46 protein-coding genes and 1 tRNA gene (1 of these 47 running past the window's edge) are annotated in these 57,671 nt (G+C 57.7%); 23 read left to right on the top strand and 24 right to left on the bottom strand.

The window, feature by feature from the left end:
- Window positions 1-1,330: the 3' portion of an argininosuccinate lyase gene (gene argH, locus RGM3321_RS21750; RefSeq protein WP_024641407.1), read on the top strand. 65 nt of this gene lie to the left of the window's left edge; 1,330 of the gene's 1,395 nt are visible here — the last part of the coding sequence; the start codon falls outside the window, past its left edge; it ends in the stop codon at window positions 1,328-1,330.
- Between the two features lie 844 nt (window positions 1,331-2,174).
- Entirely contained in the window at window positions 2,175-3,416 is a 1,242-nt protein-coding gene (locus tag RGM3321_RS21745) for a spore maturation protein (RefSeq protein ID WP_244394785.1), read from the top strand.
- Between the two features lie 4 nt (window positions 3,417-3,420).
- Here the strand turns inward: RGM3321_RS21745 and RGM3321_RS21740 are convergent, their stop codons facing one another.
- From RGM3321_RS21740 to RGM3321_RS21720, 5 genes are all read right to left on the bottom strand, one after another.
- Window positions 3,421-4,614, bottom strand: coding sequence for a DUF5924 family protein (locus RGM3321_RS21740; protein WP_244394784.1), 1,194 nt, complete (start codon window positions 4,612-4,614; stop codon window positions 3,421-3,423).
- A 95-nt stretch (window positions 4,615-4,709) separates the two neighbouring features.
- On the bottom strand, window positions 4,710-6,086 hold the full coding sequence (locus tag RGM3321_RS21735) for a pitrilysin family protein (protein WP_244394783.1): 1,377 nt from the start codon (window positions 6,084-6,086) through the stop codon (window positions 4,710-4,712).
- A 57-nt stretch (window positions 6,087-6,143) separates the two neighbouring features.
- Window positions 6,144-7,796, bottom strand: coding sequence for a Na/Pi cotransporter family protein (locus tag RGM3321_RS21730; RefSeq protein ID WP_244394782.1), 1,653 nt, complete (start codon window positions 7,794-7,796; stop codon window positions 6,144-6,146).
- Between the two features lie 416 nt (window positions 7,797-8,212).
- Entirely contained in the window at window positions 8,213-10,189 is a 1,977-nt protein-coding gene (locus RGM3321_RS21725) for a methyl-accepting chemotaxis protein (RefSeq protein ID WP_244394781.1), read from the bottom strand.
- A gap of 184 nt (window positions 10,190-10,373) precedes the next feature.
- The gene (locus tag RGM3321_RS21720; protein WP_244394780.1) at window positions 10,374-11,294 is read right to left on the bottom strand and encodes a LysR substrate-binding domain-containing protein; all 921 of its coding nucleotides are present in this window, start codon (window positions 11,292-11,294) and stop codon (window positions 10,374-10,376) included.
- A 155-nt stretch (window positions 11,295-11,449) separates the two neighbouring features.
- Here RGM3321_RS21720 and RGM3321_RS21715 point away from each other — a divergent pair, with 155 nt between their 5' ends.
- Window positions 11,450-12,829, top strand: a complete 1,380-nt coding sequence (locus tag RGM3321_RS21715) for a NorM family multidrug efflux MATE transporter (RefSeq protein WP_244394779.1) — start codon at window positions 11,450-11,452, stop codon at window positions 12,827-12,829.
- 12 nt (window positions 12,830-12,841) lie between these two features.
- Here RGM3321_RS21715 and RGM3321_RS21710 read toward each other — a convergent pair whose 3' ends face one another.
- Complete coding sequence (locus RGM3321_RS21710; protein ID WP_244394778.1) at window positions 12,842-14,506, bottom strand: bifunctional diguanylate cyclase/phosphodiesterase; 1,665 nt, start codon at window positions 14,504-14,506, stop codon at window positions 12,842-12,844.
- Between the two features lie 205 nt (window positions 14,507-14,711).
- Here RGM3321_RS21710 and rep point away from each other — a divergent pair, with 205 nt between their 5' ends.
- On the top strand, window positions 14,712-16,721 hold the full coding sequence (gene rep / locus RGM3321_RS21705) for a DNA helicase Rep (protein ID WP_004660029.1): 2,010 nt from the start codon (window positions 14,712-14,714) through the stop codon (window positions 16,719-16,721).
- Window positions 16,722-16,774: 53 nt separating this feature from the next.
- Window positions 16,775-17,344: a xanthine phosphoribosyltransferase gene (locus RGM3321_RS21700; RefSeq protein ID WP_244394777.1), complete on the top strand. Its 570-nt coding sequence runs from the start codon at window positions 16,775-16,777 to the stop codon at window positions 17,342-17,344.
- A 199-nt stretch (window positions 17,345-17,543) separates the two neighbouring features.
- On the opposite strand, the gene RGM3321_RS21695 is transcribed toward RGM3321_RS21700, so the two are convergent.
- Complete coding sequence (locus RGM3321_RS21695) at window positions 17,544-18,866, bottom strand: sigma 54-interacting transcriptional regulator (RefSeq protein ID WP_244394776.1); 1,323 nt, start codon at window positions 18,864-18,866, stop codon at window positions 17,544-17,546.
- A 267-nt stretch (window positions 18,867-19,133) separates the two neighbouring features.
- On the opposite strand from RGM3321_RS21695, the gene RGM3321_RS21690 reads away from it, so the two are divergent.
- Genes RGM3321_RS21690 through RGM3321_RS21680 form a run of 3 tightly spaced genes read left to right on the top strand, consistent with a single transcriptional unit; the run spans window position 19,134 to window position 22,104 of the window.
- Window positions 19,134-20,018, top strand: coding sequence for an MBL fold metallo-hydrolase (locus RGM3321_RS21690; RefSeq protein ID WP_244394775.1), 885 nt, complete (start codon window positions 19,134-19,136; stop codon window positions 20,016-20,018).
- Between the two features lie 27 nt (window positions 20,019-20,045).
- Window positions 20,046-21,299, top strand: a complete 1,254-nt coding sequence (locus RGM3321_RS21685) for an FAD/NAD(P)-binding oxidoreductase (protein WP_244394774.1) — start codon at window positions 20,046-20,048, stop codon at window positions 21,297-21,299.
- The gene (locus RGM3321_RS21680) at window positions 21,292-22,104 is read left to right on the top strand and encodes a sulfite exporter TauE/SafE family protein (RefSeq protein WP_244394773.1); all 813 of its coding nucleotides are present in this window, start codon (window positions 21,292-21,294) and stop codon (window positions 22,102-22,104) included. The genes RGM3321_RS21685 and RGM3321_RS21680 overlap by 8 nt, the downstream gene beginning before the upstream one ends.
- A gap of 630 nt (window positions 22,105-22,734) precedes the next feature.
- Here RGM3321_RS21680 and RGM3321_RS21675 read toward each other — a convergent pair.
- From RGM3321_RS21675 to dibA, 6 genes are all read right to left on the bottom strand, one after another.
- A complete protein-coding gene (locus tag RGM3321_RS21675) occupies window positions 22,735-23,715 on the bottom strand; it encodes a sulfate ABC transporter ATP-binding protein (RefSeq protein ID WP_002551393.1) in 981 nt (326 codons plus the stop codon).
- A 2-nt stretch (window positions 23,716-23,717) separates the two neighbouring features.
- Complete coding sequence (gene cysW / locus RGM3321_RS21670) at window positions 23,718-24,590, bottom strand: sulfate ABC transporter permease subunit CysW (RefSeq protein ID WP_002551394.1); 873 nt, start codon at window positions 24,588-24,590, stop codon at window positions 23,718-23,720.
- A gap of 13 nt (window positions 24,591-24,603) precedes the next feature.
- Complete coding sequence (cysT, locus tag RGM3321_RS21665; RefSeq protein ID WP_003421596.1) at window positions 24,604-25,425, bottom strand: sulfate ABC transporter permease subunit CysT; 822 nt, start codon at window positions 25,423-25,425, stop codon at window positions 24,604-24,606.
- A 93-nt stretch (window positions 25,426-25,518) separates the two neighbouring features.
- The gene (locus tag RGM3321_RS21660; protein ID WP_244394772.1) at window positions 25,519-26,529 is read right to left on the bottom strand and encodes a sulfate ABC transporter substrate-binding protein; all 1,011 of its coding nucleotides are present in this window, start codon (window positions 26,527-26,529) and stop codon (window positions 25,519-25,521) included.
- Window positions 26,530-26,679: 150 nt separating this feature from the next.
- Window positions 26,680-26,862 (bottom strand): sulfur starvation response protein OscA, encoded by a 183-nt coding sequence (gene oscA, locus RGM3321_RS21655; protein WP_002551397.1) that lies wholly within the window; start codon window positions 26,860-26,862, stop codon window positions 26,680-26,682.
- A 196-nt stretch (window positions 26,863-27,058) separates the two neighbouring features.
- Window positions 27,059-28,987, bottom strand: coding sequence for a phosphodiesterase DibA (dibA, locus tag RGM3321_RS21650; protein WP_244394771.1), 1,929 nt, complete (start codon window positions 28,985-28,987; stop codon window positions 27,059-27,061).
- Window positions 28,988-29,143: 156 nt separating this feature from the next.
- Here dibA and desA point away from each other — a divergent pair, with 156 nt between their 5' ends.
- Complete coding sequence (gene desA / locus RGM3321_RS21645) at window positions 29,144-30,328, top strand: delta-9 fatty acid desaturase DesA (RefSeq protein ID WP_244394926.1); 1,185 nt, start codon at window positions 29,144-29,146, stop codon at window positions 30,326-30,328.
- A gap of 129 nt (window positions 30,329-30,457) precedes the next feature.
- Window positions 30,458-31,456, top strand: a complete 999-nt coding sequence (locus tag RGM3321_RS21640; protein WP_244394770.1) for a sensor domain-containing diguanylate cyclase — start codon at window positions 30,458-30,460, stop codon at window positions 31,454-31,456.
- A gap of 267 nt (window positions 31,457-31,723) precedes the next feature.
- Here the strand turns inward: RGM3321_RS21640 and RGM3321_RS21635 are convergent, their stop codons facing one another.
- The 3 genes from RGM3321_RS21635 to gabD all read right to left on the bottom strand — a co-directional run bounded on the left by RGM3321_RS21635 (window position 31,724) and on the right by gabD (window position 36,191).
- Complete coding sequence (locus RGM3321_RS21635) at window positions 31,724-33,118, bottom strand: response regulator (RefSeq protein ID WP_244394769.1); 1,395 nt, start codon at window positions 33,116-33,118, stop codon at window positions 31,724-31,726.
- Window positions 33,119-33,274: 156 nt separating this feature from the next.
- Window positions 33,275-34,555 carry a 4-aminobutyrate--2-oxoglutarate transaminase gene (gene gabT / locus RGM3321_RS21630; RefSeq protein WP_005732800.1) on the bottom strand — a complete coding sequence of 427 codons (1,281 nt, stop codon included), beginning with the start codon at window positions 34,553-34,555 and terminating at the stop codon, window positions 33,275-33,277.
- A gap of 193 nt (window positions 34,556-34,748) precedes the next feature.
- Window positions 34,749-36,191, bottom strand: a complete 1,443-nt coding sequence (gene gabD, locus RGM3321_RS21625) for an NADP-dependent succinate-semialdehyde dehydrogenase (RefSeq protein ID WP_244394768.1) — start codon at window positions 36,189-36,191, stop codon at window positions 34,749-34,751.
- Window positions 36,192-36,527: 336 nt separating this feature from the next.
- Between gabD and RGM3321_RS21620 the strand changes: the two genes are divergently transcribed.
- Window positions 36,528-36,881: a gamma-glutamylcyclotransferase family protein gene (locus RGM3321_RS21620; protein ID WP_244394767.1), complete on the top strand. Its 354-nt coding sequence runs from the start codon at window positions 36,528-36,530 to the stop codon at window positions 36,879-36,881.
- 66 nt (window positions 36,882-36,947) lie between these two features.
- On the opposite strand, the gene RGM3321_RS21615 is transcribed toward RGM3321_RS21620, so the two are convergent.
- A complete protein-coding gene (locus tag RGM3321_RS21615; protein ID WP_244394766.1) occupies window positions 36,948-37,583 on the bottom strand; it encodes a LysE family translocator in 636 nt (211 codons plus the stop codon).
- A 45-nt stretch (window positions 37,584-37,628) separates the two neighbouring features.
- Window positions 37,629-38,897 (bottom strand): FAD-dependent monooxygenase, encoded by a 1,269-nt coding sequence (locus RGM3321_RS21610; RefSeq protein ID WP_244394925.1) that lies wholly within the window; start codon window positions 38,895-38,897, stop codon window positions 37,629-37,631.
- 168 nt (window positions 38,898-39,065) lie between these two features.
- On the opposite strand from RGM3321_RS21610, the gene RGM3321_RS21605 reads away from it, so the two are divergent.
- The 12 genes from RGM3321_RS21605 (at window position 39,066) to RGM3321_RS21550 (ending at window position 48,332) form a co-directional block, all read left to right on the top strand.
- A tRNA-Arg gene (locus RGM3321_RS21605) sits at window positions 39,066-39,142 on the top strand.
- Window positions 39,143-39,309: 167 nt separating this feature from the next.
- Window positions 39,310-40,545 carry a tyrosine-type recombinase/integrase gene (locus RGM3321_RS21600; RefSeq protein ID WP_003318690.1) on the top strand — a complete coding sequence of 412 codons (1,236 nt, stop codon included), beginning with the start codon at window positions 39,310-39,312 and terminating at the stop codon, window positions 40,543-40,545.
- A 282-nt stretch (window positions 40,546-40,827) separates the two neighbouring features.
- Window positions 40,828-41,667, top strand: a complete 840-nt coding sequence (locus RGM3321_RS21595) for a hypothetical protein (protein ID WP_240851134.1) — start codon at window positions 40,828-40,830, stop codon at window positions 41,665-41,667.
- A gap of 92 nt (window positions 41,668-41,759) precedes the next feature.
- A complete protein-coding gene (locus RGM3321_RS21590; protein WP_104653114.1) occupies window positions 41,760-42,041 on the top strand; it encodes an AlpA family phage regulatory protein in 282 nt (93 codons plus the stop codon).
- Window positions 42,038-42,646, top strand: coding sequence for a hypothetical protein (locus RGM3321_RS21585; RefSeq protein WP_244394765.1), 609 nt, complete (start codon window positions 42,038-42,040; stop codon window positions 42,644-42,646). The genes RGM3321_RS21590 and RGM3321_RS21585 overlap by 4 nt, the downstream gene beginning before the upstream one ends.
- 454 nt (window positions 42,647-43,100) lie before the next feature.
- Window positions 43,101-43,262, top strand: coding sequence for a hypothetical protein (locus tag RGM3321_RS21580; RefSeq protein WP_244394764.1), 162 nt, complete (start codon window positions 43,101-43,103; stop codon window positions 43,260-43,262).
- Window positions 43,259-43,540 (top strand): hypothetical protein, encoded by a 282-nt coding sequence (locus RGM3321_RS21575; RefSeq protein ID WP_244394763.1) that lies wholly within the window; start codon window positions 43,259-43,261, stop codon window positions 43,538-43,540. Before RGM3321_RS21580 ends, RGM3321_RS21575 begins: the two co-directional genes overlap by 4 nt.
- Window positions 43,537-43,815: a DUF3077 domain-containing protein gene (locus RGM3321_RS21570; RefSeq protein WP_096134089.1), complete on the top strand. Its 279-nt coding sequence runs from the start codon at window positions 43,537-43,539 to the stop codon at window positions 43,813-43,815. Before RGM3321_RS21575 ends, RGM3321_RS21570 begins: the two co-directional genes overlap by 4 nt.
- The gene (locus RGM3321_RS21565; RefSeq protein WP_244394762.1) at window positions 43,812-46,712 is read left to right on the top strand and encodes a DUF927 domain-containing protein; all 2,901 of its coding nucleotides are present in this window, start codon (window positions 43,812-43,814) and stop codon (window positions 46,710-46,712) included. The genes RGM3321_RS21570 and RGM3321_RS21565 overlap by 4 nt, the downstream gene beginning before the upstream one ends.
- A gap of 93 nt (window positions 46,713-46,805) precedes the next feature.
- Window positions 46,806-47,750 (top strand): chromosome segregation protein SMC, encoded by a 945-nt coding sequence (locus RGM3321_RS21560; RefSeq protein WP_244394761.1) that lies wholly within the window; start codon window positions 46,806-46,808, stop codon window positions 47,748-47,750.
- Window positions 47,713-47,901, top strand: coding sequence for a hypothetical protein (locus tag RGM3321_RS21555; RefSeq protein WP_244394760.1), 189 nt, complete (start codon window positions 47,713-47,715; stop codon window positions 47,899-47,901). The genes RGM3321_RS21560 and RGM3321_RS21555 overlap by 38 nt, the downstream gene beginning before the upstream one ends.
- Window positions 47,902-47,966: 65 nt before the next feature.
- A complete protein-coding gene (locus RGM3321_RS21550) occupies window positions 47,967-48,332 on the top strand; it encodes a histone-like nucleoid-structuring protein, MvaT/MvaU family (protein WP_244394759.1) in 366 nt (121 codons plus the stop codon).
- 330 nt (window positions 48,333-48,662) lie between these two features.
- On the opposite strand, the gene RGM3321_RS21545 is transcribed toward RGM3321_RS21550, so the two are convergent.
- The 6 genes from RGM3321_RS21545 to RGM3321_RS21520 all read right to left on the bottom strand — a co-directional run bounded on the left by RGM3321_RS21545 (window position 48,663) and on the right by RGM3321_RS21520 (window position 57,147).
- Window positions 48,663-49,892, bottom strand: coding sequence for an abortive infection family protein (locus RGM3321_RS21545; RefSeq protein ID WP_244394758.1), 1,230 nt, complete (start codon window positions 49,890-49,892; stop codon window positions 48,663-48,665).
- A gap of 262 nt (window positions 49,893-50,154) precedes the next feature.
- Entirely contained in the window at window positions 50,155-51,156 is a 1,002-nt protein-coding gene (locus tag RGM3321_RS21540; RefSeq protein ID WP_244394757.1) for a hypothetical protein, read from the bottom strand.
- Window positions 51,157-51,206: 50 nt separating this feature from the next.
- Window positions 51,207-51,611, bottom strand: coding sequence for a hypothetical protein (locus RGM3321_RS21535; protein ID WP_244394756.1), 405 nt, complete (start codon window positions 51,609-51,611; stop codon window positions 51,207-51,209).
- A gap of 87 nt (window positions 51,612-51,698) precedes the next feature.
- Window positions 51,699-53,468 (bottom strand): retron Ec67 family RNA-directed DNA polymerase/endonuclease, encoded by a 1,770-nt coding sequence (locus RGM3321_RS21530; RefSeq protein WP_244394755.1) that lies wholly within the window; start codon window positions 53,466-53,468, stop codon window positions 51,699-51,701.
- Window positions 53,469-53,813: 345 nt separating this feature from the next.
- The gene (locus RGM3321_RS21525; RefSeq protein ID WP_244394754.1) at window positions 53,814-55,961 is read right to left on the bottom strand and encodes a hypothetical protein; all 2,148 of its coding nucleotides are present in this window, start codon (window positions 55,959-55,961) and stop codon (window positions 53,814-53,816) included.
- A 637-nt stretch (window positions 55,962-56,598) separates the two neighbouring features.
- Window positions 56,599-57,147, bottom strand: a complete 549-nt coding sequence (locus tag RGM3321_RS21520) for a hypothetical protein (protein WP_104653208.1) — start codon at window positions 57,145-57,147, stop codon at window positions 56,599-56,601.
- Window positions 57,148-57,671 lie beyond the last annotated feature (524 nt).

The following is a 57,671-nucleotide window of genomic DNA, read 5'->3' as shown; positions in this document are numbered from 1 at the left end:
CGCGCGTTTCACTGCCTCCGTCACCTTCGATCAACGTCTGTATCGCCACGACATCATGGGCTCCATCGCCCACGCCACGATGCTGGCCAAGGTGGGCGTTCTGACCGACGCCGAGCGTGACACCATCGTTGACGGCCTGAACACCATCCAGGCCGAGATCGAGGCTGGCCAGTTCGACTGGCGCGTCGATCTGGAAGACGTGCACATGAACATTGAAGCACGCCTGACCGATCGCATCGGTATCACCGGCAAGAAGCTGCACACCGGTCGCAGCCGCAACGATCAGGTCGCCACCGATATCCGTCTGTGGCTGCGCGACGAAATCGACCTGATCCTCAGCGAAATCACACGTCTGCAGCAAGGCCTGCTGGGCCAGGCCGAGCGTGAAGCTGAAACCATCATGCCCGGTTTCACCCATTTGCAGACCGCCCAGCCCGTTACATTCGGTCACCATATGCTGGCCTGGTTCGAAATGCTCAGCCGCGACTACGAGCGTCTGGTCGACTGCCGCAAGCGTCTCAACCGCATGCCTCTGGGCAGCGCTGCGCTGGCAGGCACCACCTACCCGATCGACCGCGAACTGACCTGCACACTGCTGGGCTTTGAGGTGGTGGGCGGCAACTCGCTGGACGGCGTATCGGATCGCGACTTCGCCATCGAATTCTGCTCGGCTGCATCCATCGCAATGATGCACCTGTCGCGCTTTTCGGAAGAGCTGGTGCTCTGGACCAGTGCGCAGTTCCAGTTCATTGATCTGCCAGATCGCTTCTGCACCGGCAGCTCGATCATGCCGCAAAAGAAGAACCCCGATGTTCCTGAACTGGTTCGCGGCAAGAGCGGCCGTGTTTTCGGTGCCCTGATGGGCCTGCTGACCCTGATGAAAGGCCAGCCTCTGGCCTACAACAAGGACAATCAGGAAGACAAGGAACCGCTGTTCGACGCCGCCGATACGCTGCGTGATTCGTTGCGTGCGTTCGCCGACATGATCCCTGCGATCAAGCCCAAGCACGCGATGATGCGTGAAGCAGCGCTGCGCGGCTTCTCGACCGCCACCGATCTGGCCGACTATCTGGTCCGCCGTGGTCTGCCGTTCCGTGACTGCCATGAGATCGTCGGTCACGCGGTGAAATACGGTGTGGAAACCGGCAAGGACCTGGCAGAGATGAGCCTGGAAGAGCTGCGTCAGTTCAGCAACCAGATCGAACAGGACGTCTTCGCCGTGCTGACCCTGGAAGGCTCGGTCAACGCCCGTAACCACATCGGCGGCACCGCACCCGAACAGGTCCGCGCCGCCGTGGTCCGCGGTCAGGAACTGCTGGCCGGGCGCTGAGTACCCCGCACTCACCCCGCCTGATCATCGTTCCCATGCTCCGCGTGGGAATGCCTTCCTGGACGCTCTGCGTCCGATCCTGAAGGTGCGCCGCGGCCCGTGTGTGACGCGGAGCGTCACGAACTGCATGCCAACGCGGAGCATTGGCACGATAGTGATCTCAAGGTTTCATCGTTCCCATGCTCCGCGTGGGAGTGCCGTTCTGGATGCTCCGCGTCCGATCCTGAGCGTGCGTAGCGCAACGGATATGTGACGCAGAGCGTCACGACCTGCATGCCAACGCGGAGCATTGGCACGATATTCATCTCAAGGTTTCATCGTTCCCATGCTCCGCGTGGGAATGCCGTTCTGGACGCTCCGCGTCCTACCCTGAATGTGCGCCGCGGCCAGGATGTTTGACGCATAGCGTCACGACCTGCATGCCAACGCAGAGCATTGGCACGATAGTGTTCTCAAGGTTTTCATCGTTCCCATGCTACGCGTGGGAATGCCTTCCTGGACGCTCTGCGTCCGATCCTGAAGGTGCGCCGCGGCCCGTGTGTGACGCGGAGCGTCACGAACTGCATGCCAACGCGGAGCATTGGCACGATAGTGTTCTCAAGGTTTTCATCGTTCCCATGCTCCGCGTGGGAATGCCTTTCTGGACGCTCTGCGTCCGATTCTGAAGGTGCGCCGCGGCCCGTGTGTGACGCGGAGCGTCACGAACTGCATACCAACGCGGAGCATTGGCACGATAGTGTTCCTCCGGGCACCTATCGTTCCTACAACTCTTTCAGCACCTGCCGATTTCCCTCCAGCGCACCCCGCCGTTATCATCCCCGCTTCTTGTGTGGGGACTTATCCGATGCTCAATGGCCTGTGGCTTGGTTTTTTTGTCGTGGCGACGATTTCCGCGCTGGTGCAGTGGCTGGTGGGCGGCAACGCCGGCATTTTTGCGGCGATGGTCGAAAGTATATTCGCCATGGCCAAGCTGTCGGTCGAGGTCATGGTACTGCTGTTTGGCACACTGACGCTGTGGCTGGGCTTTTTGCGCATCGCCGAGAAGGCGGGCATCGTCGATTGGCTGGCCAAGGTTCTCGGCCCGCTGTTTCTGCGTCTGATGCCGGAAGTGCCGCCCGGCCACCCGGCACTGGGGCTGATTACCCTCAACTTCGCTGCCAATGCGCTGGGGCTCGACAACGCCGCCACGCCTATCGGCCTGAAGGCCATGCGTTCACTGCAGGAGCTCAACCCGAGCAAGACCGCCGCCAGTAATGCGCAGATCCTGTTTCTGGTGCTCAATGCCTCCTCGCTGACGCTGCTGCCGGTGACTATCTTCATGTACCGCGCCCAGCAGGGTGCTCCCGATCCTACCCTGGTATTTCTGCCAATTCTGCTGGCCACCAGCGTCTCGACCATCGTCGGCCTGCTGTCGGTCGCGTTCATGCAGCGTCTGCGTCTGTGGGACCCGGTGGTGCTCGCTTACCTGATCCCCGGCGCCCTGCTACTGGGTGCTTTCATGGCTTTTCTCGGCACACTGTCGGCGGCTGCGCTGGCGGGCCTGTCGTCCATTCTGGGCAACCTCACGCTGTTTGGCCTGATCATGATGTTTCTGATCATCGGCTCGTTGCGCAAAGTGCTGGTCTATGAGGCCTTTGTCGAAGGTGCGAAGGAAGGCTTCGACGTCGCCAAGAGCCTGTTGCCTTATCTGGTCGCCATGCTTTGTGCAGTGGGTGTGCTGCGCGCATCCGGCGCGCTGGACTTTGGCCTGGAAGGCATTCGGCATGTGGTGCAGTGGCTGGGGCTGGATACACGCTTCGTCGATGCGTTGCCGACCGCGATGGTCAAACCCTTCTCCGGCAGCGCCGCGCGGGCACTGTTGATCGAAACCATGCAGACCCAGGGCGTCGACAGCTTCGCAGCATTGGCCGCCGCAACGATTCAGGGCAGCACCGAAACCACGTTCTACGTGCTCGCGGTGTACTTCGGCGCCGTGGGCATTCAGCGCGCTCGCCACGCGGTGGGTTGCGCACTGCTGGCCGAGTTTGCCGGTGTGGTGGCTGCGACCTTCGTCTGCTACTGGTTCTTCGGCGCGACCGCTTCCTGACGGCTCACTGCGCCGGAGCCTGCGGTGCAGATTTTGCAGGTGCCGGCTCGGCAGGCGCTGCCTCCTGCTGTTCCTGCTTCGGCTGATCGGCGGGCGCAGACTCAGGTGTGGCTTCTTCAGCCGAGTCGCCGCCCGGTTTGAGCTTGATTAACCGGCCGGTAGGTCGCTTCACAGCCGGTTGATCGTTGTCGGTCACCACAAAGCGCAGCACGCCGATCATCTGGCCGTCCTCGGTCAGCACCCTCACCTGCCAGCGCCCTGCCACGTCCTGCGGGAAGTTCTGCTTGCGTGTCCAGGCGCGATAGCCTTCCTTGCGTCCACCGTGAATGTCCAGCGCAATCCGGTCCATCTCTTCGCCTTCATGCCACCACACATGATAGATACGCTCATCCAGACCGCGCGGCGCATTGATTGCGGTATACGCATACAGGCCGCCGTTGCGCAGCTGTTTGGCGCTGATCAGCGAAATACTGTCGCCCGGTGTGCGGTTCTTGTTATCGAAGTCCGGGCTGACCGCCACTTCGGTCAACCAGAGCGTCGCAGGCGGCACCCAGGAGCGCAGCAGCCAGCCCGCTGCGCCAATGGCCAGGATCATCGCGATCACGGCCAGCGCACTGCGCCAGGTATTCAGTGAGAAACTCGACATCAGGCTCGGGGCCGACAGCAGCATTGCCACGCCCAGCGCCAGTTTGTAGCTCTCGGCGGTGGTCAGGTGCAGGATGATCGGCAGTGCCGTCAGCAGCGCGGCGAACAGGGTCAGGGTGTGCAGCGTCATGAACAGCCAGCGTCTCGGTGCCAGCCATTTGTAATACAGCGGATCAATGATCGAGATCAGTCCAGCTGCGCCCAGCGCCGCCGTGAAGATGGCCTGGCCGCTGTTCCAGGTGGTAGTGATGAAAAAGAACGGCAACACGAAAAACAGGCTTTCCTGATGGATCATCTGCGTGCCGTAACGCAGCAAGCCCTGCGGAATTTCGCGGCCCAAGGCCTTGTTGAGCAGGCCGACCATCGTGTTTTCGATCATCAGCCACAGCCAACTGATCAGCAACACCACGGCGATCCAGGTTGCCAGCCCTGCCTGGCGGTCGACCAGGATGAAACTGGCGATACCTGAAACAAAACCAAACGCCGCAATGAGCCCCGGATAGCGCTGCATCAAGTTGAGCACAGGCGTCACATAGCGGTTCACGTCAAACATTCGGGGGTTCACTCGGTTCTGTTCATACAAAAACCGCGCAGCGTAACAAGCGCAGCGCGCAGCCAACACCACCAATGCAGTTCGGCGTCAGGATTCTATTTGTTGCGTACACGCCAGCGCCACACGGCCAACAAGGCTATCAGGCCCAGCACTCCGCCAATCAGCCAGTACAGGCCGTCATAACTGAACAGAGGTTTTTCAATTCGCATGTAGCCCGGCTGGGCGAGCAGCTGGCGCATGGCCTGACTGGCTGTCTCCAGCTTCACCGTCTTGATGCGTTTGGCTGGGTCATCGAAGCGCCCGTTTTCGTAATCATTGAGCGCGCTCCAATAATAGTCGGCCAGCGCACTATTGCCCTGTGTGGCCCACGATTGCCGGTCGATGGCGAGCTGTTGCAACCGCGCAAATGTAGCGGGCTGCATGCCTTCTTTTTGCAGGCGCTCGACCATACTGCGGATGTCCCGCTCGGCTTCATCGGCATCGTCCCGCTCGACATCGGCGTTCAGGCTCAAAAAACCGACATCGCCGAACACTTCCCGCTCGGCAGAAGGGCCGTACGACAAACTGTGTTTCAGACGCAGCTCGGTGTAGAGCGTCCAGTCAAGATAGGCTTTGACCAGTTCCCAGGTTTCGTCGTGCTGGTCGTCGAGCTGTGGCTCGGGGTAGATCAGGTGCAGCTTGGCACTCTCGCCCAGCCCGCCGCGCTCAAGCTCGCGTCGCTGCTCGGCTGAACCCGTGCTTTGCGCCAGCGGTGGGTGATCTATCGGGTCGGTGGGTGCCAGTTTGCCGTAAGTGCGCTCCAGATAGGCCGGCAGCAGCTTGTCCAGATCGCCAACCACGATCAGCGTCATGTTATTGGGCGCGTACCAGTTGGCGAATACATCTTCGATATGGCCAAGCTTGATGTCATCCACTTCAGGTCGTTCGGCGCATTTGAGGCCCAGCTCCACCGCCAGTTGGCTGCTGGCGCTGCGCCCTGAGTCACGCCGGTCAAGCAGGCGCTGCAAGTGTGAAAAGTGTCCACCGTCCTCGCGCTCTACAACGCGTTTGACGCCGTCCAGTCGTGCCTGGCTGAGCTCGGTTCTGGTCATGATCTCCAGCAGCAGGTCGAGCACCTTGCGCTGGTTTCGTGCGGGCGCTTCAATCACGAAGGTGGTATCGGCATTACTGGTGAATGCGTTCCACTCGCCACCCAGTGCCTGCATGCGCTCTTCCAGACCGCCTTCACCGCTGTCATCAACCCCGCTGAACAGAAGATGTTCCAGCAGATGCGGCAGCTCCTTGTCCTGACAGGGGAAGTCATCGAAACCGATACCTACTACCAGCCGGATGGCGACGTGACCTTTTTCGGAACCGGGCTTGAGAAGGACTTGCAAACCATTGGGCAGCAGATAGCCCTCGACCTGAAGGCGGTCAAGGGCAAACGAAGGGAGTGAACCGAGGAGCAGACAAGCGAACAGCAGGCAACGCATAAAACAGCTTTCCTGGCGGGCCGGTATGTTTAACAGACTTCACCTCGGCCCTTACGTTCATAGTGATCGTTCGGGCCCGCTCTCGCTCGACAAGGCCCCGGTGTCGGCCGTTTCCAGTACCACATAAGCGCTGCTGCAAAACAGCGAGTTCAGGCGTTTCATGTCGGCAATCAGTTCCAGGTGCAGAGAACTGGTCTCGATACTCTGCACAACCTTCTGCCGCAGGCGGCTGACGTGAGCATGCGCCAGGCGGCGTTCCTGGGCCCGGAAACGGCGTTTTTCACGCAGTAACTGACGCGCGCTTTCCTCGTCACCGCTGAGGAAAACCGAGAGCCCCAGACGCAGGTTCGACTGCAACTGGATATGCAGATCGGCGAGCTCTTCCAGGCCGACTTCCGAGAATGAGCGGCGGTGCGAGGTCTTCTGCTGCTGGATCTTGCGCAGCATGCGTTCGATCAGGCCACTGGCCAGTTCCAGATTGATGGTCAGCTCGATGATCTCGGCCCAGCGACGGTTATCGTGCTCGCCAAGGTCTTCACGCGGCATCTGCGCAAGGTAAAGCTTGATCGCGCTGTAGAGCACTTCCACGTCATCGTTGAGACTTCGCACTTCCTGAGTGACCGCCGTCTGCGTGCCGCGCAGCACCGCGAGCATCGAGCCCAGCATGCTCTCGATCAAATCGCCCATGCGCAGGGTTTCGCGCACCGCGTTGGCCAGTGCCAGGCTGGGCGTCGACAATGCGGTCAGGTCCAGATGGCGAGGTTTGGCCAGGCCACCGACCTCGTTCTGTTGAGGCAGCAAGGCCGCGCACAACCGCGCCATCGGGCCAACGGTAGGCAGCATGATCAGGCAGCGCAACGTGTTGTAGATCAGGTGAAAGCCGATCACCAACTCCTGCGGACGAAAGCCCAGCGTGTCGATCCAGGCAACCAGCGGGTCGAGCACCGGAATGATCAGCAACAGGCCGAACAGTTTGTACAGCAGGCTGCCCAACGCGACTTGCCGGCCAGCGACGTTCTGCATGCTGGTGCTGAGAAACGCCAGCAGACCACTGCCGATATTCGCACCGATCACCAGGCCGATCGCCACAGGCAAGCCAATGACTTCCGTGCCCGCCAGTGTGGCCGTCAGCAGAACCGCCGCCAGGCTGGAATAGGAGATCAGCGCAAACATGGCACCGACCAGCGCATCCAGCAAGAGGTCGCCGGTCAACGAGGCAAACAGTACCTTGACGCCGGCCGCTTGGGTGATCGGTGCAGCCGCTGCGACGATCAATTGCAGCGCCAGCACGATCAGGCCCAGACCGATGCCAACCCGCCCCAACTGACCCGCACGGGTCTGCTTGCGCGACAGAAAGAACACTACACCAAGGAAAATCAGCAACGGCGACAGCCACGACAGATCGAACGTCAGCACGCGGGACATCAATGCCGTGCCGACATCGGCGCCGAGCATGATTACCAGCGCCGGTGTCAGCGCCATCAGCCCCTGGCCGACAAATGAGGTCACCAGCATGGCAGTGGCGTTGCTGCTCTGCACCATGGCTGTCACCAGAATGCCGGCGATGAACGCCAGTGGTCGCCTGGACATGTTCTGGCTGAGTAAACGACGAAGTTGTGCACCGTAAACACGAAGGATGCCAGTGCGCACGATATGCGTGCCCCAGATCAGCAGGGCGACGGCAGATAGCAAATCGAGCAGGGTCAGCATGCTGAAAGCCCCCTGAGGTTTGCCCGTTCAGGCGATGAATTGAAAGATGCGCATGTAGCGAGCGGGGAAAGGGTGTAACGCTCTACTAAGCTTTTAGTCGGCTATTGGCCTTGGCGCCAGCATCGCACAGGGTGGGATTCATTGAAATAAAAGTGTCATAAATCCGCACCGAAAACGCAAGACCGAACGCGGAGCGTCCAGAACGGCATGCAACGCGGAGCATCGCACGATGGCTGAAAACGTCGGCACGACAGTTGGGATTATCGTTCCGCACGCTCCAGCGTGGGAATGCCTTTCGTGGCGCTCTGCGTCATGGATTTACCCCACACCGCTTATTCACGAGAGGACGCAGAGCGTCCAGAACGGCATACCCACGCGGAGCATGGGTGCGATAGTCGTGCGGCTTCCAGCAGCCATCAACGGAACCGGTCAACCTCGTTACGCAGTTCAGTCGCCAACCCATTCAACTCCTGAGCGGTCACCGCCAGGTTGGACATCACCTGGCGCTGTTCGCTGTTGGCCATGGCGATGCTTTGCAGGTTGCTGCTGAGCATGGTGGCGGTGCTGCTTTGTTCCTGGGTGGCGGTGGTGATGGCGGCGAACTGGTGACCGGCCGAGCGGCTTTGTTCGTCGATCTGGGCCAGTGCCGAGGCCACTTTGGCGTTGAGCGACAGGCCTTCCTGCATCAGCGTATTGCCCTGTTGCATGGTGCTGATGGCGTTACCGGTTTCCTGCTGGATGCTGGCAATCATGCCGGAGATCTCGTCCGTCGCTTCACGGGTACGCGAGGCCAGGCTGCGCACTTCATCAGCCACCACGGCAAACCCACGGCCTTGTTCTCCGGCACGTGCGGCCTCGATGGCGGCGTTGAGCGCCAGCAGGTTGGTCTGGTCGGCAATCGAAGTAATTACCCCGACAATGCTGCCGATCTCCTGCGAGCGCTGGCCCAGTGTGTCGATAACCGTTGCCGTGCTGTTCAGCGAGGTTGCGATCTGTTGCAGCGATGAAGACGCCTCGTCCATCGAGGTACGACCAATGCGCGTCTGCTGGGCATTTTCCTGTGCCAGTCGTTCGGTATTGCCCATGTTGTCGGCGATGTTCATCGACGTGGCGCTGAACTCTTCGACCGCACCGGCCATGCTGGTGATCTCGCCGGACTGTTGCTCCATGCCCTCGAACGCGCCACCGGACAGGCCGGACAATGCGTGGGCGCGAGTGCTGACTTCCTGCGCCGCGGTGCGGATATGCGACACCATTGATGACAGCGCTTCGCTCATCTTGTTGAAGCTGCCCGACAGCTGCCCGATCTCGTCGTTGCTGGTCACATTGAGGCGGACGCTCAGGTCGCCCGCACCCAATGCATCGGCCTGGCGTACCAGTTCGGACAATGGACGCAGTTTGCTGCGCAGCAGCCAGATCGCGCTGATCACTGCGATCAGCATGGCCAGCACACTGCCGATGGCCAGCTGGGTGCCGACGTTCCAGGTCACTTCACTGATTTCGTCACGCGGCATGCTGGCAATGACCGTCCAGGGGCCACCGGCGAACGGCTGGCCAACGCTGTAGTAGTCGTCATCGCCGTCATCCCAGAACTGCGCCTTGCCCGGCTTGCTGGCCAGGTCGGCAACGGACTTCGCTGCACCGTCCAGAGATTTGACGCCCGCCGGCGGAACCAGCCAGGTGCCTTTCTCGTCCAGCAGCGCCAGCGAGCCGGTAGAACCGATACGGAAGCTCTTGAGGTTATCGAACTGGGTTTTCTGTGCGTCGGTGTAATCGAAGCCCACAAACAGCGCCGCAATGATCTTGCCGCTGCTGTCGCGAACCGGGCTGTACTGAGTCATGTAATAGCGATCAAACAACACCGCTTTGCCCACATAGCTCTGACCGGCGATCAAACGCTCGTAGGCTGCGCCCTTGCGATCCAGCACGGTGCCGATGGCGCGCGTGCCATCCTGTTTGCTCAGAGAAGTGCTGATACGAACAAAGTCGTCGCCGCTGCGCACGAAAATCGTCGCCACGCCCGCGGTCATCGAGCGGAAATCATCAACCTCGGTAAAGTTGTTGTTCAGTACGGTATCACGCAGGAACAGGCCTGGCGTGGAAGTGCCCGCCACTGTGACCGGTTTATCGGGTTGCAGGCTCAGGCCCCCTGCAAAGCGCTTTTCGAACAGACCACTGAGGCGCTGAGTGCTGTCGCGCAGTGTGCTGTGGAACGTGCTCAACTGGTCGGCGAGCAATCTGGCTTCGCTCGACATGTGCTCTTCGCGAATGACCAGGTTGGACGCGTCCAGAGACCTTAACGCGAACAAGGTGCTGCCGCTGATAACTACAGCCAGGATCACGGCCAGAGCAATACCGAGTTGCGAGGCAATTCGGGTACGGGGCTTGGACATAGAGACTCCATGCCGAATGATTGGAGTTGCCTGATCCGTGGCTTACCATTCAGCGAACAAATTAGTGAGTGTTTTACGCCGCCTGAACAGACAGTCGTTAAGCAGTGCTTCGGCCACCAGAGTTGTTACTTGAGTAACGGTCGAGACATTAATCAGTGATGGCAGTTCAATACTAAACTAATTTTTAATGCAGTACTTCAACTAACGGCAACTCCATAGCGCTGACCTCCGCCTTTAGAAAATCGCTCAGGCGTCGCAACCGCTCTGCGCCGGGCCTTGTGCGCGGCCAGACCAGATAATAATTTTCTCCGCTGAATACCGCCGTACGCCATGGCAGGCTCAGGCGAGCTTGCGCCACGTCCTCGGCGACCATAAGCAAGTCGCCCATCGACACGCCGTAACCGCGTGCCGCCGCGATCATTCCCAGCTCAAGCGTATCGAACACCTGCCCGCCTTTGAGCGACACCTGATCGGCCAGCCCCATGCGGTTCAGCCAGGTGCGCCAGTCACGCCGGTCAGGGGTGGGATGCAGCAACTCGGCCTTGGCCAGCCGCTTCACGTCCCATGGCGGGTCCTTCAACAACGTAGGTGCGCCCACGGGAATCAACAGCTCCGGGAACAGCAAAGTGGCTTCCCAGTCCGAGGGGAAATGCCCGTGGCTGAGCAAAATCGCGCAGTCGAAAGGCTCCAGAGTAAAGTCCACGGCATCGATATCCATCCAGGCGCTGGTCAGCTGCACCTCGTTGCCTACTTGCAGATGACGGAAGCGACTGAGGCGCGCCAGCAACCAGCGCATGGTCAGCGTCGACGGCGCTTTCATGCGCAGAATGCCTTCGTCAGTCTGCAAGGTGCTGCACGCTCGCTCCAGGGCCAGAAAACCATCGCGCACGCCGGGCAGCAACGCTCGCGCCGATTCGGTCAGTTGCAAGTTGCGCCCGTTGCGCTGAAACAAACGACAGGCAAAGTGCTCTTCCAGCGTGCGGATGTGACGGCTTACTGCACTTTGCGTGATCGAAAGCTCCTCGGCCGCTCGCGTGAACGAGGTATGCCGCGCCGCAGCTTCAAACGCCCTTAGTGCATAAAGAGGGGGGAGACTGCGAGGCATATGGCGCTTCCTGCTGGCGGTGAGTGGCTACTTTACTGCAAATCGCTTCAGATGAGTTTTACTCATGCAGCGCATCAGGTTTATCGTTTTGTGCTTGCGCGTCCAACCGCCCAGAATAGGCCCTCATCCGAACTCCGCCGTAGAGCACCGCCCACATGCAGCCCGCACTTAAAGAACTCTGGATCATCCTGCGCCTTGCCGGGCCGCTGATTGCATCGCAGATGGCGCACATGCTGATGGTGTTCACCGACACGGTGATGATGGGCAAGATCGGACCGGAGGCGCTGGCAGGCGGTGGCCTGGGTGCGGCCACGTACAGCTTCGTTTCGTTCTTTTGTGTGGGCGTGATGGCTGCGGTGGGCACGCTGGTCGCGATTCGCCATGGCGCTGGTGATACCGAAGGTGCGACGCGCCTGACCCAGGCCGGTCTGTGGCTGGCGTGGGGCATGGCGCTGGTTGCCGCGCTGCTGCTGTGGAACCTCGAGCCCATCCTGTTGCAGTTCGGTCAGGCCGAAGCCAACGTGCATATGGCTGCCCAGTTTCTGATCACCCTGCCCTTTGCCCTGCCTGGCTTGCTCAGCTTCATGGCATTGCGCGGCTTCACCAGCGCCCTCGGGCGTGCGGGGCCGGTCATGACCATCAGTCTGGCCGGTGCGGCCGCAAACTTCGCGCTCAATTACGCGATGATTCATCAATGGTTCGGGCTGCCGAATCTGGGGCTGATGGGCATTGGGCTGGTGACCGCGATTGTGACCAACTGCATGGCCTTGGCGCTGGCACTGCATATCAAGCGCCATCCGGCCTATTCGGCGTACCCGATCAGCAAGGGGCTGTCGAAGCTGTCGCGCAGCCACCTGACAGAACTGTGGCGCCTCGGCCTGCCGATTGGCGGCACGTATGCGGTGGAAGTCGGCCTGTTCACCTTCGCAGCGTTCTGCATGGGCGCGATGGGCAGTACGCAAATGGCCGCGCACCAGATCGCCTTGCAGACAGTGTCCATGGCGTTCATGGTTCCTGTGGGGATGTCCTATGCGGTGACCATGCGTATCGGCCAGCATTATGGCGCGGGCAACCTGTTGATGGTGCGCATGGCTGGCCGGCTGGGCATCGGTTTTGGCGGCTGCGTGATGCTGATGTTCGGGTTGCTGTTCTGGCTGGCGCCGAATCGGGTCATCGGTCTGTTTCTGGATATCAATGACCCGGCCTTTGCCGAGATTGTCGTGCTGGCCGCAAAACTGCTGGCCATTGCAGCCTTGTTCGAATTCTTCGACGGTACTCAGACGATTGCGATGGGGGCGATTCGCGGGCTCAAGGATGCGCGCACCACGTTCCTGATCGGTCTGGGCTGTTACTGGCTGATTGCCGCGCCTGCCGCATGGTTGCTCGGCTTTTCTACCGATGCCGGCGCTTCAGGCGTCTGGTGGGGGCTGGCGCTGGGGCTGTTCTGCTCGGCAGTGACGCTGACCTATGCGTTTGAGTGGAAGACGGCTCGTCTGTTGCGCCGGGAGGCAGCCGGGTTGGCGGTGCCGGCCTGATCCGGCCCGCCGTCATCCGGAGTTTGAGACCTCCGCATTGGCGGCTTCCGAGCGCAGGTAAGCCACCAGATCCGCTATCGGCAGCGGCCTGCTGATCAGATAACCCTGCACCTGGTCGCAGCCGAAACCGCGCAGCAATTCCAGTTGCCCGGTGGTTTCGACGCCCTCGGCGACCACTTCCAGGCTCAGGTTGTGGGCCAGCTTGATCATGGCGTTGACCAGCTTGCGGTTCTCTTCGCGTAATTCCATCTGCCCAACAAAGCCCATGTCGATCTTGAGCAGCGCAATGGGCAGGCTGTTGAGGTGCATGAACGACGAGTAGCCCGTACCGAAATCATCCAGCGAAAAGCGCACACCCAGCCGCCGCATTGCATCCATGGTCTGCAGGACCTGATCGCTGCGCCGCATGACGGCAGTTTCGGTCAGTTCGAACTCCAGCCAGTGCGCGTCGACGTCGAGTTCCTCGATGAGGCGGCTCAGTGTCGGCAACAACTGGCTGTCCTGAAATTGCCGGAACGACAGGTTGATCGCCATGTGCAATTGCGCAAATCCTTGCTCGCGCAGGACCTGCATGTCACGCAGTGCGCGGAAGATGACCCAATAGCCGAGCGGTACGATCAAGCCGCTTTGCTCGGCCAGTGGCACGAATTCACTGGGCGGCAGCAGCCCGCGCTCCTGGTGGCGCCAGCGCACCAACGCTTCCAGGCCGACAATGCGCCCGGTCTTCAGGCACAGCCGCGGCTGATAATGCAGCTCCAGTTCATCGCGGCGCAGGGCTCGTCGCAGCTCGCCTTCCAGATCGGCAAGGCTTCGGGCGTTGCGGTTGATGCGCTCGTCGAACAGATGAAAGGTGCAGCCCTGCATGCTCTTTGCCTGGCGCATGGCGATGTGGGCATGCCACATCAGCGGGTCTGTTTCGGGCCGGGCTTGTGAATGGGCAATGCCCAGGCTGCAACCCAGCAGCAGGCTTTCGCCATCGACCCAATAGGGTTCGGACAGCACGTCGGTAATTCGCTCGGCCAGTTGCATGGCGCGTGCAGGTGTCGTGCGGGTGTCAATCAGCAGGGCGAATTCGTCGCCGCCCAGGCGTGCAAGCTGATCGCCCGCAGCGAGCTGGTTTTTCAGGCGTGCCACGACTTGCAGAATCAGTCGGTCACCGGCCTGATGCCCCAGCGCATCGTTGGCTCGGCGGAAATTGTCCAGGTCCAGATGCCCCAGCGCCAGGCTGCCACCCTCGGCCAGACGCGCCGTCAACAGCGCCTGAAAACCCTGCCGATTGGCGATGCCGGTCAACGGATCCTGACCGACCAGACGCCGCAGGCTGTCTTCCAGGCGACTGCGCTCGTGGACATAGCGCAGGCAGCGCCGCAGCGCATCGCCGGTCAATGCATCGCGCACCAGCCAGTCACTGACGCCACTCGGTCCGACCAGCGGTTCCTTTTCGAGCAGCACCACGGTAGGCAGCAGGCAGGTTCCGGTTCTGGGCTGCAGGCCGGGCGTTGTCAGCAGCACGGTGTTGCGCTCGTTAGCGTACCCGGCGCTGAAGGCGTCCCAGTTCTCGCCATGCAGAAGTATTACGCTGCTGCCCGGCGCAGTGAGGCAATCGCGCAGCAGCGCGTGCCAGAAAGGCTCGTGCGCCAATAACAGCAATCGCAAGGGTTCGACAGGTGTAGGCAATCTAACTTCCTAAGTGCAAAGGAAAAACCGGTGGCCGCACTCCCGCTGGAGCGTGACAAATACACGTATCGTTGCGTCGCGGCGCAAATGTAACAAAAACAGAAGAATTAGATAGCGATCACTGTCTGGCTACGATGACCGCTGCACAAACCCGTGGGCCTGTTAAAATGCCCGACCTTTTTTACAGACGACTCTTCATACCGCCATGTCCCGACTCAATCCCCGGCAGCAGGAAGCCGTGAACTACGTCGGCGGCCCTCTTTTGGTGCTCGCCGGTGCCGGTTCCGGCAAGACCAGTGTGATCACCCGCAAGATTGCGCACCTGATCCAGAACTGCGGCATCCGTGCCCAGTACATTGTCGCCATGACCTTTACCAACAAGGCCGCGCGCGAGATGAAGGAGCGCGTCGGTACGCTGCTCCGAGGCGGCGAAGGCCGCGGCCTGACGGTCTCGACTTTCCACAACCTGGGTCTGAACATCATCCGCAAGGAACACACGCGGCTGGGCTACAAACCGGGTTTCTCGATCTTCGACGAGACCGACGTCAAGGCCCTGATGACCGACATCATGCAGAAAGAGTATTCGGGCGACGACGGTGTCGACGAAATCAAGAACATGATCGGTTCGTGGAAAAACGACCTCATCCTGCCTGCCGACGCGCTGGAAAACGCCCGCAACCCCAAGGAACAGACCGCCGCCATCGTCTACACCCACTACCAGCGCACGCTCAAGGCGTATAACGCAGTGGACTTCGACGACCTCATTCTGCTGCCGGTCAAGCTGTTCCAGGAGCACGCCGACATTCTGGAGAAATGGCAGAACAAGGTGCGTTACCTGCTGGTGGACGAATATCAGGACACCAACGCCAGTCAGTACCTGCTGGTTAAACTGCTGATCGGCTCGCGCCACCAGTTCACCGTGGTGGGCGACGACGACCAGTCGATCTACGCCTGGCGCGGTGCGCGACCGGAAAACCTGATGTTGCTCAAGGACGACTACCCGTCGTTGAAAGTGGTCATGCTGGAGCAGAACTACCGTTCTACCAGCCGCATCCTGCGCTGCGCCAACGTGCTCATCTCCAACAACCCGCACGCCTTCGAAAAACAACTGTGGTCCGAGATGGGCCACGGCGACGAAATCCGTGTCATCCGTTGCCGTAACGAAGATGCCGAAGCCGAGCGGGTGGCCATGGAGATCCTCACCTTGCACCTGCGCACCGACCGCCCGTACAGCGATTTCGCCATCCTGTATCGCGGCAACTACCAGGCCAAGCTGATCGAACTCAAATTGCAGCACCACCAAGTGCCTTATCGACTTTCGGGCGGCAACAGCTTCTTCGGTCGCCAGGAAGTGAAAGACCTGATGGCGTATTTCCGTTTGCTGGTGAACCCGGACGACGACAACGCCTTCCTGCGGGTCATCAACGTGCCGCGTCGTGAAATCGGCTCGACCACGCTGGAAAAACTCGGTAACTACGCCACCGAACGCAAGGTTTCGATGTACGCCGCCACCGAAGAAATCGGTCTGGGCGAGCACCTGGACAGCCGCTACACCGACCGTTTGCAACGCTTCAAGCGCTGGATGGACGGCGTGCGTCAGCAATGCGCACAGAACGATCCCATCGCCGCGCTGCGCAGCATGGTCATGGATATCGATTACGAGAACTGGCTGCGGCAGAACAGCTCCAGCGAAAAGGCCGCTGATTACCGGATGAGTAACGTCTGGTTCCTGATCGAAGCGTTGAAAAACACGCTGGAAAAGGACGAAGAAGGCGGCATGACTATCGAGGAAGCCATCGGCAAGCTGGTCCTGCGCGACATGCTTGAGCGTCAGCAGGAAGAGGAAGACGGTGCTGAAGGCGTGCAGATGATGACCTTGCACGCCTCCAAGGGCCTGGAATTTCCTTACGTGTTCATTATGGGCATGGAAGAAGAGATCCTGCCGCACCGCTCCAGCATCGAAGCCGACACCATCGAAGAAGAACGCCGTCTTGCCTATGTCGGCATTACGCGCGCGCGGCAGACTCTGGCCTTCACGTTCGCCGCCAAGCGCAAGCAGTACGGTGAAATCATCGACTGCGCGCCAAGCCGCTTTCTGGATGAGTTGCCCCCGGATGACCTGGCCTGGGAAGGCAATGACGACACCCCGACGGAAGTCAAAGCGGTTCGCGGCAATACCGCGCTTGCCGATATTCGCGCCATGTTGAAACGCTAGTCGACAAACGAAATTGATCATTTATTGCGCAATGGCGCAGTCTAGGAATTGAAGTGGAAGCACTGCACAAGAAGATTCGCGAAGAAGGCATCGTATTGTCCGACCAGGTGCTGAAAGTCGATGCGTTTCTCAACCATCAGATCGATCCGGCCTTGATGAAGGACATCGGTGACGAGTTCGCCCGTCTGTTCGCCGACGCTGGCGTGACAAAAATTGTGACCATCGAAGCTTCCGGCATTGCGCCAGCCGTCATGGCGGGTCTGAACATGGGCGTGCCGGTGATCTTCGCCCGCAAGCACCAGTCCCTGACCCTGACCGAAAACCTGCTGTCGGCGTCCGTGTACTCGTTCACCAAACAGGTGGAAAGCACGGTGGCGATCTCGCCGCGCCATCTAAGCAGCGACGATCACGTGCTGATCATCGATGACTTCCTCGCCAACGGCAAAGCCTCGCAGGCGCTGATCTCGATCATCAAACAGGCTGGTGCGACCGTGGCCGGGCTGGGGATAGTGATCGAGAAGTCGTTCCAGGGCGGCCGTGCCGAACTGGATGCACAGGGCTATCGCGTTGAATCGCTGGCGCGGGTCGAGTCACTGGCCGGTGGGGTTGTAACCTTCAAGTAAGCCCCTCGAGGGCGGACGCAGAGCGTCCGGAAAGGCATGCGACGCGGAGCGCCGCAACGATAGTTGCGATTATCGTTCCCACGCTCCAGCGTGGTAATGCAGTTCTCGACGCTCTGCGTCGCCAACAGGACGCGGAGCGTCCAGAAAGGCATGCGACGCGGAGCGCCGCACGATAGTTGCAGTTATCGTTCCTCACGCTTCAACGCGGAATGCCGAGGGCACGCAAACGTCGGTACAGGGTGCGTTCGCTCAGCCCCAGTTCTCTGGCCAGTTCGCTGCGCGAGCCGTTGAACACTCGCAGTGCATGGGCGAGTTTCTCCAGGCCGTCGTCCTGCTGGCGGTAAGTCACGCCACCCGCATCTTCGCCCTGGCCGCGTACTTCAGCGGGTAAATCCTGTACGCGAATAACGCCGTCATCGGTAAACAGGCGGGCGCGTTCGAGAATGTTGCGCAACTCGCGGATGTTGCCGGGGTAGCTGTACACACTCAGCAGATTCATGGCCGCGGGGTCGACACGCGGCGCAGCGCCCGGCGCGATGCGTTGCAGCAGGCTGTCGATCAGCAGCGGCAGGTCTTCACTGCGTTCGCGCAGGGCGGGCAGACGGATCGGGAAAGCGCTGATGCGGTAGAACAAATCCTGGCGAAAACTGCCGTCGGCGACCATCTCCTTGAGCGGTTTGTGGGTGGCCACCACCAGCCGAAAATCCGAGTGCACCGTTCGCAGGCTGCCCACCGGGCGGAAGCTGCCTGATTCGATCAGCCGCAACAGCTTGACCTGCATGGCCAGCGGTACCTCGCCGATTTCATCAAGGAACAACGTGCCGCCATGAGCGGCTTCGGCCAGACCGGTCTTACGCTGCAACGCGCCGGTGAATGCGCCCTTTTCATAGCCGAACAGCTCGCTCTCCAGCAGGGTTTCGGTAAGCCCGGTGCAATCGACCACCACCAGCGGCCCGGCGGATCTGGCGCTGCTGGCGTGCAGTGCGCGCGCGAACAATTCCTTGCCGGTACCCGACTCACCCTGCAGCAGTACGGGGATCTGTGCGGGCGCAGCGCGTTGCAAGGCACCCAGAACTTCCTTGAATGCCGCTGAACGACCGACCAGCCCGTGCTGCTGCGGCTGGACCGACGCCACGGCCACCGAACTCAGTCGCTCGACGTAGGCGATGACTTCACCCTCGTCATCGAGAATCGGCCGCAGTTCCACATCCACATGCTCGGGGCCGCGAGGCGTATGGTGAATATGCAGCAACCGCTCCGGAAGCCGCGTTTCGTGGGCCTTGCGCATCGGGCAATGTTCACCGGCCTGATCGCACGGCACCGCGAACTGATGCGACACCCGATAACACTTCTCGCCCACATGTGGCGTGCCTTCAACTCCGAACTGACGCTGATAGGCGGTGTTGGCCGCGATGATGTTGTAGTCGGTGTCCAGAACGATGGTCGGTCGCAGGTCATGTTCGAGGTATGACACCAGCGACTGCATGCGACTGCCGGGAAAATCGGTGGCAATGAGGGTCATGCTTGCTCCTGTAGATTGGTCGCAGCTTAACCCATCTCGCTGCCAGCTTATGCCACCGTCTGCCAAGTGACTGCCAGAATGTGGCAGTCAGTGCCTTGGCAACCCATCATGCGAGTTTTCCGCAGAATCCCTCAACGCCTTGTATTTACTATGCTCAACGGGTTTTCCGGCCGTTGGCATGGTTATTGAGATGTCATAGCAACGACTGCCAACCGTCCGGCCTGGCCAAACGGGCCTCAAGGCGATTTACAGCCATGGGAATTGCACATGATCATCGGTGAAAAACTTTATGTCGAAGCACTCTTCGACAGCCATACCTGGACCATCAGCTACCTGGTGATGGACCTGAACAGCAAGCAGTGCGCGCTGATCGACAGCGTGCTCGATTACGACCCCAAGTCCGGCCGCACCCGGACCGAGTCTGCAGACCGGATGATCGGCCGGGTACAGGCGCTGGGCGCCTCTGTGCAGTGGATTTTCGAAACCCATGTGCACGCGGATCACCTCTCGGCCGCGCCGTATCTGAAACAGCAGCTTGGCGGACAAATCGTCATCGGCAGCCACATCACCGCCGTGCAGGAAACCTTTGGCGCGCTGTTCAACGCGCCGTCTGACTTTGCCCGCAATGGCAGCCAGTTCGATGTGCTGCTGGAAGACAACGCCTCGTTTGCCCTTGGAACACTTCAGGTCAAGGCCATGCATACGCCCGGGCATACACCGGCATGCATGAGTTACCTGGTGCAGGTCGACGACAAAACCATCGCGTTTGTCGGTGACACGCTGTTCATGCCTGATTACGGCACCGCCCGTTGCGACTTTCCCGGAGCCGATGCGCGCACGCTGTACCGCTCTATTCACAAGTTGCTGGCGTTGCCGCCTGACACCCTGCTGTTCATGTGCCACGACTACCTGCCCAACGGTCGTGAGCTGAAATACATGACCACCGTTGCCGAACAGCGCGCCAGCAATATCCATGTTCATGACGGCGTAGATGAAGACGCGTTCGTCAGCATGCGTGAAGCCCGTGACGTGACGCTGGATATGCCCGTGCTGATGCTGCCTTCGGTGCAGGTCAACATGCGCTGCGGGCACTTTCCCGAGCCGGAAGACAACGGCGTCGTCTACCTGAAGATCCCGCTCAATGCTTTTTGACCGCTGCCCGCCTTGGGAAACCCTGTGATGAATGCTTCGACAACTACTTGTCAGATCCTGATCGTCGGTGGCGGTGCTGCCGGTATCGCCACTGCTGCAAGCCTGCTCGCCCGTGATGCTGCCCTGCAGATCACGCTGGTCGACCCTGCCGATACCCACTATTACCAGCCGGGCTGGACCATGGTCGGCGCGGGCATCTTCACGCCGCAGTCGACGGCACGCAGCATGGCGTCGCTGATTCCCCAAGGCGTGCAGTGGATCAAGGCCGCCGTGGCGACGTTCGAACCGCAGCACAATACCCTGACGCTCGCCGACGGGCGCACGCTTGGCTATCAGCAACTGGTGGTCTGCCCCGGCCTGAAGCTGGACTGGGCGGCCATCGACGGGTTGGTCGAGACGCTGGGTGCCAATGGCGTGACCTCCAACTATCGCTATGACCTGGCACCCTACACCTGGAAGCTGGTGCAGGGCTTGAAGCAAGGGCGCGCGCTGTTTACTCAGCCGCCCATGCCGATCAAATGCGCCGGTGCGCCACAGAAGGCCATGTACCTGTCCTGTGACCACTGGCTGAAAACCGGCCGTCTGGCACGGATCAATACGCAATTCTTCAACGCTGGCGGCGTGCTGTTCGGTGTGGCGGACTATGTACCGGCGCTGACGAAGTACATCGAGCGTTACGCCATCGACCTCAAGTTCAGCCATCGGCTGGTGGCAGTCGACGGGCCGGGCAAGCGCGCTACGTTTGTTCGTACGCATGCCGATGGCAGCAGCGAAACCGTCGAGCACAGCTTTGAAATGCTGCACGTGGTGCCACCGCAGATTGCCCCCGACTTCATTCGCAGCAGCCCGCTGGCCGATGCCGCAGGCTGGGTGGACGTGGACCCTGCAACGCTCCGGCACCGACAGTTCGCCAATGTTCATGGTCTGGGCGATGCCACCAATACCAGCAACGCCAAAACCGCCGCGGCCGCCCGCAAGCAGGCACCAGTGGTGGCCAATAATGTGCTGGTCGCGCTGGGTCGTCGAGATGAGTCCGCCGTGTATGACGGTTATGGCTCATGCCCGCTGACCGTCGAGAAAGGCCGGATCGTACTGGCTGAATTCACCTATGGCGGCAAGGTTGCGCCGAGCTTCCCGCGCTGGCTGTTGGATGGCCGGCAACCGACCCGGCTGGCCTGGTGGCTGAAAGAACGCGTGCTGCCCGCACTTTATTGGCATGGCATGCTCAAGGGACGTGAATGGCTGGCGAAACCGGAAAAGGCTGACGCCAGACATGGATGAGCATCAACTGCTGGGCGTTGGCCTGGGGGCGATTATTGGCGTGGTACTGGCGCTGACCGGCGCGGGCGGTGGCATTCTTGCGGTTCCGCTGCTGGTTTTTGGTCTTGGCCTGTCGATTGTCGAAGCGGCACCTGTCGGTCTGCTGGCCGTCGGGCTGGCGGCGGGAATCGGCGCGGTGCTGGGGCTGCGTCAGGGCATCGTCCGCTATCGAGCTGCCGGGTACATCGCATCCATTGGTGTGCTGATGGCACCTCTTGGCCTGTGGCTCGCCCATCGGCTGCCCAATACACCGCTGGCATTGGTCTTTTCGGTCGTGCTGCTGTACGCCTGCACGCGCATGTTCATCAGGGCCAGCCGCGAATTGCGTCACGGCCAACCGCCGCCGCGCGCAGAAATGCTGCCCTGCGTGCTCAACCCGCTGCAAGGCCGTTTGCGCTGGACCATGCCGTGCCTGCGCGCTTTGACGCTGACAGGCGTGGGTTCAGGGTTATTGTCCGGGCTATTGGGTGTGGGCGGCGGTTTCGTGATCATTCCGGCGCTGACCCGCTACAGCGATCTGAACATGAAAAGCGTTGTGGCGACGTCACTGGCGGTGATCGCGCTGGTCTCGACGGGCAGTGTCATTACCGCCTCACTGAGCGGGGTGATGCATTGGGCCGTCGGCGCGCCGTTCGCACTGGGCGCAGTCATCGGCTTGATAGCCGGCAGGCAAGTCGCCCGCTACCTCGCCGGCCCACGCCTGCAACAGCTGTTCGCCGTATGCGGCATTGTTGCCGCATTTATGCTGGCGTTGTCAGTGCGCTAACCGCCCGAGAACGCAGAGCGTCCAGAAAGGCATTCCCACGCGGAGCATGGGAACGATGAAAGTCTCGAGATCACTATCGTGCCAATGCTCCGCGTCACATGCCCGTGCTGACACCGCGCACTCAAGATCGGACGCAGAGCGTCCAGAAAGGCATTCCCACGCGGAGCATGGGAACGATGAAAGTCTTGAGATCACTATCGTGCCAATGCTCCGCGTTGGCATGCAGTTCGTGACGCTCCGCGTCACATGCTCGTGCTGACGCCGCGTAATCAAGATCGGACGCAGAGCGTCCAGAAAGGCATTCCCACGCGGAGCATGGGAACGATGAAAATCCCGAGATCACTATCGTGCCAATGCTCCGCGTCACATGCCCGTGCTGACGCCGCGCACTCAAGATCGGACGCAGAGCGTCCAGAAAGGCATTCCCACGCGGAGCATGGGAACGATGAAAGTCTTGAGATCACTATCGTGCCAATGCTCCGAGTCACATGCTCGTGCTGACGCCGCGCACTCAAGATCGGACGCAGAGCGTCCAGAAAGGCATTCCCACGCGGAGCATGGGAACGATGAAAATCCCGAGATCACTATCGTGCCAATGCGGAGCATGGGAACGATAGCCGGGGGCTGGACTTAAAGCTTTTGCCAGACCTTCGGTTTGAAGAACAGCGTCTCGCCCTTGGCCAGGCCTACAAGGCTGTCGTGGTCTTTTACCACTTCGGCCTCGATCAGTTCGCTCTGGCCTTCCACTTTCAGCGTGACCCGTGTTGTCGCGCCCAGCGGACGGATGTCGCGGACTTCGGCGGCGTGGTGGTCTTCGATTTCCTGACGCGACAACGACACTTCATGCGGACGGAACAACAGGTGCCCTTCCTCGCCCAGGCTCAGGCGGTTGGAGTCACCCAGGAAGTGGTAGACGAAGTCGTTGGACGGGTTCTCGTACACCTCGCCCGGCGAGCCGATCTGTTCGATCACGCCCTTGTTCATCACCACGATGCGGTCGGCCACTTCCATGGCTTCTTCCTGATCGTGGGTCACAAACACCGAGGTCAGGTTGATGTCCTCATGCAGGCGCGCCAGCCAGCGACGCAGCTCCTTGCGGACCTTGGCGTCCAGTGCGCCGAACGGCTCGTCCAGCAGCAGCACCTTGGGCTCGACCGCCAGGGCGCGGGCCAGGGCGATTCGCTGGCGCTGTCCACCCGACAACTGCTCCGGATAACGGTCGGCCAGCCAGTCCAGTTGCACCATGTTCAGCAGTTCGTGGACCTTTTCCGCTATACGCGTTTCGTTCGGGCGCTCGCGCTTGGGCTTCATGCGCAGGCCGAACGCAACGTTGTCGAACACCGTCATGTGGCGGAACAGCGCGTAGTGCTGAAACACGAACCCGACGTTTCGATCACGCACGTCATGGCCGGACACATCTTCGCCATGGAACACGATACTGCCGTCATCCGGGGTTTCCAGGCCGGCAATAATGCGCAGCAAGGTGGTCTTGCCGCAGCCTGAAGGGCCGAGCAAAGCCACCAGCTCGCCACTCTGGATGTCCAGACTGATGTTGTTCAGGGCCTTGAAGGCGTTGAAATTCTTGCTGACGTTACGGACTTCGATCGACATGATTATTCCTCCGCCGCGTTATGGCGCAGACGGTTAATGCGGGATTCGCTCCACTGCTTGAGCAGCAGGATGAACAGCGCCAGGATCAGCAACAGGCTCGCCACGGCAAAGGCTGCAACGTGGTTGTACTCGTTGTAGAGAATTTCGACGTGCAGCGGCAGGGTGTTGGTGACGCCGCGAATGTGGCCGGAAACCACCGACACCGCGCCAAACTCACCCATCGCCCGCGCAGTACACAGCACCACGCCGTAGATCAGGCCCCATTTGATGTTCGGCACCGTGACGTGCCAGAACATCTGCCAGCCGTTGGCACCCAGCAGCCGCGCCGCCTCTTCTTCCTGAGTACCCTGCTCCTGCATCAGCGGGATCAGCTCACGTGCAACGAACGGCACAGTGACGAAAATGGTCGCCAGCACGATGCCCGGCAGGGCAAAGACGATCTGGATATCGTGGTCCTGCAACCAGGGCCCGAACAGGCCCTGCGCACCGAACATCAGCACGTAGACCAGACCGGCAATGACCGGCGATACCGAGAACGGCAAGTCGATCAGCGTGACCAGAATGCTCTTGCCGCGGAACGAGTATTTACTCACGCACCATGCGGCGCTGACGCCGAATACCAGATTGAGCGGCACCGAGATCAGTACCGCAATGACCGTCAGCTTCAGCGCTGACAAGGCATCCGGTTCAAGGATTGCGGTAAAGAACGCGCCCAGACCGTTTTTCAGCCCCTGAGACACCACGATGAACAGCGGCAGGCCCAGAAACAGAACGAACACCAGCCAGCACAGGCCGATCAGAATACGTCGCGACACCGCGCTGCCACGACGGGCGGCGTTGGCAGAGGCGGCGGCTGAAACAGATGAATAAGACATGTTCTGCGCCTCCTCAGGATGGGGTTTCAATGCGCCGCTGCAGCAGGTTGATCAGCAGCAGCAGAATGAAGGAAACCACCAGCATCATCACGCCGATAGCGGTCGCGCCGGTGTAGTCGTACTGGTCGAGCTTGACCATGATCAGCAGCGGCAGGATCTCGGTTTTCATCGGCATGTTGCCGGCGATGAAAATCACCGAACCGTACTCACCCACGCCTCTGGCAAACGCCAGGGCGAAGCCGGTCAGCCAGGCAGGCAGCAAGGCTGGAACGAGGATGTGGCGAAACACCTGTAACGGACGCGCGCCCAGGCAGGCGGCGGCCTCTTCGACTTCGCGGGGGATGTCAGCCAGCACAGGCTGCACGGTGCGCACCACGAATGGCAGGGTGACGAACGTCAGCGCCAGGGTAATACCCAAAGGCGTGTAAGCGATCTTGAAGCCCAGGTCGGCGGCGAACTGCCCGACCCAGCCATTGGGCGCGTACAGCGCCGTCAGGGCGATACCGGCCACAGCAGTCGGCAGGGCGAACGGCAGATCGATCATTGCATCGATGATCTTGCGACCGGGGAAGGTGTAACGCACCAGCACCCAGGCCAGCAGCGTGCCGATCACGCCATTGATCAGGGCCGCATAGAAAGCGGTGCCGAAACTCAGCTTGAGTGCCGCTATCACGCGTGGTGCCGTGATGATGGTCCAGAACTGATCCCAGGTCAGCTGCGCGGCATGCACGAACATGGCGGCCAGCGGTATTAGCACAATCAGACTGAGGTACACCAAGGTGTAGCCCAGCGTCAGCCCGAAGCCGGGTATGACGGGGGAGATACGACGCGACATAAAAGTCCCTGGTTTCACTTGCACGAAGCCCGGACGTTAATCCGGGCTGCTTGACCCAACCTGCGATGCCACTCGCGCGGCATCCTCATTCGGTTATTGCGCTTGGTAAGTCTGGTCGAACACGCCGCCGTCATTGAAAAACTTCGGTTGCGCAGTTTTCCAGCCGCCAAAGTCTTTGTCGATAGTCACCAGATCAAGTTTCGGGAATTGCTTCTCGTACTTGGCAGCCACTTCGGCATCACGTGGACGATAGAAGTTTTTCGCCGCAATTTCCTGACCTTCCTTGCTGTACAGGTGCTTCAGGTATTCAGTCGCGATTTCAGTGTTGCCTTTCTTCTCGGCGTTTTTGTCGACTACGGCGACCGGAGGTTCGGCGAGAATCGACAGCGACGGCACGACGATGTCGAACTTGTCTTTGCCACCGTCTTCTTTCAGCGCCAGGAACGCTTCGTTTTCCCACGCCAGCAGCACGTCACCCTGACCGTTATTGACGAAGGTGATGGTCGAGCCGCGCGCACCGGTATCCAGAATCGGCACGTGCTTGAACAACGTCTGCACGTATTCCTTGGCCTTGGCTTCGTCACCGCCGCCCGCTTTCAGGCCATAGGCCCAGGCAGCCAGGAAGTTCCAGCGCGCACCGCCTGAGGTTTTCGGGTTCGGTGTGATCACCGAGACGTCTTTCTTGATCAGGTCGCCCCAGTCCTTGATGCCTTTGGGGTTGCCCTTGCGCACCAGAAACACGATGGTCGAGGTGTAAGGCGTGCTCGCATCCGGCAGGCGGGTCTGCCAGTTCTCCGGCAGGGTCTTGCCCAGCTTGGCGATTTCGTCGATGTCACCGGCCAGTGCCAGGGTCACGACGTCAGCACGCAGACCGTCGATCACGCCACGGGCCTGCTTGCCCGAGCCACCGTGGGACTGTTTGATCTCGACCTTGTCGTCCGGATGGGATTTTTTCCAGAAGTTGACGAATTCTGCGTTGTAATCCTGATAAAGCTCGCGTGTCGGATCGTAAGACACGTTGAGCAGTTCGTAATCCTTGGCAACAGCCGAACCTGCAAAAACAGCGCTGGCGAGAGCGGCCAGAGCGAAACGGCGAATGGACATAGATGAAGCTCCTGGAAATGCGGTGTGTTGGCTTTTTTAATTTCTTCTTGGCGCGTCAGAACGGCATCCGCACGGGCGCGCTGCTTTTTTCAGAGGAGGTATCAGGAGTCAGAATGAAACCCTCCGGTTGACCAGTCGGGTGATGCCGCTTCAGCTCTGCTTGGCAGCGGGGTTCTGCAAACGAAACTTTTCCTTGCGCTCGATCTGCACCACTTGTGCGTTGTGCACAGTGATTTCGACGGCACCAAAACGCAGGTCACGCAACGCACTCTGAATTTCACGCAGAATTGCTGCTTCGTCCTGACCGTCAACACTACGTAGAGATGCGCTCATTGCCTTATTCCTTGAAAGATGAGGAGCCGGCCGTCGCGACTGGGGGCGATGGCGTATGGCGGTAAGGCAATAATAGTGAGGTGCGGATATTCTTAAAAATACTATTTAAGAATGCAGATATAACCAAAAGAAATTTAGCGGTTCTAGATTTCGCCAGGATGCGTTGCACACCCTGGCAAGCCTTGCTCTGGCGGCTTCAGCCGGGCTGCTCGAAGACCGGTGCATGCGTCCAGTCTATCGCTTGCGCGACCATTGGCCGGGCAAACCAGTAGCCCTGGCCCAACTGGCAACCGTTGCTCAGCAGGAACGCAGCCTGATTCGCATGCTCGATGCCTTCAGCCAGCACCCGCATGCCCAGGCTGCCGGCCAGCGCGATAACCGCTTTCACAATCGCGATGTCGTCATCGTCGCCCGGCAGTCCAGCCACAAAACCCTGGTCGATCTTCAGCTTCTGAACCGGCATGCGCTTGAGCCGCAACAGCGAAGAATAACCCGTACCAAAGTCATCAATGGCCAGGCTCAGGCCCAGTTCGCGCAGGCGATGCAATTGTTCGATCGCCTGTTCGGGGTCTTCCATGACCGCGCTTTCAGTCACTTCCAGCTCCAGAAAGGCAGGCTCAAGCCCGGTCTCATGCAGTGCCTGTGCTACCCGACGGTCGAGGTCGCCATGATTGAACAGGCGGCTGGAGACGTTTACCGCGACGAACTCGACCGGTACACCTTCCGCCAGCCAGACCTTCATTTGCAGACAGGCGGTTTTCAAGACCCAGGCATCGATATCGGCGATCAGCCCGCTTTGCTCGGCAATCGGAATGAATTCCCCCGGCGAAACCATCCCGCGTTCGGGGTGCTGCCAGCGCACCAGCGCTTCTACACCGCGAATACGACGGGTGACAAGGTCATGAACCGGCTGATAGAAGACCCGCAGTTGTTCCAGTTCGACGGCCTGACGCAGCTCGTAGGCCAGTTGCACGCGCTGCTGGGCGTGAGCAGTCAATTCCTCGGTGTACAGCGCATAACACTCACGACCGTCGCCCTTGGCCTTGAACAGCGCCGAGTCTGCATTGCGCAACAGTTGCTCGGCGGTCAGCGCATCGCCGGGGAACAGGCTGATGCCAATGCTGGCAGTCACAAACAGCTGATGCGCGGCAATCGCGAAAGGTGCCTTGAGCGCATCGATCACCTGCTGTGCCAGTGCGGCAGCCTGAACCATCTGCGAGCAATTCTTGATCAACAGGGCGAACTCGTCGCCGCCCGGACGCGCCAGTGTCATTTCGTTGCCGGACATGCTCTTGAGCCGCTCGGCGACGGCCCTGAGCACATCGTCACCCACGTTGTGGCCCAGGCTGTCATTGATGTTCTTGAAGTGATCCAGGTCGATCAGCAACAGTGCGCAGCCGCGTTTGCTGGCCCGCGCCGAAGTCAGCGCCTGGCTGATGCGATCGGTCAGCAGCAGGCGATTGGGCAAATCGGTCAGCCCATCGAAGTGGATCAACTGGGCCAGCTCCTGCTCGGAGCGCTTGATGGCCGTGATGTCGGAGAACACCGCTACAAAGTGCCTGGGTTGGCCGTCGTCGCCCATAACGCTGCGAATGGTCTGCCATTGCGGGTAGATCTCGCCGCTTTTGCGCCGATTCCAGATCTCGCCGCTCCACTGGCCCTCGCTGATGATCGAGTGATACATCTGTTTGTAGAACTCCGGGCCGTGTCGGCCGGACTTGAATTTGCTGGGGTTGAGGCCCAGCACTTCTTCGGCCTGATAACCGGTGATATCGACGAAAGCGCGGTTGACGTGAACGATGTGGCCCTGCGCATCGCTTACCAGCACCCCTTCGCGGGTGCTGTCGAACACCGCTTCCGCCAGTCGCAGCCGGTCGTAATCGGTTTGCTGGCGCTGAAAAAGCGCATCGCCGCCGATAAGGCTCCTCAATCTGTAACGTGCGATGAAGATCATGACCGCGCTGAGCAACACCCAGCTGTAACCGGTCATCAGTTGCCAGAACGCCAATCGAGCGGGTTGTTCGATGAAAAAGGGCAGCAACAGGTCGCACGTCACAAACCACAAAATGGACAGCAGCCCATACAGGACGGCCGTTCGCAGCGCGCCAAGGGAGTAATCTGACATCGGAAACGAAGAACCTCAGGTAAAGCCGGAATTATAAAGCAAGAAACATCCTGCGACTCTTATCTGAAAGGGTGACTGGTTTTCTGTGGGATGTCAGTGATAATGCGCGTCGTAACTTTTTTCTTCATGAGTATCTTTACGAGGGCCAAACAGCCTATGTGGTACAACGGTTTGCTCGACCTTTCCGTCTGGCAGGTAATAGCAGTCACGCTGGCGATGACCCATGTGACTATTGTCGGCGTCACGGTCTATCTGCACCGCTACTCAGCCCACCGCTCGCTTGAGCTCAATGCGGGGCTGAAACACTTCTTCCGTTTCTGGCTGTGGCTGACCACTGCCCAGAACACCCGCGAGTGGACAGCCATCCACCGCAAACACCACGCAAAATGCGAAACCGTCGACGACCCGCACAGCCCGGTCGTCAAAGGCCTGTCCACCGTACTGCGCAAAGGTGCCGAGCTGTACCGCGAAGAAGCTCAGAACCAGGACACTCTGCGTATCTACGGCAAGAACTGCCCGGAAGACTGGATCGAGCGCAACCTGTATTCGCGCTACAAGCTGCTGGGTATCGCCTTGATGGCGGTCATCGACGTGGCACTGTTCGGTGCGCTCGGTATCACCGTGTGGGCCGTCCAGATGATGTGGATTCCCTTCTGGGCTGCTGGCGTGGTCAATGGCCTTGGCCATGCCGTCGGCTATCGCAACTTCGAATGCCGTGACGCGGCGACCAATCTGGTGCCCTGGGGTATCGTGATCGGCGGTGAAGAGCTGCACAACAACCACCACACCTATCCCAACTCGGCCAAGCTGTCGGTCAAGCCCTGGGAATTCGACATGGGCTGGGCGTGGATCAAGCTGTTCAGTTTCCTGCGCCTGGCCAAAGTCCAGCGGGTCGCGCCCATCGCCCATCGGGTCGAAGGCAAGGGCCACATGGACATGGACACCGCCATGGCGATCCTCAACAACCGTTTCCAGATCATGGCGCAGTATCGCAAGCTGGTAATTGCGCCGCTGGTTACCCAGGAACTGGCCAAGGCCGATGAATCGGTGCGTCATCAGTTCCGTCGCGCCAAACGGCTGCTGTCACGTGAGACCAGTCTGCTCGATGAAAAGCATCACTTGCGCATCCAGACCATGCTGGAACACAGCCATGCGTTGAAAGTGATCTACGAAAAGCGTCTGGCGTTGCAGCAGATCTGGGTCAAGACCAGCAGCAATGGCCATGACATGCTTTCAGCCATCAAAGAGTGGATTCACGAGGCCGAAGCCAGCGGCATTCACTCGCTGCGTGAGTTCGCCGACCAGCTGAAAACCTACTCGCTGCGCCCTGCCCACGCCTGATACCGTTGATCGGCGCGCCTCCCGTAGGTGCGCCGGTTCCGGAACTTATCCCCTGCCAATCTATCTCATCAACTTTCCCGCCAAACGGGATAGGGCACGGCACTGGCCGTAACGCTTGAGATGGATCTTATGGAAAAGCAGTCCCCTACCTCCCTACCCGGCACGCCGATCACTGATATGCCCGCAGCCGCAGAAACCCTGTTAGCCCTGATGCACGCCCAGGCAGAAGTTGCCCGCCTGAGCGAGCGTGAACAACTGTTCAGCTCATTGCTGGTGAGCGTGAACGCTGTTCTGTGGGCGTTTGACTGGGAAACCCAGCACATGATTTACGTCAGCCCGGCGTACGAGCGTATCTTCGGCCGCTCGGCGGGCTTGTTGCTGGCCGATTACAGCGAGTGGCGCGACAGTATCTATCCGGATGACCTGAACTACGCCGAGCGAAGCCTCAACGAGGTAATCGAGAAAGGCTCGGTCGAGGACCGCGAGTACCGAATCATCCGTGCGGACGGTGAAGTGCGCTGGCTCAGCGACAAATGCTTCGTCAGCCATCGCGCCGACGCCAGCCAGCGTCTGATCGTAGTGGGCATCGCCGAAGACATCACCGACAAGAAACACCTCGAGGATGAGCTGCAACGCCTGGCAACCACCGACGTGCTGACCCAGAGCAGCAACCGTCGGCACTTTTTCGAATGCGCCCAGCGCGAGTTCGAGCTGGCTCGCCTCAACGGCACGCCGCTGGCCTTTCTGCTGCTGGATATCGATGACTTCAAGTTGGTCAACGACACCTACGGCCATCAGGAAGGCGATACCGTGCTGCAACGCATCGCTGAAAGTGGCCGCTCGGCACTGAGACGTGGTGATTTGTTCGGGCGTATCGGTGGCGAAGAGTTCGCAGCGGTATTCCCAGGCTGCGCGCCGGATATGGCCATGCAGATCGCCGAGCGCCTGCAACGCGAGATCCAGCGCCAGAACTTCCAGTCAGGCGGCACCACCTTCAGCATCACCGCCAGCCAGGGCCTGACCAACCTGGGCCCGGAAGACCCAAGTCTGGAAACCCTCTACGGCCGTGCCGACGCCGCCATGTATCAGGCCAAGCGCCAAGGCAAGAATCAGATCGTGCTGGTCTGAAATGCCTTTTCGAATGTAGAAAGCACGACTGGTCCTTCGCGAGCAAGCTCCCACAAGTGCGCACACAGCATCAAGCCCTGTGGGAGTCTGCGGTGCCCTGTAGGAGCGGACTTGTCCGCGAAGAGGGCGGTACATTCAATGCATTGGCTGCGTTTGGAATATAGCCTTCGCGAGCAAGTTGGCTCCCACGGAAGCGCGCACGGCATGACGCCCTGAGGGAGCGGCTGGGCGGCGATCCGCCTTGCTCGCGAAGGCGTCAGTCGGGTTTTACTTCTCGGACGAACCCTGTACAGCGGCTGCCGGATCCTCGATTACAGCGGGCTCTTCGGCAGGTGGTTCAGGTGTCAGGTCCAGCAAATCAGGCTCGTCTTCCCCCTCAACCGTCTCGGCAGCCATTTCAGGTTCGGTCGGCAACGGTTTCAACAGGCTTGGGTCAGTCACGCCGGTCAGTTTCTTACGCAAACGCTGCAAGTCACCGACGCTCAGCTTCAACAGCTTGGCCGACTTGGTCTTGATCAGCGTGTTAACACTCTCTTCCTCGCCCAGGCGTGCCATCTGCCCCGCCAGGTTCATTGCCAGTACTTCGCGAGTGAAGATACCGGTGTTGTACTGATACACCGCAGCGATCAGCTCACGCAGTTCCAGCGGCAAACGCCAGCGGGTGCGCAGAGCGGAACCGAAGGCAGCGGAATACTGCTCCAGCGATTGTTTGATCACGTCTTCATTCAACTCGCCACCGGCCAGCAGCCACTCCTGCAAACAACCCAGCACAGCAAGATCGCCCAGTGACTGCAGCAGACCGGCGCAGAAGCAACGCTCTACATCCAGCTCCAGCATGCCGCCCAGAATGCGTGCGTAATCAGCCGTGCGCTGCGACATGGTCCAAAGCTCACTGGCCTGGGCCAGCAACGCGTCGCTGGTCAGCACGGCCATACGTTTCTTGGCCAGGCCTGATGCGATATTTGCGCCCTGCACCGGCCCGAGAATGGCCAGCGCCCCGCCCATGGTCTGCACCGGCTTGCCCAAATGTTGCGCGGCACTGTTGGCGGCGGCGATCAATACAGCGGTGATGTGCGGATCGTTGCGCAGTTCCTGCTCCAGCAAGGCAGCGTCGATGCCGTTGGCGGTCTGGCTGAGTTTTATCGCCGTCGCGACATCGACGAACAGCGGCGCGCCGTCAGCCACGTCACGGCGCTTGTCGAGAAACTTGGTCAGCGTCAAACCCGGCGTCAGCGCGGGCACTGCGCCCGCAACCGGGGCCTGACGTTCCAGCAGCAGGCTTTCCAGACGCTGGCGTAGCCCTTCGGTATTCAGGGGTTTGGTCAGATAAGCCGTCGGCGCCAGTGGCAAGACCTCACGCACGCTGGCGCTGTCGTTGCGATTGCTGATCAGAATGAACGGGATGGCAGGCTGACGACGCAGGTTGCGTACGCCACGCAACAGGCTCAACCCGTCAATCCCCGGCAGCTCGCGTGCGGCGATGATCAGGTCAGGCAGTTGTTTCTTCATCCACTCGACGGCCTGCTTGCCATCGGTACACATTTCCAGGTCGACGTCCGCTCGCACACCCAGCACCAGATCGCTAAGTGTTTCGCGAACCCACGGATCAGACTCAGCAATCAATACGCGAGGTACCGCGGGCAAATCTACAGCAGTCATCATGACTCTCCGACATCGATGCGTTCACCTTAGCCAAAGCCTTCGTCCGGATATAGCAAAAAGAGCGAAATACCCTGTTCCAGACCAAAAAAAACCCGTCGAAACGGGCTTTTTTTGTCTGTTTGGTCATAAATTAATCAATTTACGACTTCACACTTTTTACGCGATTTCAGCGAAGCATTCTTCCAGAATGGCCAGCCCACGAGTCAGCAATTCGTCTTCAGCGGTCAACGGTACCAGTACGCGCAACACGTTGCCGTAAGTACCGCACGACAGCAGGATCAGACCCTTGTCACGCGCCTTGGCAACCACCTGCGCCACTGCCGCAGCGTTAGGCTTGTGCGAATCGCCGTCTTCGAACAGCTCGACGGCGATCATCGCGCCCAGCGCACGCACTTCGCCGATGACCGGGTACTTGGCCTGAATGCCCTTGAGCGCAGTCACCAGACGCTCGCCGACTGCCTTGCAACGGTCCAGCAGGTGCTCTTCTTCGAAGATATCCAGCACCGCCAACGCAGCAGCGCAAGCAACCGGGCTACCGGCATAGGTGCCGCCCAGACCGCCCGGTGCGATGGCATCCATGTACTCAGCCTTGCCGCACACGCCCGCCAGCGGGAAGCCACCGGCGATGGACTTGGCGAAGGTGGTCAGGTCAGCCGCAACGCCCATCTGCTCCATCGCGAAGAACGTGCCGGTACGGCCAGCGCCGGTCTGCACTTCGTCAGCGATCAGCAGAATGCCGTGCTTGTCGCAAAGCTCGCGCAGACGCAGCATGAACGCCTTTGGTGCCACGTAGAAACCACCTTCGCCCTGAACCGGCTCGATGATGATTGCAGCGATGTCCTTGGGCTCGGCGTCGTTCTTGAAGATGCGCTCGATGCTGGCGATGGAATCGTCAACGCTCACACCATGCAGCTCGCAAGGGTACAGCGCGCGGAAGATACCGCCCGGCATCAGGCCCATGCCCGCCGAGTAAGGCACAACCTTACCGGTCAGGCCCAGAGTCATCATGGTGCGACCGTGGTAAGCGCCGGTGAAGGCGATCACGCCCGCACGGCCAGTGGCAGCGCGCGCGATCTTCACGGCGTTTTCAACCGCTTCGGAGCCGGTGGTCACCAGCAGGGTTTTCTTGTCGAAATCACCCGGCACTTTGGCGTTGATCTTCTCGCACAGCTCGACGTAAGGCTCGTAGGCCAGCACCTGGAAGCAGGTATGGCTCAGCTTGGTCAGCTGCTCTTGCACGGCAGCGATGATCTTCGGGTGTAGGTGACCGGTATTCAGAACGGCAATGCCGCCCGCGAAGTCGATGAATTCACGACCCTCCACGTCGGTAACGGTCGCGTTCTTCGCCGAAGCTGCGAAGATCGGGTGGATCTGACCAACGCCACGCGGGACGGCAGCGTGGCGGCGTTGCATCAGGGATTCGTTAGTCTTGCTCATGTATTCCTCATTCGCCGCTCATCGGTCGGCGTGGGTCAAGGATCAAGCGGACCGGATCAACTGCGGCAGCATACGATGATCGACTGCTGCAGCCTTCAGGCCACCAGGAAACTGCGGTGCAACAAAAGCCGATGACACGTCGCTCTCGCGCATCATCGGCTGCAATACCTCAACGTCAATCAGACCGGGTCAGTCAGACCGACAGGCAGAGGTATTTGATTTCCAGATAATCTTCGATGCCGTACTTGGAGCCTTCACGGCCCAGGCCGGACGACTTGATACCACCAAACGGCGCCAGTTCGTTGGAGATCAGGCCGGTGTTGATACCTACCATGCCATATTCCAGTGCTTCGGCAACACGGAACACACGGCTCATGTTCTGCGCATAGAAGTACGACGCCAGACCGAACTCGGTGTCGTTGGCCATCGCGATCACTTCAGCCTCATCCTTGAAGCGGAACAGCGGTGCCAGCGGACCAAAGGTTTCTTCCCTGGCCACCGCGGCATCTTTCGACACGTTGACCAGAATAGTCGGTTCGAAGAACGAGCCTTCCAGGCTGTTGCCGCCAGTCAGCACGGTTGCGCCTTTGCTGACCGCGTCGGCGATGTGTTCCTTGACCTTGGCCACGGCCTTGTCGTCGATCAACGGACCGGTGGTGACGCCGTCTTCCAGACCGTTACCGATCTTCAGCTTGCCGACCGCCACCTTGAGCTTCTCAGCGAATGCGTCGTACACCGCATCCTGCACATAGATACGGTTGGCGCAGACGCAGGTCTGACCATTGTTGCGGTACTTGGAGATCATCGCGCCTTCGACCGCCTTGTCGAGGTCGGCATCGTCGAACACGATGAAAGGCGCGTTGCCGCCCAGCTCCAAAGAAACCTTCTTGATGTCCTTGGCGCACTCGGCCATCAACTGACGACCAATCTCGGTCGAGCCGGTGAAGGACAGTTTGCGCACAATCGGGTTACCGGTCAGCTCGCTGCCGATATCGCCCGCACTACCGGTCACGACGCTGAACACGCCAGCCGGAATGCCCGCGCGTTCTGCCAGCTCGGCCAGCGCCAGTGCAGAAAAAGGCGTTTGCGAAGCAGGTTTGAGCACCATGGTGCAGCCCGCTGCCAGTGCAGGACCGGCCTTACGGGTGATCATCGCTGCCGGGAAATTCCACGGGGTAATCGCCGCCGTCACACCAATCGGCTGTTTGAGCACGATCAGACGCTTGTCTGGCTGGTGACCAGGAATCACGTCGCCATAGACGCGCTTGGCTTCTTCGGCGAACCACTCGATGAACGACGCCGCATAGGTGATCTCGCCCTTGGCTTCGGCCAGCGGCTTGCCCTGCTCCAGCGTCATCAGCAGACCCAGATCGTCCTGGTTCTCGATCATCAGCTCGAACCAGCGGCGCAGCTTGTTGCCACGCTCCTTGGCAGTCAGCGCACGCCAGGCCGGCAGCGCCTTGTCAGCCGCCTCAATTGCCCGACGCGTCTCGGCTGCGCCCATTTTTGGCACAGTGCCGAGGATTTCATTGTTGGCCGGGTTGTTGACCTTGATCGACTGACCACCGTCCGCGTCCAGCCATTGGCCGTTGATGTAGGCTTGCTGGCGGAACAGTGTGGAATCTTTGAGCTGCATGTCGGCCTCCTAAACAGCATCGCCCGATAGGCGACGCGAACAATTGATATCGATGCACCCCATTTGGAAGCCATCGTCAGGGAAACATTCCATCGGGTTCCAGCGCTGCGCAACGCATGAAAGCAGGAAGACCGAACAAGAGCGTTTGAAATCTCAAACGAATCCTAGGCATTGCGGGGGGAAAGGACAATAGTCCGTTCGAAAAAAAGAACGGCCGATCGCTCGACTGTTTTTTTTCATCGGCGTTAAGCTGGGTTACCCCATCGAAGTCACGCAGCCTGACTGACACGGACTTTATAGATTCTTAATGTGGTTATTGACGATTCGAAGGCCAACATGACGCAATCCCAGAGCTTTACGATACTGCTGTTCTCCTACGGCACGTTGCAGGACAAGGCGGTACAACTGGCCAACTTCGGCCGGGAACTGACAGGCCAGGCCGACCAGATGATCGGCTACAAGCAGTCCTACGTCGAAATCACCGATCCGCAGGTGCTCGCCGAGAGCGGCAAGACGCATCACCCGATCATCAGCCCGAGTGCGGACCTGAATGACACCGTCTCAGGCACCGTTTACCAGATCACCCCGCAAGAACTGGCAGCGGCAGACGCTTATGAAGTTTCAGACTACAAGCGCATAGCCGTAGGCCTCGTCTCTGGCCTGACCGCATGGGTCTATGTCGAGGCATAACCGTGTTCCCGAAAGGGTACTTAAGGTCAGCCTGAACATATGCCTGTTCAAGCGCGGCTGGTTTTATCAGGCGGCCCTGCCCTTCAACGTGAACAGGCTCAACCCCAGGCCAATGAACGACGCACCAAACACCCGATTGACGTTCTGGCGCCTGCGGGCTGATGTGAGATGGCGCTTGAGCTTCTGTGCCAGCAGCACATAAAAGACGTGAGCGACCACGGAGCAACCGGCGAACGTCACGATCAGCACGCCGGTTTGCTGCACCTGAAAAGTGCCGGGCTGGATGAACTGCGGCAGGAACGCGATAAAAAACAGGATCGCCTTGGGGTTGGTCAGCGCCACCGAAATGCCTTTGAAAAACAGGCTGCCAGTGGACACCGCTTTAGGCACGCTCGCCAGCGCATCAAATGCACTGCGCGCGCTGCGCCACTGCTTGATCCCCAAATAAACCAGATACCCCGCCCCGGCGATCTTCAGGACCAGAAACGCACTGGCCGACGCCACCAGCACCGCTCCCAGCCCGGCCGTCACCGCCGTGGCAACCACAATCAACCCCAAGGCATTGCCGAGCGAACCGATCATCGCCCTGGCCGGGCCGTGGCTGATCGAGTTCGACAGCGCCATGACCACCGCAGGGCCCGGCGTGAGCGTGACAAACAAGGCGATCATCGCGAAGCTGAGCCACTGTTGCATCGATTCCATTTTTTACTCTCCATGTGGCGCAGGTTTTAACGCACGCCTGTAGCGCTATCGATAATCCGGAAGCGTGAATGACTGAATTGCCGGTGTCAGCGCCTTGGCAGCACGCTTGCTGATGAAGGGCGTTGCCACCAATCGCTGCACGGCGCGAAGGATTTTCACCCCCGTGTGACTGCGAGGATGAACCAGGCGCGGAGCAAGTTTCGGCACGCTCTGCGACTTTTTCACCACAGGGCGCAGGACATATTCGTACGCAGCAAGGGCCCCAGCAATCGTGTCGGTTCTGGTGAGTTCGCCCGCCAACACATACGCACCAATCAGCGCCAGCGAAGCACCGACCCCGCCCAACGGCGTGACACACCAGGCCGCATCGCCCAGTAACACCACAGGGCCATTCGACCAGCGATCCATCTTCACCTGACGCAAGTCATCGAACCAGAAATCCTCCGCAGCCTCCATCCCCTCCAGCAAACGAGGCACCTCCCAGCCCGCGCCTGCAAACGACGCCTGCAGAAATGCCTTCTGCTCGGCAACGCTGTTACCGACCGTCAGGTGGCTTCGGCCCTGCACATTAAAGAACGCCCGCGTCGTACCGCGATTGTCCGGACGAACACCCGCACTGCGACCGCCCACCGCGTTATACCAGCGCGCGGTCTGGCTATCGGTCGGTGCACGAGGCACAGTAAAGAACGCGCTGGCCAAGTCCATCCTGCGCGGCTGATTCTCGCCGGGGAACACCAGCTCCCGCGTACGCGAGCCGACACCTTCGGCAATGATCAGCAGATCAAAACGCTCCTCGTCACCGCTCTCGAACGTGACCGACACGCCCTCATCATCATGCTCGACCGAGACAATACGATCACCAAAGCGATAGAACGCATCAGCAGATGACGCCTCATACAGCAGACGCGCAAGATCACCGCGCAACACCTCAAGCTCAGCCGTCGGCCCGTCCCCGTCCAGCCCCGCCAGATCGATGCGCGCCGCCGTGCGGTTATCCTCATCGACCCACGCAAGCCCCGTCTCGCCGGTATTGAGATCCTTCACCGCCTGCTCAAGCCCCATCAGGCGCAGAACCTGCTGAGCCGCGCCCCGCACATCCACATTCTGCCCGCCATCGCGAAAGGCAGATGCCTGCTCGACAACCGTGACATCGCAATCGCGCTGCGTCAGCCACCAGGCCGCGGCACAACCCGCGATACTGGCTCCGGTAATAAGAACGCGGCACGGGCTGCGCTCGATGCTTTTGAACTGATTGATAAGAGGCCCTCGGTGAGAACGAACTGACAGAGTGGTATGGGGAGCATCATGCACCAGCTGGTGGTTGTGCCGGTAGCGGTGGGCTGTTCCTTTGTGGGTAGCAGTGGGTGTGGGGTGATGAAAGGCTTACTCGCGTCCGTCTGCCGGGGGCGCTGGATGATTTGCGTTGCAGGCCGCCTGTAACTGGACGCCCCGTACCCATGTGAGTATCATGGCGCCCGCGTCGCACCAGTAGCTCAGCTGGATAGAGTACTGCCCTCCGAAGGCAGGGGTCGTGGGTTCGAATCCCGCCTGGTGCACCATATAGCAATCTAGACCTGTCTCAGACAGTCTACGAAATACCCCAAGAAGCCCGCCCTGTGCGGGCTTTGTTGTCTCTGGCTATCCATAGCAGTCCACCCCTATACCTTCACGCCGTGTATGCCCACGTGTATGCTTTGCAATTCCTTGAACAGGAGGCATACAAGCCGTGAAACGCACCGACATCAAGCGCCGCCCGCTAGCCGACACCACCCTCTCCGGCCTGGAACCAGAGGACGCAACCTATCGGGAGCAAGATGGCAACGGCTTGTATTTTCGGGTCAAAGCAAATGGCCAGAAGTCTTGGGAATTACGTTACAAAAAGCCAGACGGAAAATGGTCTTGGCTAGGGCTAGGCGGCTATCCCGAAGTCAGCGGTTCCCTAGCCAGGCAGAAGGCTGCACAACTGCGTGAAGACTCATCCAACGGGAAAAATCCGTTAGTCAGCAAACAGGCTAGGAGAGCTGCTGACCTGGAGGCAGCCAATAACACGTTCGAAGCACTTGCACGGGAGTGGTTTGATTCAAGACGGTCGGGCTGGGAAGCTGGGACCGCCCGGCGAATCATTGGAGCTTTGGAGCTGCACGCGTTTCCAGTATTTGGGAAGCGGGTTTATACCGAGATCCTGCCTCTTGAGTGGATGGAGTTCCTGCGCAGCATGGAGCAGAAAGGGATCATTGACCAAATGGGCAGAGTCCGCGCCACGTGCAAAGAAATCTATGACCTGGCACGCGTCACTGGACGCGCCATCCATAACCCTCTCGAAGGCCTCAACAAATTCCTTCAAACGCGTAGCGCTGAAAATTATGCACACGTATCAGTAGAGGAACTGCCTGCCCTACTTCGTGCGATCAACTCTTACCCTCACGCGAAGGACGTTCGTTTGGGGCTCCGCTTGCTTGCGCTGTTGGCAGCACGTCCGAGTGAAGTTCGAGAAGCACGCTGGTCAGAGATTGACCTCAATAAAAAGCTGTGGACGATCCCAGCCGAGCGCATGAAGCGTCGGCGTGAACACGTGATCCCGCTATCCCGTCAAGCCATCGAAGCAATCACTGAACTGCGCTCGCTTACGGGAGCATACCCGCTGCTGTTTCCTGGCCGGAAAGATCGGACTATCCCACGCAGCAATACCGTTTTTCTGATGGCGTTACGGAGACTCGGTTATGGCGGACGCCAAACAGGCCATGGCTTCCGCCATATCGCAAGCACGATCCTCAATGAACAGGGCTTCGATGAAAATCATATTGAGGCGCAGCTTTCCCATGTGAAGGAAGGAATCGCAGGGGTGTACAACAAGGCGGTTTATTTACCTCAACGCAAAGTCATGATGCAGTGGTATGCCGATCATCTTGATGAACTCGCAGAGGGTAACGTGGTGCAAGGCAACTTTGGCAAGGCTGTATGAGCGCGTATACCCAGCCCCCCTCAAAAAGCGGTGTAATTGGTGTTACTCGTGTAACGCCACTCGCTAAACGCCCGGTTTCATTGGTTTTAACGTCCGTTACACAATTAAGCGGCTCAGCGAATATCCAATGTAACGCTGCCCCGGCGTGTAACGCCAAAGTCAGCACCGTGATCCTGCGGGCTGCCGCTCTGCACCTGGTCCGATCAGGCAACTTTCGCTGGCTTTCCCCACCGAATTCAGGGCGTGGGACTTCCAGTTGCAGGTCCCCCGAGATTCCAGGTAATGATTGATCGCCAAGCCATCTTGCATTCCGCGTTAAGCAGAGGCCTGCTCAGTTATCTCTCAACGCAACCGCTTTACGACCTCTGCAGTGGGCAGGTCACTGACGCCTGCCGCCTGATCGACCAGTGCTGCCTGCGCATTCATCGTGACGATATCGATAAAGATCTCGCCAGCATGTGCATTCAGACGACTATGCATGAGGAGACCATTTTTCAGTATGCCTCCACCGACACCAGATCAAGGCTTGCGCATTGGGTCCGTATGTACGGCAGTTGCTACTCGGTGTCAGAGCGCGATGCTCATGCGGCGTACATCATGGCGTGCGCCGTAAGAGCGCTGGAGACATTAGCCAACTGGATGCAAGCAGCCGATCAAGAAGCTTGGTCTCATGCTTCTGAACCTCCTACCGACTGGCCCTGGGATCTTTACTGCTATTTCGTAAAGATGCAGGTTGATCCGAACAAGCGCATCGAGGCGCTTGAACAATACGCTCTCTACCTGGAACCGATCACCTCTTTGCCCTGCCTGACTTCGGATGAACTGAGGCCCATCGCCGACCGAGCGATCAAGAATGCCGTCCGCAAAAAAGGCGGCATCATCAGCGGAATGGAGCGTCACGAGGAGATTAGCGTTCGAGATGCCGCGATAGTAAGACAGGGACGTCACTACCGTGCGGCGGGGATGCCCGAACGTAACGTCACAACGGCGGTGCATGCCTGGCTAAAGCGCGAGGTTGAAAAGCCACCCAAACAACGCTCTGAGTGGCTAGCGCTTGAGACAGAAAAAGCTCTAACTCGCAAAAGCGTTGAGGCCATTCTCAAACGCCATTTCGTGCTGTAAACCAGAAATTTCAAATGGAAGTGAACTGCCCGCTAAAATCCCTCACCTAGATCATTGCTCTCGTCAGTCCAAACCTATCGAGAGCTGTCCCTATGAGTACGTCTGTAACCGAGTTCTCTCGCGAAACACCTGCCAACGCTCCGCTGCTGTTCGACGCTGCCTCTACCTTGATTCGCATGCGCGAGGTTGAGGGAATCGTGGGCATGAAGCGTTCCACCATCTACAAGCTCATGCAGCAGCCCGGCTCCTGCTTTCCACAGCCCGTAAAGCTCAGCGACAGCACAGCAAGGGGCGCGCCAGTCGCCTGGGTGCTTTCCGAAGTCCAAGACTGGGCACGCAGCCGCATCGCTGCTCGCGATCAGGTGGCCGCATGAACAACCGTATGTCAAAAGGCGACGGACCTTTCATCGACTCCTACAGCATCGGGTTCCAGCTTTACAGACCGGACGAGCTCAACTGGAAAAGTCGCACCATTGCAGGCATCAGCTGGAATGGCCTTGACCAAGAAGCGATCTTTTTCAATGCAGACGGCCTGGCTCTTCCTCTCAAACCCAACCCTTGGAATGTGTCCGAGTGGATTCGCAAACATGCGATCCGCCGTGAGTTCGCCAGCGTGCATGGGACTGGCCATTTCGCGATGAAGGAAGGTCGCCGTAAGGCATTGCGAGCGGTCGGCCTCAATGACTGGGTGACTTACTGGCTGGTCGACCAGTCTGGCGGCTTCGCCAATGAGTCGAAGTTTTGGCAGGACTACGTGGCCACCGATCTCGCCACCGAACAGGCCAACAGCGAAAAGCTACACAGCGAATTGCGCCTGCAAGACGACAAGGCAACTTACATCGAGCAGAGCATCGCCGAGCGCCGTGAACACCTGATGGTCATGCATCGCCGTCGATGTAACGAAGATCGAAAAATTCTCTCCTGGCTGAAAGGCGAAGTCCCCGCCCCGCTATTTGACATCGAAACGAAGGCGGCTTGAGCCCTCCCCGTCCCAATCTGCTGGCCCCGATCTGGAACCAGAACGACGGGCCATCACGTCACAGGTTCGGCGCACGCACAAACGAAAACGCCTCCGGGGGCAACCGGAGGCGTTGAGGTAAATCTACATGCACGTCAAATGTATTTCGCATCGAGCGCGAGTGCAAGTCGCTCAAACAGTTGCACATCCCAAAACCGGGCGTTATTCTCTGGCCGTCGCTGCGAACTCAGCGACCGGGCTTGGCGGCTCGAACAGTACAAGGCGCAACAGCGCCCCCATTACGATTGCAGGCGCTTTTTTTGTGCCCGCATTCTCGCGTTATGGCGGGTTGCGCAGGAGCACCCTCGGGTGCGCCGGTCTCCTTGTACGCCGGTCCGCCAATCCTGTGCAATCCGCCACCCTAATCTGCTTGGCGGCAGACCGTGGCGGTTCCTCAGTACAAGGAGCCTCACCTATGAGTAACGCCCTCAGTCCGTTCAAAAATCGCGCCGCTGCCCATCGCGCAATGGCTCTCGCCACTTTACATGCCAATTCCAGCCTCGCTACACGCCTTGCCCGCTACAACGCTCACATGACCAAAGCACGCGCCCTGGAAACCGCAGGGGGTGCTCAATGAACAACGCCCTGAGTTTTTCTCTGCCCGAAGACCTGCTCTGTGTTAATCCAACAGCCGATGCCGGTATTCCCATCGACGCCATCACCTGCGCCGTCGACCGGGCCAGCTCGGTGCTATTGCTGCTTGAAGATCAGTTTGAAAATGACGGGCCGAGCTTGGCCAACCACGTCATCGCTGCCGCCCTTTGGGACGTGCGCGGCACGCTGGGTTTGATACGGACCCTGGCGCTCCACGCCGATGATCTTGGCCGCAAGCCTGCGCAAGGGGGTGCCTTGTGAGCGCTTTCCAAGGGAACACCGCAGGCCACACCACCTTTGCCCGATGCAATTCACAAAATCAGCCACTGTTCAGCGTCAATGCGGGCATCTCGTGCGAAGAGGCACTTGAGCATGCGTCCGTTCTCGCAGACTGCATCAACAAACTGACACTCCAAGCGGGGATGAACGACGACAGCAGCGCGGCATGGGCTGCCCATTACCTCGGTGATATGGTCAAGGCCATCATCGACGACGTTACCACCAGCCTGCAGTTCTCGTCGGAGGAACGCCCATGAGCGCCTCCAGCACCAACAAGCGCCCTTCTTTCGCACAGGTAAAAACAGCCGCGCTGAACAACATCGATAAGGTACTGGCTCACTGGCTGCCCAACGGGAAGCGAGTGGACGGCGGCAAGGAGTACACCGCGCCAAACCCCACCCGAACGGACAAGCGTGCGGGCTCTCTGAAAATCAGTATCAGCAAAGGCACCTGGTCTGACTTCGCGACCGGCGACAAGGGCGGCGATCTCATCGACCTGGTGCGTTACATCGACGGCGGCACTGACGTCGAGGCCTGTAACAAACTGGCAGATCTACTTGGCGTAACTGCTGAATCCGCGTCCGCCAAACCCACACCGGCCAAAAGCAAAGCGCCCGAGTGGATTGCTATTCAGCCGATCCCGGCCGAGGCCATGAACAAGTGCCCGGTTAAACACCGACAGCACGGCACACCGTCCAAGGTTTGGGTTTATCGCGATGATCAGGGTCAACCGCTCATGGCGCTGTACCGCTTCGACCTGGGGCCCGATGAAGAAGGCAAACTGAGAAAGGTGTTTGCGCCGTTGACCTGGTGCAAACGCAGCGACGGTGAAATGCTGCAATGGCGTTGGCAAGGGTTGCCCGAGCCCCGTCCCCTGCTGCGACGGCATGAACTGGCACTGCGCGCCGATGCGCCGGTGGTCTTGTGCGAGGGCGAAAAGGCCGCAGATGCAGCTGCTGATTTGATGCCGAACTACGTGGCCACCTGCTGGCCGAACGGTTCCAACTCTTGGCATAAAGCAGACCTAACACCGCTAAAGGGTCGCGACGTGCTGTTGTGGCCAGACAACGACGACAGCGGCAAAACCTGCATGGACGCTGTCGCCAACAAGCTGCGCGAGATAGGCGCAGGCTCGGTACGGGTCATTGCGTTGAAGGTGTTCAAGCGCAAACCCACGATGAAAAACGAGCGCGCCGCTTTCGCCAAAGGTGGCCAATGGGACAACGGCGATGATGCCGCCGACGCTCCTGCCAAAGCCTGGACAGCTGCCCATTTCGCCGAGCTGGAGCGCAGTGGCGAGCTGTTCGGTTCGGTAGAAGAACCGTCCGCAGCGGAGGAGCCCGAACCCAAACCGAAAGCGAAGACGAAACCAGCGGCCAAGCGCCCGTCGAAATCGAAAAACGACCTAATGCCTGGCGGCTTTCGCCTGACACCCGAAGGTGTGTTTTACGCAGGCGACGACGGCGAAGCGCGCCCGGTGTGTTCGCCTCTCGAAATCCTCGCCCGGACCCGCGATGACAAAGGCCATAACTGGGGCCTGCTCGTGGAGTTCGACGATCCTGACGGGGCAAAGAAGCGCTGGAACATTCCGGCGCGCACCATGACCGGCGATTTCGGCAAGGACGTACTCGGCCCATTAGTGGACATGGGCCTGCGCCTTGCAGGAAGCCGTTCGGGACGTAATGCACGCAACGACCTGCAGAGTTACCTCGGCGGTTTTGACAGCGCGCAGCGGGCCCGACTGGTGACTCGCCTGGGCTGGCACGACAGCGCCTTTCTCCTACCGGAACAACAGGTCGGCGCGCACAGCGAACACCTGCACTTCTACGAGGCCGGTTCTCAGCTACCGCCGATCAGCGAATCGGGCACGCTTGAGCAATGGCAAGAGCAGATCGGCGCGTTGTGCGTGGGCAACCATCGTCTGGCGTTTGTGGTCGGCGTGGCCTTGGCTGGCCCGCTGCTGCACATGCTGGGTCATGAGTCGGGGGGATTTCACTTGTACGGAGATAGCTCGGGCGGAAAGACCACACACCTGCAGGTCGCTGCATCGATCTACGGCGGACCGCGCCTGGTACGTTCGTGGCGCTCCACAGACAACGCATTGGAATCCATCGCCGCTGCGCACTCGGACGGGCTACTGGTACTGGATGAGATCGGCATGTGCGATCCGCGCATCATCGGCGAGACGGTGTACATGCTTGGCAACGGCACGGGCAAGGCGCGGGCCAATGATCGAGGCCAGGCAGGCCGACAGGTGCAGGAGTGGCGTTTGCTGTTCCTCTCCACCGGCGAGAAGACGTTGGCCCAACATATGGCCGAAGCGAACAAGGAACTCAAAGCAGGCATGGAAGTACGCATGCTCGCCGTTCCTGCCGATGCCAGCAAAGGTTTAGGCATGTTCGACACCTTGAACGGTTTCGATGACGCAGCAGCACTGTCCGACGCACTCAAAGCGCGGGTCGCGAAATACTACGGCACACCGCTCACCGCCTTTCTCATAGCCCTGTGCGAGCCCGATAAACGCCACGCTTGGTCCGCGATTCTGCGCCGCACGTTGGAAGGCTTTATCGCCCAATCATTACCCGCGTCGGCCAGCGGACAAGCTCACCGTGCCGCCGCTCGCTTTGGCCTCGCCGCCGCAGCGGGTGAGCTGGCCACCGCGATGGGGATAACAGGCTGGCCCGATGGGACCGCCACCACCGCTGCTCGCGTGTGCCTCAACGCATGGATGAACGAGCGTGGCGGCGTCGGTAACTTCGAGGGTGACGCAATCGTGTCGCGACTGCGCCAGGTCATCGAGCGGTTCGGCGAGAGCCGATTTACCCGCTGGGAATCGGCAGCGGCAAAGATCGACGAACACGGTCCGCGCACCATCGACCGGCTGGGCTTTCGCAAGACGATGGAACACGGCCTGGGCGACTCCTTGCACACCACCAACACCTACTACGTGCTGCCCGAGTCATGGCGCTCGGAGATATTCCGGGGCATGAACATCAATGCGGTGAACAAGGAGCTGCTACAGCGCGGGGTCATTGAGCCGGGGAACGATGGAAAGGCATCGAGTCTGGTCCGCTTGCCCGGCCTGGGCACGCAACGTTGTTACATCGTGAAGACGATTCCGGGATTGGCTGAAAGCGAGGCTCGGGCTGCCTGAGTGCATCCCTGCTGATCGAGGTAGCGCCGGCTGATTCCCGGCCTCGCCAGCCACTCAACCAACTCCCAATCGAAGTGAATAGAGACCAGACACATGAACGAGATCCAAGAACTGAAAGACCGCCGCGATGACCTGCTGAAAGAGGCCGACCAGTTACATGCCCAAATGCTGCCTTTTGAAGCTGCGCTGGAAAATGATCAGTCCATCGAGCCCACCCAGGAGCGCGAACTACGCGACAAGTACAACGAGCTGAAAACGCGTTTCGATGCGCGCAAGCACAATGCGGACCTGTTGGATCAGAGGATCAATCGCCGCGAGACCCTTATCAACAGCCATTCCCTGATGACAGGTTACATCGAGGCCATGAACACCTGGAAAGCCGATGAGCAGGAGTTGAATGAAAAACGTCAGAGCCTCAGCACCCGTCTTGAACAGATCAAACAACAGGCCGTAGAGGACATGGCCAAAGCCCGGCAGGCTGAAACGAACGCCGCGACTGCGTATGCACAGGCCGTCGCATGGGGCGACACCGAAGGCGAAAAGACCGCCAACGCCGATGCGCAAAAAGCCGCAAAAAACCTGGCAACCGCTGCCGAACATGATCGTCGACAAGGCCTGATCATATCCGCGCTGGAGCAGGAGCTGCTCACCGTAGATCGATACATCGCCGAAGCGCAGGAAAAGCACAAGGGCATAGAACGCGACGCCCTGTGGCTTTCTCAAACAGTTCTGGAAGAGAAGTGGAACGAGGCCGCTAAGGCACTCTTCGATGTGGGCGGAAGGCTGTGGGCAAATTACAACCTGCTCGGCCTTGATCAAGTGAGCCTGTTGAAACTGGCGGTTCCACAGGAAGGTGAAAAGATCGGGAACTGGACGTGGCATGAACTATCCGACCGGGCGCGCAGATACAGCGCGCAGGACCTGCTCCAGCTCAACGATATTTCGACACCTCAACAGGCTGCGTTCGTGAGCCAACTGGAGCAACGAAAGGATGAAAGCAGTGAACAAGCCACTACAAAACAGCACGAGCTGGGCTGACACGCTCAAGGCTCGGAAAGCTTATCTAGCTGCACTGCTGAAAACCATCAGCGCGACCTCAGCCAAAGTCAGTCAAATACAAATGCTGACGATCAAGGCAATCAAAGCGGAAATGGCGCACATTGAAAGCCAGCTGATAAGCCGGAAATAGTACGAAATTTGTGATCGACGCTATTGATCTCAATAACACACGCAACTACCGATAATGGGAACATTATGTCCAAACTCGCAGAATACCGTCAGCTGGAAAAACACCTCGACGAGCAGCTCCAGGCACTGGAAAAAATGAAGGGTGATGATGGACTGAAGAAGGAAATTGAGTTCGAGACGAAGCTGCGCAAGCTGCTTGAACACTACGGTTTCAGCTTAAAGCACATCATCAACCTGCTAGACCCAAAGACCTCGGCCCGAAGCCCGACATCCGAAAAACCTGCAGGCACGCGCAAACCACGTGACCTGAAGGTGTACAAAAACCCGAACACAGGTGAGGTCATAGAAACCAAAGGTGGGAATCACAAAGCATTGAAGGCGTGGAAAGCAGAATACGGTGCAGACGCCGTCGAGCGATGGCTGACAGCTTGACCTGAAAAAGGGCCCAAAAGGGTCCTTTTTGCTGCTGGCATATAGCTCACCAAATCACCAGACAGCTCCAAGCCGCTGTTACGAATGACCTGCAAAGTCGTGAATTTTTGTAGCAAAACTGGAAAGCCGCTTTCGGTCAAGGACGCGTGAAAACGCATGCGACGGCGGCTACGTAAAATCTGCCAGCATTTGCTTAATGCAGCAGTCCGAAAACTTGCGTAAGAACGCGATTTTAGCTTCAGTCCTGGCTGTCAAACCTGATCAAAAACGTTTTCACACAGCCTGGGCCAGAAGCAGTCATTCCGATGCGTCTACGAAATTAGTGGCGATTCAGTTCAAGCCTTCTCTATGGTGGAAGGTCTCCGATACAAAGTCGATGAAGGCAACCGCAGACGCTACAGCAAGCCGAGCATGCCGCGGCTGAAGTCCGCGATGTTGACCGTCTCTCCCATGTCCTGTGCCGTATAGTCCACGCAATTGAGCGAGGTTGTTCGTGAGTTGGGTCAGATTCCGAAGAATCAAACGAATGTTCTCCGCACCCTTCGTAGCATCCGTTATGCCCTCTGGGACAAGCTGCAGCTCCTTAGCGACTTTCTTTGTAAGATCTCCGAGATCATCAGATTTGGTAAATGGAATAGCCCGCTTTGTCAGAATGGATTTGCAGCACGTTTCAATGAGCTCTTTTGCTGTACCAATCGCTAAGGCGGGATCACGATCAATAGAATGCTCGAGGCGCTCGATTTCCTTCGCCATCCAGCCTGCGTCGAGGGCCTCTGCGACTGTCTTAGCTCTTAGAACAGCTTGGGACGAGCTGCTGCGCTGCCGGAAAGAGAAGCGTGGCCGGCCGGCAATGCGCTCCTCCTCATAGATCTCCCAACCAGCAGATCGAAGCTGACCGTTGAAATGGAGCACTAACTTAAGTGTCTCATCGCGATCGGGACGGACAATCGGATGAACGACCTCACAGAGAAACCGAAGAAATTGCTCCACCGAGCCATCAATCAGCTGAAAGCGAGAATCTGTGAAGACCCAATCATTTTCCCAATCATCATTGTTATAACGATGCTGCCAAATATCACCTGCCGCATCCAGGAACCTACTGTCCGTGGACGGAAGTTGCTGCAGGTCGAATAGACGACTCAAGAACCCTACGTCGTCGAGCTGACCATACCAATCCACATTTTCCAAACGTAGGCCATCCAAGATATTAACGCGAACTTGCCGAGGGAGATCTGATGAATCAGATCGCCAGTCAGCCTGTTGTTCTCTTGCAGGCACGATCTTGGCTGAGTACCAATCCTGTGTTTCAGGCTCAATAGCAGTTCTCAGTCGAGCTGTGATTTGCTCTTCTAATTGGCTGCGTTTCGCTCCTAGCCGGGCGTAATCCTGAGCGGGCAGCTTGAACTGCACATCATAGATGTTTGTACCACCATTCCAACTGTCGTAACCCGTCTGCTCAATATGCGCCGGATACTCGCGTACGATGGCAGCTGCTTCGCCCATGCCCTCTGCACGAAGGAGTGCATGGACCGTTGCAAGTATCTGTTCTGGCTGTTCCATCGCATCTGCTCCTGCCCTTGCTAGTGATTGCGAAATCTAAGTACCCAAGCATAGCGATGTCCGCGCTCTCCCCATAGCTGTCTCTCACTAATTTTCTGGGTATGTACAAGCCTTTGCAAATAGCTCGGGCATTGTCAGAAAGAAGTGACTGGATTCAGAGCACCAAAAGCAGTCACCGACTCACAGACCGGTGCTTTGGAGGAATGACCGTTTTCGCGGCAGAAAAGTGCACAGTGGGTCAAGTATGACCTGCAACAGGTTGTTAGCTTTTCCTTTCACTAACGCTTCTTTTATATTTATCGAGCAGATGTTTGTCATTCGCCCTTGCATACAAGCGTCTAATAGCATCGTCAGCAGTGGAGATTTTCCCACACTTTGTTCCGTATACTCCATAGGGCACGACCGCTTGTTTCTGCTCGAACTCACGAAGAATTAGACGCGTCTCTTCCAAGACTTTCAAGTATTTTCCAGAAATCTCAACGAGATCACGCGATCTGATATCTGAAATTATGTATCGATGAACAACTCGATTTCTCAAACTGTAGAGCTGGCTCAAGGTTTCAAAAAAATCTAGATTAATTATTTTAAAACTTAAAGCATCTTCGAAGACTTTTCTCTCCATAATTCCCTTTTCACCATCTGCTTGGAAAAGGTATCTGACTTCTATATTATCTGTCTTTTCCTCCAGCTGTTTAGCAATTACCAAGCTCAATCTTAAATGTGCATCTATTTGATTTGCTGCAATCGCAATGATCTCAATGCATGCTCCAGCATCAATTGCTGTGTACAAAAGATCATACGAGGCCGCAAGAGATCCTGTGAATCGATCAAACTTGTCTAGATCTGCAGCAAGTTTACGATCGCTTGGAGGGACTATCAAAATAGAATTCAGAACTTTACTTACGATAGCCAGCTGCTCGGCAATTCTCTTATCGCCTTCAAGGCCTACATCGTATATATACTTACCTATCAATGCCTGATCATAATAGGCGCCGAAAAACAGATGTGTGCAAAACTCGGAATCATCTTCCCTTGACTCGTTCCAACTTAGCTTCTTGACGCCTTTGGGATTGGCTTTGGCAATACCAGGAGCTAGTTCGTTTAAGGGATAGCAACTCAGTTGAAAACAGCCTATGGGGTCCTCATACGGTTGAAATCCATATGGCGATTTCTCTCCATAGTCGCTAGCACCTGAATTAAGATACTGCCAATCGATTGGAACTTTAATTAAAAGTACCCCGTTGGGTTCGGTCCAGTGTTTCATACGTGCCTACCATATCGACTTTAGTCGTTTCAACATAACAAACTTCACAGCTAGGAAACAGAAAGATAATGATTTTTCCAGCGAATTGTGTCGCATGGCTTGTGCGTTTTTGGCCGAGCAGCCAGTTGATTCTTCGGCAGTGCCACCATTAACGCCTGTCCGTGCTTGATCAAGCGGGGCATAAAACCTAGCTTTCCGCGCACCGTGGCTAAATGCGTCGTCATGGCATGCTGCGATTTCGGGCCCAGCTCTTCCTCTCCAGTCGCCGATCCAATCTGGAATGATCCATTGGGCACGTGAGCATCTGAGCGAACAGGTAAGCATCTATGAGTCGATTTTCGATCAGTTAGTCTTTGCTTCTTGGCCGCCAAACGAAGATTCAGTTGATTATCGCCATCCACGATGCCAACTTTTTGACTAATACCGACCAGCTCACTCGTGTAAGCTCGGGCCACCGTACTTCAGTCGGCATAATACCTAGGTGTTAGCGAGAACACGTTTAGCAAAGTGGTCTGTAAAAGCGTACTGGGGCTATAAGACTCTCATGGCCTCGCTAGCTTCACTGTAGCGAAATGTTGAATGCATTGATTGATACGCCCTAAAAGGGGGTTGAATCCAGAAAAATTTATTTTGTGCTTGTTAGGAGTCACAACCTTGCTCGCAAAATACTCTTTGCCGTACTCAGTATTACTATCAGTCTTATTTTGTTTATTAAACACCTTTCCTCCAAGCTTTGTGGCTCTGATTTTTTTTGTGAATAAATCTTCAATCGAGCTCTTGTTAACTTTGCCTTTCAGTGGCGTAAGCACAATATAAAGATTGTGTGCAACATGTATAAATTCCGCATTCCTAATGTCGGTGACTGGCGAAGTAATAGGAAAAACTGTCGGATTATACCTGTTGCCTTTTAAAATACTTTCAATTTTTCCAAATCCATCATCATTATCCAGAACAATAATAACTGGGTGATTGGGCATGGGTGCTTTGTAAAATTTAAAATGCTCATCATAATCCAGTATAAATTCTTTCAAATATGACGTTCCGCCATATAGCTCAAGAAGGAATCTCGTTCGGTTAGTATAATTGATAAAGTGAACAAGAAGCTCGTATGGGTCGCTCCCGGACTTAGCTTTGGCCAGACTTGGGAACGCGGCAGCACGCCTATTAATAGCTGCTTTCAAGTAGACGTTGTCTGTCTTCCCCTCGCATACAATAGTAGGTTTGCTATTGGCATAAAAATATTTATAAAAAAGGAACCTGCTGAACGTACGCTCTCTACCATTAAGAAGCTTTCTAGTTTTCGACCCGTGCTTCGAGAGCTCATGCTCTAGAGTCATGAGCGGCTTGCTCCGCTTTCTATTAAAGAAATCGACCTGGTCTATGAAGCCTAGCTTTCCCTCCAATACAAAAATATTACCAGTTTGTGGTGGGGTTGAACTGTTTTCTAAAAATTTTCCAGTTTGGAATAGCGCGTGACACTGAGACTTAACGGTGCGCCAATATTCAGATTTGACTCCGGGTTTTTTGTTAACAATCAATCCCGTGACATCTTGGCGAGAATCTTTGTATTGAATCCTTGTTTTTGCAGGATTAACACCAAATCCAGCACGCTTGATTTCTGCTGTGAGCCTACTTCCAATAATGTACCCAGACGCTCGGCCCGATGCTAAATTACTTGGAAAATCTTTTTTTCGCGTTGATATGGTGATATCGTCAGCATACCTAGTATAAGTGCATGAGTTATCTCGTGCCAACGATGCCAATCTAATGTCAAGCGAGTGAGTTATCAAGTTTGATATAACTGGAGAGCACGGGCTTCCTTGAGGCAGCTTGTTGTCGTAGCAAGCAATCTGAGCAATTACTGTCGCTACGGCCGGATCAAGCTGAAAGTTCTTGTTTGATATGAAATAACCTCGAACTCTACCGAAATTAAATTGGTCGAAAAAATCCTTCAAGTCAATGTTTAAGACGTTTCTTTGATTAAGATGCATTATTGCATTTGTCAAGATTGATCGGTCACGAACAAAGCCATGGGAGAGAGTCGATTTAAATTTTGGCCCCTTCGAGGTATTTATTTCTTGAACGCAATCTTGCAGCAAAGTTGAGAGCGCGCTCTGAATTGATTTGAGCTCATCGGACGGAGCATAGATTGTACGTACGCCACCACTTTTTTTCGGGATGGTGAAACAAGTGTATTGAGTTGTTGGCTTAAGTCTGTAAAGAATATTTGTCAAAAACGAAGCATCAATACCCATCAGCAATGCGAGGTCTGGCTTAGTCTTTGCTAGGCGCAAGGCACTGATCTTTTTCATGTTTTGACTTTTTGATAAAGGGAAGGGGCTTACGGGCACTCCTACGCACTGTGCCAGGACCGTCAAGAAGCGACAAGTCACCACAAGGGCAATCCTTTCGGACAATTTTTTCACTGATCGCGATGCGCGATCCAAAATCTGCCCGTAAGCCGGGCCCGAGACTAACAAACTATTGGATCCGAAATCAATCTTTTAAAAAGGTCCGATTCAGTCTGATACCTGGATTTTCACTGCTAACCTAAGCGCACTCTAGGAAGATGGATGTACGTAAGCTTCTGGCCGTTTCCTGCCGGTCGTCTATTGAAATGCGTGGGTCGCCGCCTCGGCCCAAAAGGGATGAACACGTTAATCGGAAGTCACCATTTCAATCAATTTCTGCCACGTAATTTTCGCCATGAAGGCGTGCCCTGCGAGATTGTCATAGAAGTACACTTCCTCGTTTGGGTCTGAAATGGGGGCTAGCAAGCCGGTCATGCCTCTGTCGACGCATCCAGTCCCAATGGTTCCATCCAGTTGGCGGATGACTGCTCCGTGGTAGTTACCTGCATCGTACAAAGCTCGAATTCCTGCTTTGAGCCAACCCCAGTCGACTGCAGAGATCGGAACCGCTTTAGCCTGGTGAAAGACCACAGGGATAATGCTGTCGATACCTTTCAAAATCTGCTTGGGAAATTGAGCAATCAGCTCATCATCGGGCATCGCATCGACCGCAGTCCCCACTGAAGTCTCGTCATGACAAGACTCGATATCAAGATAGGGGGATAGATAGTCAGCAAACGCCTTGTACGCTTCACTGCGGACTTGGTACCCCACGCTGGCCGCAACCTTCGGGATCGCTCGCTTCATGATCTCACGCAGCCCACCAAGCATATGTCCTCGGGGCTCTCGGGGAAGCTGATAGCCAAGTCGTAGTGCCAAGTCACCAAACAGAAATGGCCCGCTGCATCCGAGTTCAAAGCAATGCTGATGGAAAGGATGGTCATCCCCAAGGAGGTGGGAAAAAATCCAGAGCCTCATCGCCTCCGCAGCTTGCAGCCTTTGCTGAGGATTATTCGTCAGGGTAGGAATGGGCTCCTCAATATCATCAGTTCCGACACTGATCTGCTGCATTTCAATCGCGTAGCGAAGCGCTTCGTATTGAGACCAGCAAACGAACGGTTCTAGTTTCAACGCCGCAGCTTCGCTGGCCGCTGCATTCCTCAGAGCTATGATGAGTGTCCCGATAGCAGTACCAGCTTTGAACGCGTCGCTACAACGTATCTGTCCTCCTAAAAATGGAGTGCCTTGCGCGAGGTTTTGGATAAGCGGAAGTGCTACGTCTGGATCTGTCCAGTCCAGATCATTATGCCCAATATAGGGCATATACCGGTCGCGAACGCTTGGATTGCAGACAAACTTATGGGCGTATTGTCCGAGGCTACCCCAAAACTCGAATCGTCTCGGTAGGGCTTGCATGCGCAGAGCCTTGAGTTGCATATCCCAGCTAAATGCATCCCCAAGCTCAAGATCGTAGCGGTCAGAGAGTAGAGTTCTTGCCTCATCGATGTGTGCAAAAACGGAGCTTGGTATCAAGCCGGGCATATCGTCTAGATTTTTATCGAAGAATAGAGCTATCTCGGAATCGCGCTGAGGCAGGCCATGGTCTCTCCACCATGCATACATCGCGTATGGATCAATGCCGCAAAGGGTTAAGCCCCAGACACCTCTCCCCATACCGTTAACATCTTTCCAGAGCATCATGAAGCCGTGAGACCCAGCTCGATCACCAGCGCGAGCTATCACATCCATGGCGGTAATGACTGATCTAGGCGGCCAGTTTTCGTCCATGTCTGGGTCATCTTCTGCCAAATACAGGTTGATTGTCTGCAATGCTTCGGGGGCGAGCGCAAGGCTTCCGGTTAGGTGCCAAGCTTCCGGGAGGTGGCAACTCAAACTTAAATGCTTGCCGGGTACATCGAGAGCAAGCTTGAGGGCGAGGCATCGTTTACCCGACCAGGCATTCAATGCACCCACCGCGTGGTTCAAAAGGGTCGACCACTCAGTGGCTACCACCACGAAACAGATATCGTAGTCACCTACAAATGGCAGCAGGTTTCTCAACTCCTGCTCATAGCCTCCCAGCTCAGTGATTGTCTGGCGCTCAGTCTCTGCCGCCCTCTTGATCTCGAAAACAACCAGCGTTCTTGACTCCGGGTTGAAGCAAAGAATGTCCGGTCGAAGTACCTCTCCAGTTGTAAGAGAGATGCTCATATTGACGGAGATGATCTCAAGCAATGTCAGCTGATTGAGCACATGCTCAGCTGCCTCTGCGGAGGCTAATCTGGATCTATAGTCGATGCCAAATGAGGGAATGAAGTGAGTCTGGCGCACGCCTTCGGCTATTGATACGAAGGCTTCCTTTCCAGCGATAGAGTCATGCAAACTTTCGCTCTCGATCAGTTGTACGAGCCAAGTGGCAACCTCGCTTTCCAATGGTATCGACGATGCGCTCATGAGCCCTCCTTGGGAACGAAACTGGAAATCAACGATAGCGATAATTTTGAAGTTAGTCGCCCTTCATGGCGAGTTCCGTGGCATGTGTTGCAGATGCAGGTCTGCTTCTGGCCGATAGCCACCATCTTAGACAGTTGCTCGTACGGCTCAGCGGAAGCGTTACACAGTTCCATATTGTTACATCACATACACAGAAACTCCCGACAAAGTGTTACAGCAATTTAATTCTTATATTTCAAGTACTTAAGAAATAGTGCTACACCTGAAACACCAGTTACACCGCATTTGAAGAATCTGTCCCACGCCCCCTAGGAAGTGAGCCCCACCAGCGAATGGAATCGGGCATAAGCCGGGGGCCCCTAGGGACTTCTGCTGCATACGGGGTAGGGAACCCGCGCATCTTGAGTAGCCGACGTTTTCACAGCTTAGTGAACTGGTGAACCCGGTGAACTCACCCAATCAGGTGGTGAACCCGGATGTTCATTCCTTCAGCTACTGATCTGCTGCCGTCAACCTGTAAACTGTCAACCAACGTCAACCGATCAGCAGCTACCAAATCCACGCGGGTTTCATGCCCCGTGTCCCTCGAATGCCGCCAGGGTCCCCGGCGTTAATCCTCTGGGAATGGTGAGATTGACTAGCCGACGTCAAGTGTCTCGAAAGCTCCTCCTATAACCTCTCCGGAGGAGATTAAAATTTTGAACGGGGACCAGGAGTCCTCCATGTACCATCCTTCCCCCGTAACGAACCCATCCGCGAGCGAAACTTGGATATTCCTAATTCCATCTAAAGACAAACACTCAGTGCACCAGACCTCAGCCTCTCCTTTGAAAAGCCTAAGCCACAGCCCATTTGAAACGAGGGTGCTACCCAGCTCTGGGATGCTGATCAAACTCTCGATATCGCCACCGAAGTGGTTTAAGAGCAGTCCGTTACGAACGTCCACGATGTAACCCTGACCACCGGCAACTACGATCACATGAAAAGTTGATTCGACTTCCAACACGCAGTTGAAGCGGCAAAACCCGGGTTGGAAGTTCCCCACCCAAGAAGGCATCCCTTCCGGCATGAACCTGATAACGATCCCCTCACTATGCTGCCCTTGGCCGGTTGCACTGAACTGGAGAGGAAGAGGGCCATCACCTGGCAGCCCAGGAAGAAGCTGATGATGCGGCGTATCGGTCATAAATTTGCCCGGCTGCGGAGTTTATTTCAGTCGAATCATGACACTACCTGCCCCTCCGTTACAGAGGCGTGACCTTCCAAAGGTGGGGCAGCTATCGAGGAGCTGTCAATCTGGGTTGAACACAGAGGGTCTACAGAAGTGGCACAGAACATTTGAGTAGCACTGGATACCCTGGATGGATGCAGATTCATCACCCTTGCTCTCGCCTCACTGGCGGCAGAAGGCAGCGCCGTGTATGCCCACGTGTATGCCTAACCGAAGCACCACCAAAAAAACCCAGTAAATACGGGGCTCTTACTACCTAGTTCAAACGACGCCTGGGCCTGGATGTGTCTTGAGTTTTGGACAGTCCAGGAAATGCCCGAAGCCCGCCTTGTGCGGGCTTTTTTGTTTTTGGTGTCCCGTCCTGAATAAGGTTTACACCTTCTGACCTTTCCTCAGGAGGACTTAATGGATTCGGGTAAAAGGCGCAGCCAACGCGATTACACGCTAGCCTTTAAATTATCGGTCGTAGACCAGGTTGA

It is taken from the genome of Pseudomonas sp. RGM 3321 (genome assembly GCF_022836805.1).
In the GTDB taxonomy this organism is placed as follows: Bacteria; Pseudomonadota; Gammaproteobacteria; order Pseudomonadales; family Pseudomonadaceae; genus Aquipseudomonas.
Note: the sequence above shows the minus strand (reverse complement) of the source record. Positions and strands in the feature narration are given on the sequence as shown.

Excerpts from the sequence above, each read along its gene's own strand:
- RGM3321_RS21745 (WP_244394785.1), top strand. The coding sequence starts at position 2,175 with ATGCTCAATGGCCTGTGGCTTGGTTTTTTTGTCGTGGCGACGATTTCC.
- RGM3321_RS21740 (WP_244394784.1), bottom strand. The coding sequence starts at position 4,614 with ATGTTTGACGTGAACCGCTATGTGACGCCTGTGCTCAACTTGATGCAG.
- RGM3321_RS21735 (WP_244394783.1), bottom strand. The coding sequence starts at position 6,086 with ATGCGTTGCCTGCTGTTCGCTTGTCTGCTCCTCGGTTCACTCCCTTCG.
- RGM3321_RS21730 (WP_244394782.1), bottom strand. The coding sequence starts at position 7,796 with ATGCTGACCCTGCTCGATTTGCTATCTGCCGTCGCCCTGCTGATCTGG.
- RGM3321_RS21725 (WP_244394781.1), bottom strand. The coding sequence starts at position 10,189 with ATGTCCAAGCCCCGTACCCGAATTGCCTCGCAACTCGGTATTGCTCTG.
- RGM3321_RS21720 (WP_244394780.1), bottom strand. The coding sequence starts at position 11,294 with ATGCCTCGCAGTCTCCCCCCTCTTTATGCACTAAGGGCGTTTGAAGCT.
- RGM3321_RS21715 (WP_244394779.1), top strand. The coding sequence starts at position 11,450 with ATGCAGCCCGCACTTAAAGAACTCTGGATCATCCTGCGCCTTGCCGGG.
- rep (WP_004660029.1), top strand. The coding sequence starts at position 14,712 with ATGTCCCGACTCAATCCCCGGCAGCAGGAAGCCGTGAACTACGTCGGC.
- RGM3321_RS21695 (WP_244394776.1), bottom strand. The coding sequence starts at position 18,866 with ATGACCCTCATTGCCACCGATTTTCCCGGCAGTCGCATGCAGTCGCTG.
- RGM3321_RS21690 (WP_244394775.1), top strand. The coding sequence starts at position 19,134 with ATGATCATCGGTGAAAAACTTTATGTCGAAGCACTCTTCGACAGCCAT.
- RGM3321_RS21685 (WP_244394774.1), top strand. The coding sequence starts at position 20,046 with ATGAATGCTTCGACAACTACTTGTCAGATCCTGATCGTCGGTGGCGGT.
- RGM3321_RS21680 (WP_244394773.1), top strand. The coding sequence starts at position 21,292 with ATGGATGAGCATCAACTGCTGGGCGTTGGCCTGGGGGCGATTATTGGC.
- RGM3321_RS21675 (WP_002551393.1), bottom strand. The coding sequence starts at position 23,715 with ATGTCGATCGAAGTCCGTAACGTCAGCAAGAATTTCAACGCCTTCAAG.
- cysW (WP_002551394.1), bottom strand. The coding sequence starts at position 24,590 with ATGTCTTATTCATCTGTTTCAGCCGCCGCCTCTGCCAACGCCGCCCGT.
- cysT (WP_003421596.1), bottom strand. The coding sequence starts at position 25,425 with ATGTCGCGTCGTATCTCCCCCGTCATACCCGGCTTCGGGCTGACGCTG.
- RGM3321_RS21660 (WP_244394772.1), bottom strand. The coding sequence starts at position 26,529 with ATGTCCATTCGCCGTTTCGCTCTGGCCGCTCTCGCCAGCGCTGTTTTT.
- oscA (WP_002551397.1), bottom strand. The coding sequence starts at position 26,862 with ATGAGCGCATCTCTACGTAGTGTTGACGGTCAGGACGAAGCAGCAATT.
- dibA (WP_244394771.1), bottom strand. The coding sequence starts at position 28,987 with ATGTCAGATTACTCCCTTGGCGCGCTGCGAACGGCCGTCCTGTATGGG.
- desA (WP_244394926.1), top strand. The coding sequence starts at position 29,144 with ATGTGGTACAACGGTTTGCTCGACCTTTCCGTCTGGCAGGTAATAGCA.
- RGM3321_RS21640 (WP_244394770.1), top strand. The coding sequence starts at position 30,458 with ATGGAAAAGCAGTCCCCTACCTCCCTACCCGGCACGCCGATCACTGAT.
- RGM3321_RS21635 (WP_244394769.1), bottom strand. The coding sequence starts at position 33,118 with ATGATGACTGCTGTAGATTTGCCCGCGGTACCTCGCGTATTGATTGCT.
- gabT (WP_005732800.1), bottom strand. The coding sequence starts at position 34,555 with ATGAGCAAGACTAACGAATCCCTGATGCAACGCCGCCACGCTGCCGTC.
- gabD (WP_244394768.1), bottom strand. The coding sequence starts at position 36,191 with ATGCAGCTCAAAGATTCCACACTGTTCCGCCAGCAAGCCTACATCAAC.
- RGM3321_RS21620 (WP_244394767.1), top strand. The coding sequence starts at position 36,528 with ATGACGCAATCCCAGAGCTTTACGATACTGCTGTTCTCCTACGGCACG.
- RGM3321_RS21615 (WP_244394766.1), bottom strand. The coding sequence starts at position 37,583 with ATGGAATCGATGCAACAGTGGCTCAGCTTCGCGATGATCGCCTTGTTT.
- RGM3321_RS21595 (WP_240851134.1), top strand. The coding sequence starts at position 40,828 with ATGATTGATCGCCAAGCCATCTTGCATTCCGCGTTAAGCAGAGGCCTG.
- RGM3321_RS21590 (WP_104653114.1), top strand. The coding sequence starts at position 41,760 with ATGAGTACGTCTGTAACCGAGTTCTCTCGCGAAACACCTGCCAACGCT.
- RGM3321_RS21585 (WP_244394765.1), top strand. The coding sequence starts at position 42,038 with ATGAACAACCGTATGTCAAAAGGCGACGGACCTTTCATCGACTCCTAC.
- RGM3321_RS21580 (WP_244394764.1), top strand. The coding sequence starts at position 43,101 with ATGAGTAACGCCCTCAGTCCGTTCAAAAATCGCGCCGCTGCCCATCGC.
- RGM3321_RS21575 (WP_244394763.1), top strand. The coding sequence starts at position 43,259 with ATGAACAACGCCCTGAGTTTTTCTCTGCCCGAAGACCTGCTCTGTGTT.
- RGM3321_RS21565 (WP_244394762.1), top strand. The coding sequence starts at position 43,812 with ATGAGCGCCTCCAGCACCAACAAGCGCCCTTCTTTCGCACAGGTAAAA.
- RGM3321_RS21560 (WP_244394761.1), top strand. The coding sequence starts at position 46,806 with ATGAACGAGATCCAAGAACTGAAAGACCGCCGCGATGACCTGCTGAAA.
- RGM3321_RS21550 (WP_244394759.1), top strand. The coding sequence starts at position 47,967 with ATGTCCAAACTCGCAGAATACCGTCAGCTGGAAAAACACCTCGACGAG.
- RGM3321_RS21545 (WP_244394758.1), bottom strand. The coding sequence starts at position 49,892 with ATGGAACAGCCAGAACAGATACTTGCAACGGTCCATGCACTCCTTCGT.
- RGM3321_RS21540 (WP_244394757.1), bottom strand. The coding sequence starts at position 51,156 with ATGAAACACTGGACCGAACCCAACGGGGTACTTTTAATTAAAGTTCCA.
- RGM3321_RS21530 (WP_244394755.1), bottom strand. The coding sequence starts at position 53,468 with ATGAAAAAGATCAGTGCCTTGCGCCTAGCAAAGACTAAGCCAGACCTC.
- RGM3321_RS21525 (WP_244394754.1), bottom strand. The coding sequence starts at position 55,961 with ATGAGCGCATCGTCGATACCATTGGAAAGCGAGGTTGCCACTTGGCTC.
- RGM3321_RS21520 (WP_104653208.1), bottom strand. The coding sequence starts at position 57,147 with ATGACCGATACGCCGCATCATCAGCTTCTTCCTGGGCTGCCAGGTGAT.